Here is a 57,671-nt window from a genome sequence, read left to right on the forward strand (position 1 = left end):
TGAAACAGTTGGCGCGCCCGCACCTGCGCGCCGCTACCGCAGATCGAGCGGCCACGCCTGGTTGACGTTGATCGCGTTCAGCAGACTCGCGACAACCCGCCTGCTTTCGCCGAGGTCACGCAGCTTGACGTCGAGTTTTTCCACTTCGCGCTCCAATGCCGCCCTGGCGTCGGCGCAAGGATGGAATACCGGCTTGATGCCGAGTACGCAGGGTAGCAATAGGCGGATGCTCCGGATCTTCAATCCGGCCGCGCTGAGCACGCGGATGCGGTGCGCCGCATCGACCTCTTCGGGACCGTAATCGCGGTAGCCGGCATCGGTCCGCTTCGGCTTGAGCAAACCCTCGTGTTCGTAATAGCGCAGCATGCGCTCACTAACGCCGGTGCGGCGGGCCAGTTCCCCGATACGCATGATATCTCCTGAAAAATACGCTTGACCATGACAGCACTGTCAGAGTTTAGCCTGTTTCCAGCGGCGGGATAGTCCGCCGCCCAATTGGTAAAGGGACTTGCTCATGACACCTGCAAACGACACGTTTGACGGAACGTTTCCGTTCACGCCGCGCTTCAGCAACGCTGCCGGCTTTCGCATGCACTACGTGGATGAAGGACTCGATTCCGGGGAGGTCGTCTTGTGCCTTCATGGCGAGCCGACCTGGAGTTATCTGTTTCGCGATCTCATCGCGGCGCTGTCGGAGCGCTACCGTGTGATCGCGCCCGACCACATGGGATTCGGCAAGAGCGAGACGCCGGCAGACCGCACGTATTGGTTGCAGGATCACATCGACAACCTCGAACAGTTTGTGCTTGCCCTGGATTTGAGCGACATCACTCTGGTCATGCACGATTTCGGCGGTCCCGTCGGCATGGGGCTGGCAGCGCGGCATCCCGGTCGGATTCGTCGGATCGTCAGCACGAATGGCCCGACGCCGTTTGGCCAGAGCTCTTTGAACGATCGCTTGAACGCGAATGCCGCAGTTTCGCCATGGTTTCAGTGGATCGTTCGCGCTGAATCGCAGGGCCGCCTCAAGCCCGTGCTGGACGAACTGGGTTTCAATATCCTCAGTACCTTGAAGCTCAACGGTTTCGAGAACCATGGCCGTATCACCGATACGTGGTTGCGTGCCTACGGTTCACGTTTTGCCGTGCCTGCCGACAGCGCCGGGGCGCTCGGCTGGGCCCGAGGCATCGCGACCGGGGCCCATCGTTTCGAAGTTCCGGACGCAGCTGCGCTCGACGCGATCCGGTCGAAGCCGGCACTTGCGATTTGGGGCGATGCCGACCGAACCTTGGCTGCGGAGCACTTTCTGCCGCTGTTCAGCGAACTGTTTCCTCTGGCATCGATCCACCGGCTCAATGGCGTCGGCCATTACAGTCTCGAAGACGCGCCGCGGGAAATCGCCGACCTGATCGCGACTTTTTTAAATGCTACCGGCGTACGCCCGGACAGCTGCGCCGCGCGCTAGCCGAATCGGGGAAAATTCGAGGAAACAACGAGTGAGGTTTGGTATGAAAGCAGTCAGCACCTGTGCGCCGTCCAGCGACGGCAATCTGCGCGCGATCTACGCGATGATGTTCGCCGTCGCCATGTTCTCGCTGATGGACACGGCGATGAAGATCCTGTCGGCGCACTATCCGGCCATCCAGGTCGCCGCGCTGCGTGCGCTCGTCTCGCTGCCGCTGGTCGGCGCCTACGTGGTGTGGCTTGGCGCCGCCCGCAGCCTGCTGCGCGTGCGCTGGTCGCTGCATGTGGGGCGCGGCGTGATCGGCGTCGCCATGCTCTCGCTGTTTGCCTTCGGGCTGAAGCGCTTGTCGCTGGCCGAGGCCTACACCATCTTCTTTTTCGGTCCGATGATGATCACGGCGCTGTCGGTGTTCATCTTGAAGGAGCAGGTGCGCGTCGGCCAGTGGATCGCGATCGCCGTGGCCATGGGGGGCGTGTTGGTCGTGCTGCGTCCCGATGGTTCTGGCTTGTTGACCATCGGCGGGCTGGCCGTGCTGGCCTCGGCGGTCTGCTACGCGGTGTCGGCCATCTGGGGCCGCATCCTCGCGCGCACCGACAGCACCGGGCACATGATGTTCTGGCTGATGATACTGATGTCCATTGGCGGCGTGACCCTGGCCCTGCCGGGATGGGTGCCGCTGCGGGCGGATGATGGCTGGGTGCTCGCCGGCCTGGCGGTATCGGGCTTTCTCGGCCAGCTCGGCCTCACCACGGCGTTCTCGTCGGGCCAGGCCTCGCGCGTGGCGCCGTTCGAGTATTCGGCCCTGGCCTGGGGCGTGGCGCTCGACTGGCTGCTCTGGCAGGCGCTGCCCGACCGCTACACGCTGATCGGCGCGGCCATCATCATCGGTTCGGGCATCTACCTGCTACGCCACGAAACGCCAGATCCTCATCGGCTCAAAGGGGACCTGGCGCCGTAACGGCTAGACCACCGAACCGAGCTTGAAGATCGGCAGGTACATGGCCACCACCAGGCCGCCGATCAGCACGCCCAGGATCACCATGATGGCCGGTTCCATCAGGCTCGACAGCGCACCGACGGCCTCGTCCACTTCCTCCTCGTAGAAGTCGGCCACCTTGCCCAGCATGGCGTCCAGCGAGCCGGACTCCTCGCCGATGGCGACCATCTGCGTCACCATATTCGGGAAAACGTCGGCGTTCTGCATCGCCACCGTCAGGCTGGTGCCGGTGCTGACCTCGTTCTGGATCTTGCGGGTGGCGTCCAGGTAGACGGCGTTGCCGGCCGCGCCGCCCACCGAATCGAGCGACTCCACCAGCGGCACGCCGGCGGCGAACATGGTGGCCAGGGTGCGGGTCCAGCGGGCGATGGTGGCCTTGCGGATCACGTCGCCGAACACCGGCAGGCGCAGCAGCAGGCGGTCCATGAAGCGCTGCATCTGCAATGAGCGCTGCCACGCCCGGAAGAAGAAGTAGATGGCGCCGAAGATGCCGCCGAAGATCAGATACCACCAGGCCACGAAGAATTCCGAGATCGCCATCACGAACAAGGTCGGCGCCGGCAGGTTGGCGCCGAAGCTCGCGAACACTTCCTTGAACGCCGGCACCACCCAGATCATGATCACCGCCGTGACGATGAAGGCGATCGCCAGGATCGACACCGGATACATCAGCGCCGACTTGATCTTGGCCTTCATGGCCAGCGTCTTTTCCTTGTAGATCGCCAGCCGCGTCAGCAGGTCCTCCAGGATGCCGGCCTGCTCGCCGGCGCCGACCAGGTTGCAGAACAGCGGGTCGAAGTACAGCGGGAACTTGCGGAACGCCTGGTTCAGGCTGGTCCCGGTCTCGATATCGGCGCGCAAGTCCATCACCAGCTTGGACACCGATGGATTGGAGTGGCCCTTGCCGACGATGTCGAACGATTGCAGCAGCGGCACGCCGGCCTTCATCATCGTCGCCAGCTGGCGCGTGAACAGCGAGATATCCTTGTCGGTGATTTTCTTGCCGCTGCGGTAGGCCTTTTTCTTGACCTTGGTGACCATGATGCCCTGGCGGCGCAGGGTGACGTTGACCACGGCCTCGCCGCCGGCGCGCAGCTCGCCGCGCACGGTCTTGCCGCTCTTGTCCTTGCCTTCCCAGGAGAAGATCGATTCCTTGACCTGGTGGCCCGCGTTGCCCGATGTCGCCATGGAGTTTGTCCTATTCGTTGGTACAGCCGAGCACTTCTTCGAGGCTGGTCAAGCCGTTCCTGACCTTCACCAGGCCGGACTGGCGCAGCGACTTCACGCCTTCCTCTTCCGACTTGGCGGCGATCTGCATGGCGTTGCCGTTGGCCAGGATGATGCCTTCGATGGCCGGCGTGATCGGCATGATCTGGTAGATGCCGACCCGGCCCTTGTAGCCGCCGCCGTTGCAGCGCTCGCAGCCGACCGGGCCGTAGGGCTTCCAGCTGCCGTCCAGCTCATGCTGCTTGAAGCCGGCCTTGAGCAGCAGGTCGTTGGAAATGTCCACCGGCTGCTTGCAGGTGCACAGCCGGCGCGCCAGCCGCTGCGCGGTGATCAGGATCACCGACGAGGCGATGTTGAACGGCGCCACGCCCATGTTCATCAGCCGCGTCAAGGTCGACGGCGCGTCGTTGGTGTGCAGCGTGGAGAACACCATGTGGCCGGTCTGCGCCGCCTTGATGGCGATGTCGGCCGTCTCCAGGTCGCGGATCTCGCCGACCATGATGATGTCCGGGTCCTGGCGCAGGAAGGACTTGAGCGCCACCGGGAAGGTCAGGCCGGCCTTGTCGTTGACGTTGACCTGGTTCACGCCCGGCAGGTTGATCTCGGCCGGATCTTCGGCGGTGGAGATGTTGATGCCCGGCTTGTTGATCACGTTCAGGCAGGTGTACAGCGACACCGTCTTGCCCGAGCCGGTCGGCCCGGTCACCAGCACCATGCCGTACGGGCGCTGGATGGCGTCGAGCAGCAGCTCCTTCTGGTCCGGGTCGTAGCCGAGCGCGTCGATGCCCATCTGCGCCTGCGTGGCGTCCAAAATCCGCATCACGGTCTTTTCGCCGAACAGGGTCGGCAGGGTCGAGATGCGCAGGTCGATGGTCTTGGTCGGCGACACGATCAGGCGCATGCGGCCGTCCTGCGGGATGCGCTTTTCCGAGATGTCCAGCTTGGCCAGCACCTTGATGCGCGAGACCAGCTTTTCCTTGATCGAGATCGGCGGCTGGGCGTGCTCCATCAGCACGCCGTCGACGCGGAAGCGCACGCGGTAGAATTTTTCGAACGGTTCGAAGTGCAAGTCCGAGGCGCCCATGTTGACGGCGTCCATCAGCATCTTGTTGAGGAAGCGCACCACCGGCGCGTCCTCGACATCGTTGGCGCCGGCATCGGCGGCCGACTCGGCGGCGGCCGCCTCTTCCTCGGCGAACTGGATGTCGGACTCGTCGCCGCCCAGGTCGCTGATCGCTTGTTCGCTGTCCTTGTTCAGGCGCGCCAGCAGTTGCAGCAGCACGTCGTGGGCGACGATGACGGGTTCGACGGTGGACTCGGTCTGGAACTTGATCTGGTCCAGCGCCTGGATATTGGTCGGATCGGAAATCGCCACCGACATCTTGTTGCCGCGCTTGGCCAGCGCGATCACCCGCTGCGCCTGCATCAGCTTGTTGTCGATGATCTTGCCCGGCAGCGCGTCGAGGTTGAGCGCCTGCACATCCATCAGCGGATAGGCGAAGGTTTCCGAGCAGAACATGGCCAGCGCGCGGGCGTCGATGGCGCCGCTGGCCAGCAGCACGTCAATGAAGGCGTGCTTGTCGGCGACGGCTTTTTTTTGCAGCATGTCGGCCTGGGCCGCGGAGAGGCGCCCGGCTTGCATCAATGCCCGAGCCAACCCCGGCATCGGGGCGCCTGGCGCGGCGTTGGGTAGGACTGCTGCCATAGATGCGTCTGCTTGATGGTGAGGGCCGGATCACGGAATGATGCTCTCAGGCATCATATTTGTAAAGCCGTATGACGCCTCAAGGAAACGATTGTACTCCGCAGTGTTGCGTTTGCCGCATCCGATGGTGTGGATTAGTGAGCGCGCTTGCTCGCCGGGCGTATCAATTTGACGACTTTGATGGCCTGGTCGTGCACTTGCACCACTTCGATGATGCAATTGGCGACTTTGATGCTGATCGGCGCGTCTGGGATTTCTTGCAACAGTTCCAGCATCAGGCCGTTCAGGGTCTTGGGGCCGTCCAGCGGGAAGTTCAGGCCGAGGCGCTTGTTGATGTCGCGCAGCGCGGTCGCGCCTTCCAGCAGGCACTCGCCTTGCTCGGTCCAGCCGAAGGAGTCGGCGCGGGCCGCGCCCGGCATCGATGTCGTAAATTCACCGATCATTTCCTCGATGATATCGTCCAGCGTGACCAGGCCCTGCACCTCGCCGTACTCGTCGACGATGATGCCGAGGCGTTCCCGGTTCTCCTGGAAGTACTGCAGCTGGGTGAAGACGCCGGTATCCTGCGGGATGAAGTAGGGCGTGCTCAGCAGTTCGCGGAAATGCTCGACCGTCAGCTCGTCTTCCTGGTTCAGCAGCGCCACCGCCTTGCGCACGTGCAGGATGCCGATGATGCGGTTGATCTCGCCTTCGTAGACGGGCAGCTTGTTATGGTAGCAGGTGGTCAGCTCGCGCTTGATCTCGTCGACCGTCAGTTCCAGGTTCAGCGCCTCGATCTGCGAGCGTGGCGTCATGATGTCCTCGACCGAGATGGTTTCCAGGTCGAACAGGTTGAGCAGGATGCTCTTGTGCTTTTGCGGGATGAAGTTGCCGCCTTCCAGCACGATCGAGCGCAGCTCTTCCGGCGACAGGCGGGCCTCGTGCGCGTGGGCGCCGGCCTTGATGCGGAACAGTTTGAGCACCAGCGAGACGAACAGGTTGACGAACCAGATCACCGGCTTGGCCAAGGTCATCAGCGGCTTGAGCACCATGCTGGTGGGCAGGGCGATCTTTTCCGGGAAGGTGGCGCCGATGACTTTCGGCGAAATCTCGGCGAACACGATCAGCAGGAAGGCCACCACGGCGGTGGAGATGGTGATGACGTTGTCGTCATGGCCGAAGGACTGGATGGCGATGGCGGTGACCAGCGCGGTGGCCATGGCGTTGATCAGCGTATTGGCGATCAGCACCAGCGACAGCAGCTTGTCGGTGCGGTCGAGCAGCCACAGGGTGGTGATGGCGCCGCGGCTGCCGCGCTTGGCCATATGGCGCAGGCGATAGCGATTGGCCGCCATCAGCGCGGTTTCGGCCATGGCGAAGAAGGCCGAGCACAGTATCAGGAGAGCGAGCGCAAGAAATTGCACCCAAAACGGCACGGTATCCAAGGGTCACCGTAAAGAATCATGCATGGGAAACTGGTCGGCCTGATTACTGCACCGGCCCAGACGGCATGGCCCAAAACGCGGCCACAGAGCTACGGATTCTAAGGCAAGCCCGGCTTACATGCAAGTTTGCCTATCTTAGCTGGGGGTCAAGTCTGACATTCGGACACGCGCTCAGCCGTTGCAGCTGCTTACGGCTGAGCACGTGTCCGAATGTCAGACTTGACCCCCGGGGTTTTGCAACATGATGGCCAGGGCGGCGGTGGGGGCGCCATTTTCCTGGCGGGCTGTCAGCGCTTCGACGGACTTGAGCTGGAAGCCGGTCGCGGCGGCCAGGCGTTCGATGTAGGCCTGGCTGTGGGCGTAGCGGTTCGATGGACGCAGCACGTAGTCGGCGCCGTCGCCCGCTTCCACCGTGAAGCAGAAGTGGCCGCCTGCGCGCAAGGCGCGTTGTACGCCGGCGAAGACCGGGGCCAGGTCGCCGATGTAGACCAAGACGTCGGCCGCCACCGCCAGGTCCCATGCATCACGCTGGCCGTCGAGGTAGCTCACCAGGTCGTCGCGGGCCAGGCTGTCGTACAACTGGCGTTCGGCAGCCTTGTCCAGCATCTGCTGCGACAGGTCGACGCCGGCCAGGCTGCGCGAGTAGGCCTTCAGGTATGGGCCGCACAGGCCGGTGCCGCAGCCCAGGTCCAGCGTGTCCAGTTGATCGGCGCCGACGGTGCGGCGGATCAGCCCGTCCAGATAGGACGGCGTCTGGTAGTCCAGCACTTCCACCAGGTGCTGGTCGAAGTGGTTGGCGTACTGGTCGAACAGCGAGCGCACGTAGTCGGCCGGCAGCACGGCGGGCGTGTCGCCCACGCCCAGCGAGGCCAGCGCGAAGGCGATGGTTTCGGGATTGTCGCCATGCGCCAGCGCGGCGCGGTAGGCGGCGATGGCTTCATCATTGCGCTGCATCGAGCGCAGCGTGTTGCCGCGCGCGTAGTGGGCCAGCGCGTAGCCCGGCTTGAGCGCCAGTGCCTGGTCGTAGCTGTCCAGCGCGGCGTCGAAGATGCCCAGCCGCTGCAAGGCCGCGCCCTGGCCGTTGTAGGCCTCGGCCCATTGCGGCCGCAGATGGATGGCGCGGTCGAAACTCTCCACCGCCTCCGGCAGCAGGCGCAGGCAGTGCAACGCATTGCCGCGTGCGAACCAGGCGTCGGCATTGCGGTCTTTAATATGCAGCGCGTCTTCCGCCGCGCCCAGCGCGTCGAGATAGCGGCCCTGGTCCTGTAGCACGATGGCGCGGTTGCAATGGGCTTCGGCGTAGGAGGGCTGGATCGCCAGCGCGCGCTGGTAGCTCAGCAGTGCTTCATCGAGCCGGCCCAGCCGGCGCAGCGCGTTGCCGCGATTGCTCCAGGCCATGGCGTAGTCGGCTTGCAGGGCGATGGCGCGGTCGTGGCTGGCCAGCGCATCGTCGGCGCGGCCGGCGTCGAGCAGCGCCACGCCCAGATTGCAATGCGCCTTGGCTTGCGCGCCGTCGATCGCGATCGCTTGCGAGATCAGCGTGATGGCCGTCTGCGCGTCACCCTGCTGGCGGGCGATCACGCCCAACAGGTGCAGCGCGTCGAATTGGCGCGGGTCGAGTTCCAGCACCTGGCGGTACAGCGCCTGCGCCGGCTGCAGTTGGCCCTGTTGATGCAGTTCCACGGCTTGTTGTAGAAATGACGCAGTCAGCGCCGAATTGGTTCCAGTCATAGTGCGGGCATCTTAGCCGATGCGCGACTGGCGCGGCTGAATTCTCTCCAATTGTTATTTTTTAACAAGCTTATCAATCATGGTAGTATTTTTGGAAATCAAAAGATACCGGGGCGATAAATGAAAAGAATGCTGGCCAGCGCGACATGCGCCGTATTGCCGCTGTTAGCGCACGGTGCCGGGCCCGCGCTGATACCGATCCAGGCTTTTGTGCAGGAAGAGCAGTACTACAATCCGCGCATCTCGCCCGACGGCAAGCATCTGGCGGTTACCGTGCGCGTGCCGGTCGGCGCGCGCACGGTGCCGATGCTGTCGTTCTACAGCTTGCCGGGCATGCAGCTGGAAAGCACGGTGCGCATGCCGCTGTTCATCGTGCCGATCGACTATCACTGGTCCAGCAACAGCCGTCTGGTTGTCGAGGAGGGGGAGGAGGTCGGTACCCGTGAGCGGCCGCAGGCGACCGGCGAGATCGTGGCGATGGACTATGACGGCACGCACCAGATCTATATGCACGGCTACCAGATGCTTACGCTGTCCAAGCAGAACGCGCGTTATGGCAACGACTGGGCGTATGCCACGGTGGTCAACTTCCCGACGGTGCGCAATAGCCATGTGCAGATCGGCAGCTATCCGTGGGACCATGAATACAGCGCGCTTTACGATTTCGACAGCCGCAATGCGATCCGCAAGCTGGTAGCCGAATTGCCATCGCAGAATGCGGGTTTTGTCGTACGAAATGATGGAAAGCCAGCCTACGCTCACTCGACGGACAAGGAGGACTACCAGCAGCTCTGGCACTTTGACGATGTCGCGCAAAAATGGACCGTCGTAGCGCAGCCCAAAGGCACGCAGCTATTCCCGAAGGCATTCAGCGCCGACGACAAAGAATTCGTCGGATGGTATTCGGAGAATGGCGGGGAGGACAAGCTGGTGCGCCAGAACGTGGTCACCGGCCAGCGTGCGGTTATCGCGGAGGATGCGCGAGGTAGCTTGGGTGACTTGATGTATGGTTCCAGCCGTGCGCTGCCAATCGGCGTGTTCACACGATCCGGTCGGCCGCGAATGATCTATCTCGATCCAACCCATCCGGATGCGATCTTGCACCGGGACCTGAGCGCACAATTCCCGGACGCGACCGTCAAGCTGGACGGCGCCACCGACGACGGCAACACGCTGCTGGCGACGGTGCGTAGCGACCGCGATCCCGGTGTGGTTTATCTGTATGACCGCAAAACGAATAAAGCCGACCTGCTACTGACCTATAAAGCCGCGATCGATCCGGATGCCATGGCGGCGCGCCAGCCGATCAGCTTTACGGCGCGCGACGGCCTGCGGATCGACGGTTATCTGACGATGCCGGTGACCCAAGGCGACCAAAAGCCGCCGCTGATCCTGCTTCCGCATGGCGGCCCGCATGGTGTTTACGATAGCTGGTATTTCGACACCGATGCGCAATTCCTGGCTAACCGTGGCTATGCGGTTCTGCAAGTGAACTATCGTGGCTCCGGTGGACGCGGCGACAAGTTCAGGATCGCCGGCTATCGCCAATGGGGAAGCAGGATCATGGACGATCTGGTGGATGGCGTGCAGTGGGCGGTAGGCCAGGGCAAGGTCGATGCGACGCGCATGTGCGTGTATGGCGTCAGCTTCGGCGGCTACGCGGCGCTGATGCTGGCCGCGCGCGAACCTGACCTGTTCAAGTGCGCCGTAGGCTACGCCGGCATTTACGAGCTGCCGCTGATATACAAGGAGGACCGCGCGCAACTCCATGAGCGGATCGCCAATACCTACAAGCGCTATGTCGGCGAAGATGCGACCGAGCTGGCGAAGTTTTCACCCACGCGCCAGGCCGCCGCCATCAAGGCCGGCGTGTTGCTGATCCACGGCGGCAAGGACAAGACCGCACCCAAAGAGCATGCCTTCATGATGAAGGAGGCGATGGAGAAGGCCGGCCATCCGCCGGAATGGTATTACGTGGACTACGAAGGCCACGGCTTCTACGACACCGCCAACCAGACCGAGGTCTATCAGCGCATGGAAAACTTCTTCGCCAAGTATCTCGGCAAACCCAGGTAATCAGCTGCCGCGATAAGTCGAATACGCCCACGGCGAAACGACCAGCGGCACGTGGTAGTTCTGGTCGGCGCTGGCGATGCCGAAGGCCAGCGTCACCTCGTCGATAAAGCGCGGCTCCGGCAGGTCCACGCCTTGCGCCGCGAAGTAGGCGCCGGCGCCGAACACCAGCTCGTACTTCCCCGGCTTCATGGTCGCGCCTTCCAGCAGCGGCACGGCGCAGCGGCCGTCGGCGTTGGTGACGTCGGTTTTCAGCAACTCGCGGCCCTGTGCCGTGACGGCGTACAAGGCCACCTTGACGCCGACGCCTGGTTTGCCAACGGTAATATCGAGAACGTGTGTACTAAGCTTGCCCATGGTAAGTCCTATATCGGTAGGTAATAAGTATCTATTGGACAAATCATATACCGATGCTGTTCTACGCATATATGATTGCAGATATATTCCTCATAGACTAACTAGCCTGCGCCCATGACTACCTACAACAACTACCCGCGCGACCTGATCGGCTACGGCCCGAAACCGCCGCACGCGCAATGGCCCAACCGCGCCCGCGTCGCCCTGCAATTCGTCCTCAACTACGAAGAGGGCGGCGAGAACAACGTGCTGCACGGCGATGCCGGATCGGAGACCTTCCTGTCCGAGATCATCGGCGCCGCCTCCTTCAGCAACCGCCACCTGAGCATGGAATCGATCTACGAGTATGGCTCGCGCGCCGGCTTGTGGCGCCTGCTGCGCATGTTCGAGGAACGCAAGCTGCCGTTGACGGTGTTCGGCGTGGCGATGGCGCTCAAGCGCCACCCGGAAGCGGTGTCCGCGTTCCAGGAGCTGGGCCATGAAATCGCCTGCCACGGCCTGCGCTGGATCTCCTATCAAAACATGGACGAAGCCACCGAGCGCGCCCACATGAAGGAAGCGGTGCAGATCATCCGCGAGCTGACCGGCAGCGCGCCGCAGGGCTGGTACACCGGTCGCGATTCGCCGCAGACCAAGCGCCTGGTGGTGGAGCACGGCGGCTTCCGCTACGACGCCGACAACTACAGCGACGACCTGCCATTCTGGCAAAAGGTCGACTACACTGATGCAGAGGGCAAGGCCTCCGTCGCGCCGCAGCTGATCGTGCCGTACACGCTGGACACCAACGACATGCGCTTCGCCGCCGCGCAAGGCTTCAACTCGGGCACGCAGTTCTTCGACTACCTGAAGGACGCCTTCGACGTCCTTTATGCCGAGGGCGACCCGGACGGACTGAATCAGCCGAAGATGCTGTCGATCGGCCTGCACTGCCGCATCGTCGGCCGCCCGGCGCGCGCGGCGGCGTTGGCGCGCTTCCTCGACTACGTGCAAAAGCACGATAATGTGTGGATCACCCGTCGCATCGATATTGCCGAACATTGGCGCAAAACCCATCCATTCGCAGCTTGAGGCCAGGATGTCAGAACCGATACGTTTTTACTTCCGTGGCGCAGTCCAGGAAATCTCCGACGCCGCACCAACGCGCACCGTGCTCCAGCATCTGCGCGAGGACCTGCATTGCACCGGCACCAAGGAAGGCTGCGCCGAAGGCGATTGCGGCGCCTGCACCGTGGTGGTCGGCAGCCTGAATGCCGACGGCCGGCTGGAAATGAAAGCCGTGAACTCCTGCATCCAGTTCGCTCCCACACTGGACGGCAAGGCGCTGTTCACCGTGGAGGACTTGCAGCAGCCGGACGGCGCGCTGCATCCGGTGCAGCAGGCGATGGTGGAATGCCATGGTTCGCAATGCGGTTTCTGCACTCCCGGTTTCGTCATGTCCCTGTGGGGCATGTACCTCGACAAGGACGGCCAGCCCGCGCAGCGCAAGGAGATCGACGATTGCCTGTCCGGTAACCTGTGCCGCTGCACCGGCTACCGTCCGATCATCGAAGCCGCGCACCGCATGACCGAACTGCCGAAAGTCGGCTTCGACCGCGCAGCGTTGACCGAACAGCTGCGCGCCTTGCAGCGCAACGCCGGCGCCAGCTACAGCGCGCGGGGCCAGACCTTCCACGCGCCGCGCACCCTGGATGAACTGGTCGCCCTGCGTGCCGCCCATCCGAAAGCCACGTTGCTGTCGGGTTCCACCGACGTCGGCCTGTGGGTCACCAAGCAGATGCGCGAACTTGCCGACATCATCTATCTCGGCCATGTCGGCGCGCTGCAAACCGTCAGCGAGGCGGACGGCATGCTGCACATCGGCGCCGGCGTGTCGCTCAACGATGCGTACGAAGCCTTGTGCCGCCTGTATCCGTCGCAATTGGGCGAGATGTGGCAGCGCTTCGCGTCGCTGCCGATCCGTAACGCCGGCACCCTGGGCGGCAACGTCGCCAACGGCTCGCCGATCGGCGATTCGATGCCGTGGATGATAGCCGTCGGCAGCGACGTGGTGCTGCGCGGCCCGGCCGGCGAGCGCGTCATGCCGCTGGAAGCGTTCTATCTCGATTATCAGAAGAAAGACATGCGGCCCGACGAATTCGTGGCCGCCGTGCGCGTGCCGCTGCCGCGCGCGGGTGTGCAGTTCCGCACCTACAAGCTGGCCAAGCGCTTCGACCAGGATATCTCGGCCGTCTGCGCCGCGTTCGCGTTCAAGCTCGATGGCGATCATATCGTCGAGGCGCGCATCGCCTTCGGCGGCATGGCCGCCACGCCGCGCCGCGCCGCCCGCGCCGAAGCTGCGTTGACGGGCCTGGTCTGGAGCGAAGCCAATCTGCGCGTGGCGATGGACATGCTGGCGCAGGACTTCGCGCCGCTGTCGGACATGCGCGCCTCCAGCACCTACCGCATGCAGACGGCGCAGAACCTGCTGCGCCGCTTCTGGTTCGAAACCCGCGCCGACGCGCCATTGGCGGCCGATGCCGTCAACGCCTTCGCCTGCCGCGCCTGAAAGGAGCCATCATGAATCAACCAGTCGCTCCCTCGCTGCTCGCCGCGCAAGCGTGGAAGGCGGTCGGCGTCGCCCGTCCGCACGAATCGGCCGAGCTGCACGTGCTCGGCCAGGCCACCTACACCGACGACATCCCCGAGCTGCAAGGCACGCTGCATGCGGCGCTGGGCCTGTCGTCCAAGGCCCATGCGCGCATCAACGCGATGGACCTGGCGCCGGTGCGCAATTCGCCCGGCGTGATGGCGGTCTACACCGCCGAAGACATCGTCGGCACCAACGATTGCGGTCCGATCATCCATGACGACCCTATCCTGAGCGCGGGCGAGGTGATGTATGTCGGCCAGCCGATCTTCATCGTCGTCGCCGACACGCACGACAACGCCCGCCGCGCCGCGCGCCGCGCCGTGATCGGCTACGACGAACTGCCGGCCATCTTCACACCGCAGGAAGCCAAGGCCGCACAATCGTATGTGCTGCCGCCGATGCAGCTCAAGCGTGGCGATTACCAGGCCGCGTTCGAGCAGGCGCCCAATGTGGTCAAGGGCCAGTTGTTTGTCGGGGGGCAGGAGCAGTTCTACCTGGAAGGCCAGATCGCCTACGCGATCCCGAAGGAAGACCACGGCATGCTGGTGCAGTGTTCAACGCAGCACCCGAGCGAGATGCAGCACGTGGTGGCGCATGCGCTGGGCGTGCATGCGCACAAGGTGCTGGTGGAGTGCCGCCGCATGGGCGGCGGTTTCGGCGGTAAGGAATCGCAATCGGCCTTGTGGGCGGCCTCCGCCAGCATCGCTGCGGCCAAGCTGCGCCGCCCGGTCAAGCTGCGCGCCGACCGTGACGACGACATGCTCGTCACCGGCAAGCGCCACTGCTTCTTCTACGAGTATGAAGTCGGCTACGACGACAGCGGCAAGATCCTCGCCGCCAAGGTCGACATGACCTTGCGTTCCGGCTTTTCGGCGGATTTGTCCGGCCCGGTGGCCACGCGCGCGGTCTGCCACTTCGATAACACCTACTACCTGTCGGACGTGGATATCCGCGCCGGCTGCGGCAAGACCAACACCCAGTCGAACACCGCTTTCCGTGGCTTTGGCGGCCCGCAGGGCGCGATCGCCATCGAATACATCGTCGATGAAATCGCCCGCAACCTGGGACGCGATGCGCTGGATATCCGCCGCCTGAATTTCTACGGCAAGACCGAGCGCAATGTCACGCCGTACGGCCAGGAAGTGGTCGACAACGTGATCGAGGCGCTGACTGCGGAGCTGGAGCAGACCAGCGAATACCGCGCCCGCCGCGCCGCTGTCGAAGCCTACAACGCCACCAGCCCGGTGCTGAAGAAAGGCCTGGCGCTGACGCCGCTGAAGTTCGGCATCGCCTTCAACGTCACGCATTTGAACCAGGCCGGCGCGCTGGTGCACGTATATGTGGACGGCTCGGTGCTGGTCAATCACGGCGGCACGGAGATGGGGCAGGGCATCAACACCAAGGTGATGCAGGTGGTGGCGCATGAGCTGGGTCTCGACCTGGATCACGTGCGCGCCACGGCCACCGACACCAGCAAGGTCGCCAACACGTCGGCGACGGCCGCCTCCACCGGTGCGGACCTGAACGGCAAGGCGGCGCAGCATGCCGCGCACACTATCCGCGAACGCCTCGCCGCCTTCGCCGTCAAGCTGTACGGCGACGAGGACGGCGTGCCGGTGCAGTTCTTCGACAACGCCGTGCATGTGAACGGCCACGTGGTGCCGTTCGCTGAACTGGTGCAGAAGGCCTACCTGGCGCGGGTGCAGCTGTGGTCCGACGGCTTCTACGCCACGCCCGGCCTGCACTGGGATCCGAAGACGATGAACGGCCATCCGTTCTCGTACTACGCCTACGGCGCCGCGGTGTCCGAGGTGGTGGTCGATACGCTCACCGGCGAATGGAAGCTGCTGCGCGCGGACGCCTTGTACGACGCCGGCCGTTCGCTCAATCCCGCCATCGACCTCGGTCAGGTGGAAGGTGCCTTCATTCAGGGCATGGGTTGGCTGACCACCGAACAGCTGTGGTGGAACCCGGCCGGCAAGCTGATGACGCACGCGCCGTCGACGTACAAGATCCCCGGCGTGTCCGACTGCCCGGAGGATTTCCGCGTGCGGCTGTTCGACAACGGCAACGTCGAGGACAGCATCCACCGCTCCAAGGCCGTCGGCGAGCCGCCGCTGCTGCTGCCGTTCTCGGTGTTCTTCGCGATCCGCGATGCGATTTCCGCCGTCGGCGGGCACCGCGTCAATCCTCCGCTGAACGCTCCGGCGACCAGCGAGGAGATCCTGCGTGCCGTGGCTGCCGTGGAAATGGCCGCCTGAGGATGTCGACATGAACGAGTGGCTGACAACTGTGATGGCGGAACCGGCGGTGCTGGTGACGGTGGCGATCGTCGAGGGCTCCGGTCCGCGCGAACCCGGCGCCCGCATGCTGGTCACGGCCGGCGGCCAGGTCGACACCATCGGCGGCGGCCACCTGGAGATGTGCGCGGTCGATGTCGGCCGCAGCATGTTGAAAAGCGCCGCCAAGGCAGGCGAGGGTGTGCACGCGCGGCTGGAGCGGTACGCGCTCGGCCCGACGCTGGGCCAGTGCTGCGGCGGCGTGGTGCACCTTGCGTTTGAACTGATCGATCCCACGCTGGCCGACGTCATGGCCAGCCTGCGCCAGCGCTGGCGCGAAGACAGCTGGCGACTCAGCGCCGTCGACGGCACGCCGGTTTCGCTGCTGCTCGATGCCGACGGCGCGGTCGTCGCCGGCGCGGGCGATGCATCCGCCGCTGTCGGTGCCGCCTTCGGTCCGGCGTTTCCCCCCATCGACCACCAGCGCGGCACCCACATCCTGCGAGATACCGCCGGTCGCCGCTGGCTGGCCGATCCCTGCCTCGCTCCGCGTGCGCATCTGCTGCTGTTTGGCGCCGGCCATGTCGGCGCGGCCATCGTCCGCATGCTGGGCGAGCTGCCATGCACCGTCACCTGGATCGACGAGCGCGAGGACATGTTCCCGTCAACGATACCGGCCAACGTCACCGTCGAAGCCACCGACGTGCCGGAAGCGCTGGTGGCCGCCGCCCCCGCCGGCGCCAGCTATCTGGTGATGACCCACAGCCATGCGCTGGACCAGAGCCTCAGCGAGGCGATCCTGGCCCGCGCGGACGTCGGCTGGTTCGGCCTGATCGGCTCCAGGACCAAGCGCGTGCAGTTCGAGCGCCGCATGGCCGCGCGCGGCCTGCCGGAACAGCGCATCGCCGCCATGGTCTGCCCGATCGGCATCGCCGGCATCACCAACAAGCTGCCCGCCGCGATTGCCGCCTCCGTCTGCGCGCAACTGCTGATGGTATGGGAAGCGCAGCAAATCGCCGCCCTCGAAACCGACGCCGTGCCTGTCACCGCAATCGTGCCGGTGCGTCTGGTCGCATCGCGCTAGAATCAGCAATCCTCTTCAGGACATCGCCATGCCTAACAACTTGCAAGCCTACCGCGGCAGCTTGCTGCACTTTGTCGCCGATCCGGCGTTCAGCGCGCAGCCGCACGAATGGCATGAAGACGGCTTGCTGATCGTCGCCGACGGCAAGGTCCAGGCGGCTGGCGACTACGCCGCGCTGCGCGCCACGCTGCCTCCCGGCGCCGAGCTGCACGACTACAGCGGCAAGCTGCTGATGCCCGGCTTTATCGACACCCACGTCCACTATCCGCAGACCGACATGATCGCCTCGCCGTCGGAAGGCCTGCTGCCCTGGCTGGAAACCTACACCTTCCCGACCGAACGCCAGTTCGAAGACCCGATCCACGCCGCCGGCGTGGCCGACTTCTTCCTCGACGAGCTGCTACGCTGCGGCACCACCACCGCCATGGTCTACTGCACCGTGCACCCGCAGTCGGTGGACGCCTTCTTCGCCGCCAGCGAGCAGCGCGGCCTGCGCATGGTGGCGGGAAAGGTGATGATGGACCGGAACTGCCCCGAGTTCCTGCGCGATACCGCCGAATCCAGCGCCCGCGACACCGAGGCGCTGATCCAGCGCTGGCACAAGCGCGGCCGCGCGCTGTACGCGATCACGCCGCGCTTCGCGCCCACCTCCACCGAGGCGCAGCTGCGACTGGCCGGCGAACTGGCGCGCGCCTATCCCGACACCTACATCCAGACTCACGTCTCCGAGAACGAGGCCGAGTGCGCGTGGGTGCGCGAGCTGTTCCCCAGTTCGCGCAGCTACATCGACGTCTACGACAGCTACGGCATGCTGCGGCCGCGCGCCATGTACGGCCACTGCATCTGGCTCAATGAAGAGGACCGCGTCCGCATGGCGCAAACGCAGTCGGCCGCCGCCATCTGTCCGACCTCCAACCTGTTCCTCGGCAGCGGCCTGTTCGACTTCGAACGCGCCGACCAGGCGGGCGTGCTGCTGTCGCTGGCGACCGACGTGGGCGGCGGCACTTCGTTCTCGATGTTGCAAACGATGAATGAAGCCTATAAAGTAGCGCGACTGAAGGGCAGCTACCTGCCGGCCTTGCGGATGTTCTACCTGGCCACCCTGGGCGCGGCCCGCAGCATGCAGCTGGAAGGCACGATCGGCAATTTCGCCGCCGGCGCCGAGGCGGATTTCATCGTGCTCGATCCGCAGGCCACGCCGCTGCTGCAACGCCGGACCGCGCGCGGCGAGAGCCTGGAAGATTTGCTGTTCGCGCTGGCCCTGCTGGGCGACGACCGCGCGGTGGCGGCGACCTATGCCGCCGGCCGCCAGGTGCACGCCCGCGTAATGACTTAATTCACATTGGAAGACACATGCAAAAAAATATCGCCAGCCTGAAGGCCGCCGCCCTTGCCGCCGCCCTGTTCTGCGCCTTGCCGCACGGCGCGCAAGCGGCCAGCAACGAAGAGATCACCAAGCGCCAGTTCGCTGCGCTGGTCTCGGGCCCGGAGCCCAAGACGGCCGAGCTGACGATGTTCCTGACCATGATGCCCAAGGGCGGCGACCTGCACCACCACTATTCGGGCGCGATCTACGCCGAGCAGTATCTGGAGTGGGTGGACAAGGAAGGCTATTGCGTCAACAAGGCCACCTACCAGATCGACACCAACAAGGCCGATACCACCGCCGAGCAGGCCAAGCCGCTGGCCGACCGCGTCTGCCTGTCCGGCCAGGACGTGATGAACAATAACACCGTGCTGGCCAACCTGTTGCAGCGCTGGTCCGACAAGGACTTCAATAACCACGGCGCGCTGCAATCGCCGCCGGACCGCCAGTTCTTCGACACCTTCGGCTACTTCAACCCGGTGGCCTCGACCAATGCGGCCGACGGACTGCGTCGCCTGAAGCAGCGCGCCATCCAGGAAAACCTGGGCTACATCGAGACCATCTACGAGATCGCGCCGATGGCGCAAGACGCCGCGTTCGACCAGAAGGCCGCCGCCGGCGGCATCGCCGACGCCGACCTGGCTGCCTACGCCGCCGCGCTGGACACCAACGGCGCGTTCCAGAGCTGGATCAGCGCCTACCTGCAAAACGTCGACACCGCCGGCGCCGACATCGACGACGCCAACTTCACGCTGCGCTACCAGCCGTTCGCGCTGCGCTTCCTGACGCCGTCGCAGGTGTTTTCGCAGATGGTGTCGAGCTTCAAGCTGGCGCTGTCGAACCCGAAGATCGTCGGCGTCAACATCGTCGGCCAGGAGAGCGTCAACGTCTCGATGCGCGACTATGCGCTGCACATGCAGATGTACAAATTCCTGAAGTCGAAGCATCCGGGCGTGAAACTGGCGCTGCACGCGGGTGAGTTGGCGCTGGGCGTGGTGCCGCCGGAAGGCCTGACCTTCCACATCAAGGACGCCATCGACGTCGCCGGCGCCAGCCGCATCGGCCACGGCATCGACATCGCCCACGAGACCGATTCGCTGGCGATCATGAAAAAAATGCGCGACCAGCAGATCGCCGTCGAGGTCAACCTGACCAGCAACCAGTTCATCCTGGGCGTCAAAGGCGAGGCCCACCCGGTCACCCTGTACCGCAAATACGGCGTGCCGTTCGTGCTGTCGACCGACGATGCCGGTGTTTCGCGCAACAACCTGTCCGGCGAATACGTGCTGTACGCGGCCCGTTACAAGCCGGACTACGCCGAGATCAAGAAACTGTCCTATGACAGCATCCGCTACTCCTTCCTGGCTGATGTCGATAAACAACGTTTAAAGAAGGCATTGGACGGCAAATTCGCCAAATTCGAGGCCGCCATCGCCGCCGCGCCGGTCGTCAAGGGCCGCTGAGCAAACATCCACGGCCGCTCCCGGCCGGCCGTGGATGTTGCGCTGCCGCGACGTGAGTATTAGTGTTACAAATCTAAATTCCCCTTCGGGCCGCTTGCCGGGCGGCTTGTCATCTTTGCCATACTTTACTGAAGTGTGGCAACATTGCGACAAAACCAGCTAGTCACGCACCGGATTTGCGCATTTCCCGAGTGAAAATATTTCAAGTGGTGTATGGGCCACTATAATGCTCCCCTTAAAGTTGCCGCTCCGCTTACAGAGTGGAACCTGCGCGGTTCAGCGCCCCATTTATATCGCTTTTGTATAAATTCCTAAAGTAAATCGTATTTGTCACACATTTTTTGCTGATGCATAGTTGTTTGAGATGCTTCAATGCTGCCAACTTTGTTGGGGTTTTGAGGGTGTTGCATGCAAATGTCAGTCAGGCAAGATCATGACATTCCGATCAACTGACCACTTGTCATGTTGATGAAATATTTACTGGTTACAATTTTGTGATGTCATGGGCACATTGTGTCAAGAATGTGACCGCAGGCCATAAGCCCGCCCGGTCCAGAGGCATCGTAGAACACAATAAATTTTTTTACATAAACTGGGAGTTCCCTTAATGCAATCCGCCGTTAAACACAATCCGACGCTACGTCTGAGCCTGGTCGCTCTGGCCTGCCAGATGGTCTGCATGGGTGCCGCGTTCGCACAGTCCGACGCCGCCCCTGCCGCCAAGCCAGTCACCGAAACCGTGACCATCACCGGCCGTAAAGTCGGTATGGGCCTGATGGTGCAGGAAGATGTGCCAAAAGCACGTTCGACCGTTACCGCCGAGGAACTGGCGAAACAGCGTCCTACCGGTAACGCCTACGACGCCCTGGCCCTGCTGCCGGCGGTGAACACCTACAGCTACGACGCGACCGGCCTGTTCGGCGGCGGTCTGACCCTGCGCGGCTTCAACAGCGACCAGATCGGTGCGACCATTAACGGCGTTCCAGTGAACGACTCGGGCAACTTCGCCGTGTTCCCACAAGAATACGTCGACCAGGAAAACACTTGCACCACCTTCGTGACCCAGGGTTCGACCGACGTCGACTCCCCGCAAGTTGGCGCCACCGGCGGCAACTTCGGCATCACCACCTGCGAGCCAGAAGACAAGCAGCGTTTCCGCATCGCCCAGACCCTGGGTACGCTGAGCATGTTCAAAACCTATCTGCGCTACGACACCGGCCGCTTCTGGGACAACAAGGCCAAGGTCTTCGTCTCGGTATCGCAGGCCAAGTCGGACAAGTGGAAAGGCGCCGGCGAAGCCAATCGCAAGCACATGGATATCGGCTTCAACTACGACTGGGATCGCTTCAACTACATCCACGGTACCGTGTTGTATAACCGCGCCGTCAACAACAACTTCAGCACTTTCAACCTGGCTGACCTGGCTAAGAACGGCTACCACTACGACTACAGCACCAAGTTCATCGGCCATGCCGCGCCTAGCCCAGGCAAGGCAGTCAGCGATCCGGCACAGAACAACGCCGACTCCTTCTACAAGCTGGCGCTGAACCCGTTCGAGAACGTGATCGCTTCGGCCACGGCCAAGTTCCGCATCGGCGAAAACACCGACATCAAGTTCCTGCCTTACTTCTGGTACGGCTACGGCACCGGCGGCGTGCAGCAGAAGCTGCAACAGGAAAATGCCTTCCTGAACCCTGCCACCGGCAAATTCGTCGGCCAGGACTTGAACGGCGACGGCGACACCCTGGACAAAGTCTGGATGTACAGCGGTTCGATCACCCGTACCCAGCGTCCGGGCGCTTCGGTTTCCGTGACCCACAACTGGGAGAACCACCAGATCCTGGGTGGCTTCTGGTATGAGCGCGCGACCCACAGGCAAACCGGTCCGATGGAAAAAATCGGCGCCAACGGCGAGCCTACCGACATCTGGCTGCGCGAAGGCCTGGTCACCCGTCCTGACGGTTCGCTGTACGAATCGCGCGACTGGAAGAGCATCTCGACCGCCTTCCAGGCGTTCATCCAGGACACCGCCACCTTCATGGACGACAAGCTGACCGTCAACGTAGGCCTGCGCACCCCGCACGTCAAACGCGACTTCAGCAACTACGCCAACGAAGGCAGCAGCCAGACTGCGCCGAACTCGGGCGTGACCTACCGTTACAACAAGACCTACTCGACCGTGCTGCCACAGTTGGGCCTGCGTTATCGCATCACCAACGACGACCAGCTGTTCGCCAGCCTGGCCAAGAACATGAAGGCGCCACCTAACTTCGTGTACTCGACCGCCAACGGCAACCTGTCGCTGATCAACGGTCAGCCGACCCTGCTGGGCGACGTGCGTCAAGAAACCTCGATGAACCTGGACATGGGCTACCGTCACCAGACGAGCGCCATCACCACCCAGGCCACCATCTTCTTCAGCGACTTCAAGGATCGCCAGGCCACCGCCTTCGACCCGAACTCGCAAACCTCCACGCTGACCAACGTCGGCAAGGTGAAGAACAAGGGCTTCGAAATTGAAGCGGGTAACACCCCGGTCAACGGCTGGTCGTTCTACGCTTCGCTGGGTTACAGCAGCAGCGAGATCAAGGAAAACCTGCAAGCCGGCAAGGGCATCTACCTGCCGACCAAGGGCAACCAGTTCCCACTGACCCCGAAATGGAAAGGCGGCCTGTCGGCTTCGTATGAGACCAACAGCTGGTACACCCGTCTGAAAGCCAAAGTCACCAGCACCCAGCAGGCGACCCTGGCCAACGACGAACTGGTTCCTGGCTACACCACCGTCGACTTCGACGCTGGCTACCAGTTCCCAAGCGGCCAGTTCTTCAAGAATCCGAAGCTGACCCTGAACGTGTCGAACCTGCTGGATCGCGAATACCGCAATCCATCGTCGCAGTCGGTGACCAACGCCACAGCCTTCCCAGGCGTGACCGCGAAGGGCGTGTTCTACTACCTGGGCGCGCCACGCGCTGTGTCGGCCACGATGCGCGTCGACTTCTAAGTTAAGATACCGGTCTGGCGCGCGCACTCTCGCGTGCATGCCAGACCTGATCTGACTGGCAGGCCTTCGGGCCTGTTGTCGTTTTCGGGCCGGATTGTTACTCGATCCGGCCATATGCGAGCGCCGCGCGCGACGTTCGCATATGGCCGCCGCCATCAGGGCGGCTGCCGAATTCGGAGTAACGTTAGATGAGCAAGTTTCCCCTGCCGGCGCGCGCGCTGCGGCCCGTGCTGGCGTGCTGCGCGGCGCTGTTCCTGTCTTCCTGCGCCTGGTTCAAGCCGGCGCTGCCGCCCGGCGTGGCGCAAGTCGAACTGGTCACGCTGAACGATTTCCACGGCAATATCGAAGCGAGCAAATACGTGCTCGACAGCGCTTATGCTTCCGGCGCGCGCACCGTCGTCGCCGGCGGCATCGACACCCTGGGCGCGGCGCTGCAAGCGTGGCGCAAGCAGGATCCCGAGCTGCTGCTGGTCGGCGCCGGCGACCTGATCGGCGCCAGTCCGGCGATTTCGTCGATGTGGGCCGACGAGCCCACCATCGGCGCGATGGACTTGCTGGGCCTGCGCGCCAGCTCGGTCGGCAACCATGAATTCGACGCCGGCCGCGTCGAGCTGCTGCGCCAGCAGCAAGGCGGCTGCAAGTCGCCGCGCGCCGACAAGGCCTGCAAATTCGAGCACCCCTACGGCGGCGCGCGGTTCCAGTACCTGGCCGCCAACGTCATCGACATGGTGACCAAAAAGCCGCTGCTGCCGGCCTACAAGATCGAACAGGCGCACGGCGTCAAGATCGGCTTCATCGGCGCGGTGCTGCGCGACGCTCCCGAGAAGGCGCCGGCCTCCGGCATCGCCGGCCTGGATTTCGTCGACGAGGCGGACGCCATCAATCGCCAGCTGCCGGAGCTGCGCAAGCAGGGCGTGGGCGTGTTCGTGGTGCTGATCCACCAGGGCGGACGCACCAGCGACAAATTCGACCAGCAGGAATGCGGCAATCTGGGCGGCCCGATCGTCGACGTGGTCAAGCGCCTCGATCCGGCGATCCGGCTGGTGATCAGCGGCCACTCGCACCGCGGCTACCTGTGCCGCGTGGACGGCCGCCTGGTGACGCAGTCCGACATGGGCGGCCACGTGATGTCGCGCATCCGCCTCACCGTCGATACCGCCAGCAACACGCTGCGCGATGTCAGCGCCAGGCAGGAAGTGATGATCCCCGGTACCTGGCCGGCCAATCCGGCGCTGGACGCCTACCTGAAAAAAGTCCGCGACCGCAGCGCCAGTGCGCTGGCGCGTCCGGTGGCGGCGCTGGCCGTGCCGACCGTGCCGCGCGAAAAGCAGGACGACGGCGAATCGGCATTGGGTGACCTGGTCACCGACGCCACGCTGGCGGCGGGCCGCCCTTACGGCGCGCAGATCGCCTTCGTCAACAACGGCTCGCTGCGGCATGATCTCGACACCAACGCCGGCAACCGCGTCAACGTCGGCCAGCTGCTGGCGGCGCTGCCGTACACGAATTCGCTGGTGGTGATGAACCTGCGCGGCTCGCAGATCCGCGAACTGCTGGAGCAGCAATGGAGCGGCGGCCGCGATATCACGCGCGGCCTGCTGCAGGTGTCGGATGGTTTCAGCTACGCCTGGGACCCGCGCCGCGGCGAAGGCGGCAAAGTGCTGCCCGACAGCCTGAAGCTGAACGGCCTGCCGATCGAGAACGGCACCGTCTACCGGGTGGTGGTCAATAACTTCCTGGCCGAAGGCGGGGATGCCTTCCCGACCTTCACGCTGGGCAGCAACCGCGCCGAGACCAATATCCGCGACATCGACGCCCTGACCGATTACCTGACCCAGCGCGAGCAGTTTGGCAAGCCGGCCGGCCGTAGCGAAACACAGGGCCGCATCAAGCGCCTGCAACAACCTTAGGAGTCACCATGCGTCGCGTTCTACTTTCCGTTTTGCTGCCAGCCCTGCTGGCGTCGGCCGTCCCTGCGCGCGCCGAGTTTTCGATCCCCGGTTTTGAACTGGTGCAGACCGCGCCGGTGGAAACGCCGCTGCACAGCAGCGACCTGCGCGACGCCGCCACCGTTTGGAGCGAGTTGTTCGACGGCGCCAAAAGCGAGATCGTGCTGGGCCAGTTCTACGTGGTCGGTCGCGAGGGCAGCGTCTTCAACAAAGTGGTGGAGCGCCTGGCGGCCGCCGGCAAGCGCGGTGTCAAGATCCGCTTCCTGCTGGACCAGAAGGGCGTGGGCCTGTCGGACAAGGGCACCATCGAGCAGCTCAAGGCGATCCCGAACCTGGAACTGCGCATCATCGATTTCAACAAGCTGACCGGCAACGGCATCCTGCACGCCAAGTACCTGGTGGTGGACGGCGCCATCGCCTACATCGGCAGCCAGAACTTCGACTGGCGCTCGTTCGAGCATATCCACGAGACCGGCCTGCGCATCACCGATGCCAAGATCGTCAGCCAGGTGCAGGCGGTGTTCAACCAGGACTGGCGCGCGCAGGCGATCGCCGCGCAGGGCCAGGTGGCGCCGGCGCTGAACGCCAAGGCGACCACGCCGGACATTCATCAAAGCGCCTTCCTGCTGTCCAGCCCTAACCAGTTCAACCCGGCCGGCGTCGGCGATTCCGAGGCGGGCCTGCCGGCGCTGCTGGCCGAGGCCAAGAGCGAGGTGCGGGTGCAACTGCTGGACTACGCGCCGCTGAGCTATGGCCCGAAAGGCACGCGTCCCTACTACGCCGTGATCGACAACGCGGTGCGCGCCGCCGCCAACCGCGGCGTCAAGATCAAGCTGATGGTGTCGAACTGGAACCTGGAGGAACTGCCGCAGGTCTACCTGAAAAGCCTGGCCGTGCTGCCTAATGTCGAGATCCGCGTGGTCACGCTGCCGACCGCCAGCAGCGGCTTCATTCCGTTCGCGCGCGTCATCCACAGCAAGACCATGGTGATCGACAACCAGGTGGCCTGGGTCGGCACCAGCAACTGGAGCGGCGGCTACTTCGATTTGTCGCGCAACCTGGAAGTGGTGATGCGCAACGAGAAGATGGCGCAGCGCCTGGTGGCGCTGCACGAACAGACCTGGAGCTCGCCATATGCGCAGCCGCTGGACATCAACAAAAAATACGCCAAACCGGCCAAGGGCAGTCCTGAATGAACAAGCTTGCTTTAACCGTGGCGCTGAGTGGCGCCTTCATCTCCTTCAACGCCCACGCATGGGGCAATGACGGCCACCGCGCCGTCGGCGCCATCGCCGACCAGCTGATCCAGGGCAGCAACGCCGAACAGCGCGTGAAGGCCTTGCTGCTGCCGGGCGAGAGCCTGGAAAAAGTCTCGATCTGGGCCGACTGCGTCAAGGGCACCTATTGCGGACCGCAGAGCGACGAGATGGTGGCCTACGTGGCGGCCAACCCGCAGCACAGCGAGTACCACTACACCGACGTGCCGTTCCAGAACGCGCACTACCACGATCACGACGCCGGCACCGCCGACAACGATATCGTGCAGACGCTCAAGCAGTGCATCGCCACCTTGCAGGGCAAGGGCGACAAGATCAGCAACCCGCACGGCTTCACGCCGCGCCAGGCGCTGCTGATCCTGACCCATTTGGCTGGCGACGTGGTGCAGCCGCTGCACGTGGGCGCGGCGTTCGTGGACAAGAACGGCGCCTTCGTGGTGCCGCAGAAGCAGGCGCAGATCGACGCGGTCAATATGTTCGACGCGCGCGGCGGCAACAACCTGCTGCTGGACGATATCAAATTGAACGCCAACAGCGCCAAGCTGATCCCGGCCGCGCCGGCTGGCGCGCCGGATACGCCGCCGCGCGCGCCGCAGACCACGCGTCCCTTCCATTCGTATTGGGACACCACGGTGGTCAACTATGTCTTCCGTCGCGTCGGCGCGCGCTCGCCGCAGGAGTTTGCGCAGTTGGCCATCGCCGGCAAGCCAGCGGTGGTCGTCAACAGCGGCGATGCTATCAGCTGGCCGTATGCCTGGGCCGACCAGTCGCTGGCCGTGGCCAAGCTGGCGCATGCCGGCGTGACGGCTGGCGCCATCGGCCAGCAGACCAGCAAGACCGGCGAAGTTTACAACGTGTGGGCGCTGACGGTGCCGGACGATTATCCGGTTCCCAGTTCGGCCGCCGCCAAGGTGCAGCTGATCCAGGGCGGCTATAACCTGGCCGCCGTGCTCAAGGCGATCTGGCCGTAAGGGCTGTTATTTGCCGGTGAGGGGATTGAACCACAGTTCGCCGCGCGCCAGCGGCGTCTGTGGTGTCAGCTTGGGATTGGCGAGATTGATCACGCGGCGCTTGTGCATGGCCGTGTTCTTGATCAAGTCCGCCTTGTAGCGCTGAAACAACGTGTTCAGCGTGCCATCCTTGATCATCATCTCCATGCCGGTCTCGATGCGCTTGGCCAGCAGCCTGCCCTCGGCGTCGCGCCGCAGGAAGAAATAGCGCGGCAGCGGATAGTGCAGCAGCAGCGTTTGTTCCACCGCCATCTGTGGGTGCGAGGCGCCGCGCTCCTGGAATTCGCGCAGCGCTTCGTCGGCGGAGCGCGAATAGAAATCGAAACGTTTCGCTTCCAGCATGGCGAACAGGCCGTCGTAGCTGCTGCCTTCCACCACCGGCACGCCGGCTTTTTCGAAGATGGGAATGTCGGCCCAGCCCTGGCCCAGGCCGGCGCGCAGGCGGCGCAGGTCGGCGACGGTCTTGACGCCGGCGAAGCGCGGCTGGTCGGCGCCGCGTATCAGCAGCAGCCGGTAGCCCAGCAGGCCGCGGTCGACCGGCAGGCGCACCGGCAGGAATTCGCGTTCCAGCTCGGGCGAGGTGGCGCGCACGAAGATGTTGATGCGTCCCGACGGCGACGACATCTCCTGCACCACGCGCGGCGGCGACATCGCCACCTTGGACTGGTGCTGTTCGAATACGCCGTAGCGCGGCGCGGTCTTTTCCAGCGCCGCCCGCAGCACCGCCCAATCGTAGTCGTAGCGGCTGTCGATGCCGTCGCTGGTGAGCGGATAGGTGAGCTGGGTCGCACCCCATGCCGGAGCCGCAACCACGCAGGCCGCCAGCAGCAGCAGCGTGCCGCACGCCCCGCGCAATCGATCGCCCATGTTCCGCTTCATACTGCCTGCACCCCGTAAAACGGTTAGTGTGCCATGTACCATCGCGCGCCGCCAAATATTTCAGTACGGTTGACTTGGGCGCGGCTATCCGCCTATGCTAGAGGTGTGCTAGAACCCGGCCCAACCCCCGCCGCCCCATCAGGTCACTACCTGTTCCATAACGCAGTCGGAGGTGTCGAAGTATGAAGCATGCATTTTGCATAAGCATTGCCAGCGCGCTGGCTTTCGCGGCCACAGCGCCGGCGCTGGCCCAGAGCGCGGCCGATCCGGCGCCGCCCGCAGCGTCGCCATTCACCGCCAACGTCACGCTGGCATCGCAATATATCTCGCGCGGTTTCCGCCAGACCTGGGGCAAGCCCGCGCTGCAAGGCGGTTTCGATTACGCCGGGCCGAACGGCTTTTCCGCCGGCACCTGGCTGTCCAACGTCAGCAACCGCTTCGTCGAAAACGGCTCGCTGGAATGGGACATGTACGGCGCCTATGGCGGCGCGGCCGGCGATGTCGGCTACAGCGCCGGCCTCTATTACTACAAATATCCGGGCGCCGAGATCCGCGCCACCCGCACCACCTACGACTACGCCGAACTGGCGCTGGGGCTGACCTACAAGTTCGCCTACGCCAAGTACAACTACACGGTGAGCAAGGAATTCTTCGGCATCGAAAATGCGCGCGGCACCGGCTACCTTGATCTGGGCGCCAACGTGGAACTGGGCGACGGCTACACGCTCAACCTGCACTTCGGCCATGGGCGCGTCGCCAACAACAGCATGTGGAGCTGGCGCGATTACAAGGCCGGTGTGACCAAGGCGCTGGCGCCGGGATGGGCGGTTTCGGCGGCCTACACCAAGGCGCACGGCAAGACCGGCGCCTACGACAACTACACGCTGGGCATACCCAATTCCGCCGGCGCGATCGAGACGTCGAATCCCGCCGACGCCACGCTGGTGCTGGCGTTGACGCGAACGTTCTGATTCTTTTCCCCGGGCCTTACATGACCACTGCCTTTTCGACTTCCTCCTCCTCGCCGACGCCGCGTTCGCGCTTCGGCATCTCCCTGTCATTGAACGGCAAGATCTGCGCGGCGGCCACCGCGCTGGTGGTGCTCAGCCTCGCCGTGACGGCCACCGTCATCGGCATCCGCAGCAGCGCCAGCGCCGAAGCGGCGGCGATGAACCTGGCCCGCACCTCGGCCCGCGAGGTGGCGGGCGCGCTGCAGGCGCGCATCGTCGGCAATTTGTCGGCGGTGGTCAACCTGGGCGGCGCCATGCGCGGCACGCGCGCCGCCGACCAGGCGCTCACGCGCGACCAGATCAACGAGATGGTCAAGGCCACGCTGCTTGGATCGGAAGACCTGATCGGCGCCGCCGTCACGTGGGAGCCGAATGCGCTGGACGGCAAGGATGCGGACTTCGCCGGCAAGCTGCCGCTGTACGACGCCACCGGCCGCTACATGCCTTACTGGACCCGCGCCAGCGGCGGCGGCACCCACGTCGAGCCGATCGTGTTCGACAGTGCGCCGGGCGCCAACGACTGGTACGACATCCCCAAGCGCACCGGCAAGGTGTTCTTCACCGAGCCATACATCTATCCGGTGGACGGCAAGCCGACGCTGATGGCGTCGCTGGTGGCGCCGATTATGATCGAAGGTAAATTCCAGGGCACGGCCAGCGCCGACTTCATGCTGACGCGCCTGACCAGGATACTCACCGAATTGAAAGTGATCGACGGCGCCAGGCTGAGTCTTATCTCCAATGGCGGCCTGTACGCCAGCAATCCCGTCGCCGAAAAGCTGGGCAAGAAGGCCGACGATGTGCCGGCCGCCGGCCTCGATCGCGTGCGCCAGGGACAGGCTTATGAATACGAAGAGCAGGGCCAGGTGCATTTGCTGCAACCGCTGTTCATCCACGGCGAAACCGGTCCGTGGTCGGTGCAGCTGACCTTCCCGAAAAGCGTGGCGCTGGCGCCGGCGCGCGAGCTGCTGCTATACACGCTGATCGTGTCGCTGGTGTGCGCGGTGGCGACGGCGCTGGTGTTGATCACGGTGTTGTTCCGCCTGACCGCGCCTTTGCGCACGCTGGCTTCGCGCATGACGGCGCTGTCCAGCGGCGATGCGGACCTGAGCGTGAAGCTGGAGGTGAACGGCAACGACGAGCTGGCGGTGATCGGCAACGGCTTCAATCAATTCGTCGGCAATATCCACGACGTGCTGGTGCAGGTGAGCGCCAGCGCGGAGAACGTGGCGCGCGGCAGCGCCGAGATCTCGCACGGCAATAGCGACCTGTCGGCGCGCACCGAGCAGCAGGCCAGCGCGCTGGAGGAAACCGCGGCGTCGGTCGAGGAGCTGACCAGCACCGTCAAGGAGAATGCGGAGAACGCGCGCCAGGCCAACCAGCTGGCCGGGTCGGCGTCGGATGTGGCGCAGCGCAGCGGTGAGGTGGTGTCGCAAGTGGTGGCGACGATGGCGTCGATTAACGATTCGTCCAACAAGATCGTCGACATCATCAGCGTCATCGACGGTATCGCCTTCCAGACCAATATCCTGGCGTTGAACGCGGCGGTGGAAGCCGCACGGGCCGGCGAGCAGGGACGCGGCTTTGCGGTGGTGGCGTCCGAAGTGCGCAACCTGGCGCAGCGCAGCGCGGCGGCGGCCAAGGAGATCAAGACGCTGATCAACGATTCGGTCAGCAAGGTGGCCGATGGCAGCCGGCTGGTGGATGAAGCGGGGAGCACGATGGAGGAGGTGGTATCGAGCGTGCGCCGCGTGACCGCGATCATGAGCGAGATCACCGTCGCCACGGCGGAGCAGAGCGAAGGCATCTCGCAGGTCAACCAGGCCATCGTGCAGATGGACGGCGTGACGCAGCAGAACGCGGCGCTGGTGGAGGAAGCAGCGGCTGCGGCGGAGAGCTTGCAGGAACAGGCCGCGCATCTGGCGCAGGCGGTCAGCGTGTTCAAGCTGGATCGCGGCGCGGCCCCGGCGGGGCATGCGGCGCCACGAGCGCTGGCGCCTGCCGCACCTGCGCGCAAGGCGCAGACGACCGCGCCGCGCGTGGCTGCGCCTGCTGTCCGCCCGCCAGCGCCTCAGCGCGTGGCCATCGCCAAGTCCAAGTCGACCTCCAAGGCCGACAGCGAGTGGGAGGAGTTCTAGTCAACGTACCGCAGGTCGGGCGCTTTGGTATCGTGGCGGAGCCCCAGCGACAAAGCGCCCGGCGCGCAAGGGGATAGCTGATACATTTGCAAAATTATAAATGTTCGGAGATCTCATGAAGCGTATTCTTGGTGCGTCGCTGGCCTTGGTGATGATGTCGGCGGCGTCGGCGCAGCAGCGCGACACCGATCCCTTGGCGCCGCTGACGAAGTGCTTCAGCGGCACGTGGTTCCGGGTTGGTTCCGTGGACCGGTTGCCGGCAACGACGAAGTGGCGCATGGTGGAAGTTCGTGATGGTAAGGCCAAGGTGTCGATGGACGATGGCTACCGCCTGATGCTTTACACGGACGGCCCCAAGCCGGTGGTCAATCTGAAGATCGAGCGTGCGGCGCCGGGCCGGATCGTCGAGGACCGCGCCGCCATCGTCGCTCAGATGCAGTACATGGTGGAGCACAATCCCAAGGGCTCCGCGATACTCGATATGGCGGAGCAGGGCAGCATCGAGCATCTGACGGTGCGCAAGAACGCCTTGGACGGGCACGGCATCGCCAACATCGAAACGCTGATCCAGCAGCGCACCGGCACGGTCGCCACCGCCTACCTGATCGACACCAATCCCACCGGCTTCGACGCCTTGCGCAGGGACTTTCTTGCGATGCTGTCAGCCTGCATGGAGAGGCTGGAGGTGGATCAGGGCGCCAGCACCATCTCGATGCCCAGCTCGCGGTAGGGTTTCAGCAGCGACGCCGGCACGCTCGCATTGACCACGATCGCGCCGATGCATTCCAGCGGCGCGATCTGGAACGGCGATGCGGTATCGAGTTTTTCCGGCGACGCCAGCACCACCGTCTTCATCGACGCCGCCGCGATGGCGCGTTTGATGCCGGCTTCCTCGTAATCGCCGGTGCCGATGCCTTGCGTCGGATGCAGGCTGCACACGCCCATGAAGAAGATGTCGGTGCGGATCTGCGCGATGGCTTCCAGCGCGGACGGCCCCATCGCCACGATGGAGTGCTTGAACAGGCGGCCGCCGATCAAAATCACGTCGATCAGGGGATGGCCGGCCAGCTCCACCGCGATGCTGGGGCTGTGCGTGACGACGGTGCATTGCAGCGTAGGCGGCAGCGCGCGCGCCAGCTGGACGGCGGTGGTGCCGCCGTCGATGAACACCACTTGTCCGGGCGCGATCATGGCCGCTGCGGCGCGGGCGATGGCGGGCTTGGCGTCGCTGGAAAGCTGCTGGCGCTGGGCGAAGTCGGCCATCGCCGGCGAGGCGGGCAGCTCCAGCGGCAGCGCGCCGCCGTGTACCCGCTGCAGCAAGCCTTCCGCCGCCAGCTCGCGCAGGTCGCGGCGGATGGTGTCTTCCGATAACCCCAGCTCCTCGCTGAGGGATTTGGCGACGATCTGGCCGTCCTGTTTCAGGCGGGCGATCAGCAGGTCTTTTCGTTGGCGTGTCAGCATATGCATGAATTTTCTTGATGTTGCACGATATTGCATGATATCGTAAAAAAACGCAACCTTGATCAAGGAGATCGACATGCCTGAAGACCGCATCCGCATCCACAAAGTGGAAACCCTGTCCGACGACTGGTTTCTGCTGCAAAAGACCACCTTCGACTACCGCCGCAACGACGGCAGCTGGCAACGGCAGACGCGCGAGACCTATGACCGGGGCCACGGCGCCACCATCCTGCTGTACAACCGCGAGCTGCGCACGGTGGTGCTGGTGCGGCAGTTCCGCTTTCCGACCTACGGCAACGGTCATGACGGCTTCCTGATCGAAGCCGCCGCCGGTCTGCTGGACCAGGCCAGCCCGGAGGACCGCATCAAGGCCGAGGTGGAGGAGGAAACCGGCTACCGCGTGGGCGAGGTGCGCAAGGTGTTCGAAGCCTTCATGAGTCCCGGCTCGGTGACGGAGCGGCTGTACTTTTTCGTCGCCGAATACGATCCCGCCTCGCGCATCGGCAGCGGCGGCGGCATCGAGGAAGAGGGCGAGGACATCGAAGTGCTGGAGCTGACGATGGAGCAAGCGATGCAGATGATGGCCGACGGCCGCATCGCCGACGGCAAGACCATCATGCTGCTCCAATACGCCGCGCTGTACCTGCTGCCCGCGTCCTGAACCGAGCTGGGCTGCAAAAATCCGCAGTCCCAACCGCACTCTTTGTGTGCGCTCAATCGGCAAATGGACTACAGTCATACAGTGGCGTATGCGCCTTTTCGCCGATCAAAAATTCCATGAGTTTTGCAAGCGCCATCCATCGGCGCGGGCGGCGCTTAAGCATTGGGAAGAGGTAATGCGTAGCACAACCTTTTCAAACTTCAGTCATTTGCGCCAGTTCTTCCATAGTGCTGATTATGTGCCGCCGTTTACGATCTTCAATATTGGTGGCAATCAGTATCGAATCGTTACGATGATCAATTTTGCGGAAAAAAGCGCACACGTTCTTTGGATACTCACCCATCCAGAATATGACAAATGGTGCAAACAGTACCTTCAAGGAAAGGTCAAACGATGAATACATTGACCGACGGCCGGCATGATGTTGATATGACCGCTTTGCAGGACACCTGGCAAGCTTTCGATAATATTGCGCACTTGCGCCCGCTTGATAGCGAGGCTGATTACCAGCACGCCAGAGCCTTGTTGACGAGAATCTGGGACTTGGTTGGCGAGGACGACCAACACCCGCTAGGCAGTCTGCTCGGACTTCTCGCGAGCATGGTTAGCGATTATGAAAAAATCCACTATTCACTTGGCACGTCGGAGCCTCATGAAATGCTGGCGTTTCTAATAGAACAGGGCGAGCGTACTGTCGACGATTTTCGCGGGATACTGGATCAGGTCGAGCTGGATGCTGTGCTTGCAGGGCAGCGCAAGATCGACGCGGAGTTGGCGGAGAAACTGGCGGGCTTGTTCGGCGTGCCGGTGACGCTGTTTTTGAAAAGCGATAAGATCTCCGCATGAGAGCATATTTTTTTGCGGTTCTGCTGGCGGCAGGGCAGGTCGCGGCGGCGGGCGATGCCAAGGTCGGCGCGACGCTGTTCAAGCGCTGCGCCGCTTGCCATCAGGTCGGGCCGTATGCGCAGGGCGGTTTCGGGCCGCAGCTAAATGGCATCATCGGCCGGCGCGCGGCGTCGACCAAGGACTACAAGTACTCGGAAGCGATGAAGAAGTCGGGACTGGTGTGGGACGAGAAAACGCTGGCCGCATATCTGCGCGCGCCGCACGATGTGGTGCCGGGGACCAGCATGCGTTTTTGGGGGATCAAGGATGAACAGCAGGTCGCCGACCTGCTGTCCTATATGCGGATACTGAAGTAATCAGCGGGATTTGACGAACGGCGTACCCAGCGCCTTCGGCGCCACCGACTTGGCCATCAGACCGGCCAGCACGATCACGGTCACCACGTACGGCACCATCTGGATCAGCGAGCCTGGCAGGCGGCCGACCAGCGGCAGGTCCACGCCTTCGATCTGGATCTGCACCGCGCCGAAGAAGCCGAACATCAGGCAACCGAGGAAGGTGTACACCGGACGCCAGTTACCGAACACCATCGCCGTCAACGCCAGGTAACCCGCACCGGCCGACATGTCGCGCAGGAAGAATCCGCTCTGCACGATCGCCAGGTAAGCACCCGAGAACGAGCACAGGGTACCGGCGATCAGCATCGCCATGTAGCGCTGGCGCTCGACGCTGACGCCGGCCGCATCGGCCGCATGCGGGTTCTCGCCGCAGGCGCGCAGGCGCAGGCCGAAGCGCGTGTGATACAGCACCCAGTGCACCAGCGGCACCAGCGCGAACGCCAGGTACACCAGCACCGAATGGCCGCCGATCAGGTGCGCGTACAGCCAGCCGATGAACGGTATGCCTTCGACGGCGGCGGTGCCGGGCAACACCACGTCGAACAAGCGCGCCTGGCCCAGGTCCGGCGTGCGTCCGCCTTGCTGGAAGAAGAATTGCGCGACCACGAAGGTCAGGCCGCTCATGGCGATGTTGATCGCGATGCCGGCCACCAGCTGGTTGCCCTTTTGCGTAATCGCGACGTAGGCTTGCAGCGTCGCCAGCAGGATCGATACCAGCATGCCGGCGGCCACGCCGTACCACGGGTTCTGCGTGGCGAAGGCCACGGCCGCCGACACGAAGGCCGACGCCAGGATCTTGCCTTCGAGGCCGATGTCGATCACGCCCGAACGTTCGGCGAACAGGCCGGCCATGCCGGCGAAAATCAGCACCGGCGCATTGCGCACGGTGGACACCAGGATGCTGCCGATTTGGAGGTCTTCAAAAGTCATGACAGTCTCACTTGGTCCGTTTGATCAGGGCTGCGATGGCGGGGGCGTAGAAGTTTTCCATCGCGCCGCAGAACAGGATGATCAAGCCCTGGATGAAGATGAAGGTCTCGGGCGGAATGTTCTGCTTTTCCAGCGACAGGTCGAAGCCGCCCTGGATCAGCGCGCCGAACAGCACGGCCGACAGGAAGATGCCGACCGGATGCTGCCGTCCCATCAGCGCAATCGCGATGCCGACGAAGCCCGCGCCGCCGACGAAGTTCAGCGACAGGTAGTGGGTCGAGCCCATGATGGAGTTGACCGAACCCAGGCCGGCCAGCGCGCCGGAGATCAGCATGACGGTGATGATCATCTTGCTGATGCGGACGCCCGCATAGTGCGCCGCATGCTTGTTCAAACCGGTGGCGCGCAGCTTGAAGCCCCACGAGGAACGCGACACCATCACGCCGTAGATCACCAGCGCGATAATCGCCAGGAAGAAGCTGATGTTGAGCGGCGTCTCGCCCAGCACCGGGAACCACTGGTTCAGGCGCGGCATTTCGGCGGCGGCGCTGAAGGCGCGGCTGGCCGGATTCTGCTCGCCCACCGGCACCAGGTATTTGACGATGACGGTGTTCATCAACGCGCCGGCGATGTAGTTGAACATGATGGTGGTCACCACCACGTGGCTGCCGCGCTTCGCTTGCAGGTAGCCGGGCAGGAAGGCCCACAGCGCGCCGAACAGCGCCGCGCCCAGCATGCCGATCGGGATCAGCACCCACATCGGCAGCGAGCTGTCGAAGGTCAGCATGGCCAGGGTCAGGCCCAGGCCGGCGAAGTACATCTGGCCTTCGGCGCCGATGTTGAACAGGCCGGCCTGCATGGCGATCGAAACCGCCAGGCCGGTGAAGATGAAGGTCGAGGCGTAGAACAGCGTGTAGCTCAAGCCTTCCGGATTGATGACGGCGCTGTTGATCAGGATGCCCATCGATTCGACCGGGCTTTCGCCCAGCAGGTAGATCACCAGCGCGGCCACCAGCAGGGCCGACAACAGGTTCAGGACGGGCATTACAAACGCGGTAGCCCAGCGTGGCAGGTCGTGGTTATTCATGATTTATGCATGCCTCCCATCAGCAAGCCGATGCGAGTAGTGTCGAATTCCTCAATTTTCAATTCGCCGGTGATGCGGCCGCCGCACATGACCAGGATACGGTCAGCCAGCGCGCGCACTTCTTCCAGCTCCACGGACACCAGCAGGATCGCCACGCCGGAGTCGCGCAAGGCGAGCAGCTGCGTGTGGATGCTTTCGATGGTGCCGATGTCGACGCCGCGCGTCGGCTGGCCGACCAGCATCAGCTTCGGCTGCGCCAGCACTTCGCGGGCGATCACCACCTTCTGCTGGTTGCCGCCCGAGAGCAGGCCGATACGCAGGTCGTGGTTGTTGGGGCGGACGTCGAAGTTCTGCATCAGCTGCGCGCAACGCGCGGCGATGGCTTTGAAGTCGAACAGGCCCCAGCGGTTTTTCAGCTTGTCCTGGTAGCCGAGGATGGTGTTGTGCATGACCGAGAAGGCCTTCACCACGCCGTCGCGCAAACGGTCTTCCGGAATGTGGGCGATGCCCAGCTCGCGGAAGGTGCGCGGCAGGCCGTCGGCGTCCGAGCGGCCGGCGAACGGCAGCGCCTTGCCGAGGAAGTCCAGCTTGCCGGAGGTCGGCAGGCGCATGCCCGACAGGATTTCCATCAACTCGCTCTGGCCGTTGCCGGACACGCCGGCAATCGCGACGATCTCGCCGGCGCGCAGCGTGAAGCCGATGTCGGCCAGCAGTTTGACCTGCTGCTCGTCCACCAGTTGCAGGTTCTCGATCTGCAGCACCGGCGCGCCCGGATTGTACGGTTTGCGCGGCAGGTTGTTCTCGATCGGACGGCCGACCATCATATTGGCCAGGTCTTCCTTGGTGGTGCCGGCGGTCGCCACGGCGCCGATCACGCGGCCGCCGCGCATCACGGTGACGGTGTCGGTGATGTCGAGGATCTCTTGCAGCTTGTGCGTGATCAGGATGATGGTCTTGCCCTGTTCCTTGAACAGGCGCAGGATCTCGAACAGCGACTCGGTCTCCTGCGCGGTCAGCACGGCGGTCGGCTCGTCCAGGATCAGGATGTTGGCGCTGCGGTAGATCTGCTTGAGGATCTCCACGCGCTGCTGCGCCCCCACCGACAGGTCGTCGATGGTGGCCAGCGGATCGACGTCGAGGCGGTAGCGGGTGCAGATCTCGCGCAGCTGCGCCTCGACGGCGGCGCGCTTGGACTTGAGCTGGAATCCGCCTTCGCTGCCCAGCATCACGTTATCGAGCACGGTCATGTTCTCGACCAGCATGAAGTGCTGGTGCACCATGCCGATGCCCAGCGTGATCGCTTCCTGGCTGTTGCGGATGTTGCGCGCCTGGCCATCGAGCAGGATCTCCCCGCCGTCGGCGCGGTAGTATCCGTACAGGATGCTCATCAGGGTCGATTTGCCGGCGCCGTTCTCGCCCACCAGGCCGTGGATCGAACCCTTGGCGATGGTGAAATTGACGTCCGTGTTCGCTTTGACGGCTCCAAAATGCTTGGAGATGCCGCGAAATTCTACTGCTGGCTGCATAGGATCGTTTTCGGTGCGGAGTTAAGTAAAAAATTAAACGCGCCGCATGAGGTATATCCTCCGGCGGCGCGCTCAATGTTCAAACAGGTGTCAGGCCGGGCAGGCAGCGCCCGAACGGATGTCGATGACTTTTACTTTGCCGTCGATGATGTCCTTGCGGGCACCAATGACGCGCTTTTCGATTTCCGGCGTGATCAGCTTGCGGTTGTGCTCATCCAGCGCCCAATCGACGCCGTCTTCCTTCAGGCCCTTGGCGGAAACGCCGGCCTTCCAGGTGCCGTTCTTCATCTGCATGAAGGAGTCGTACACGGCGTTGTCCACGCGCTTGACCATCGAGGTCAGGATCACGCCCGGGTACAGGCTGTTCTGGTTGGAGTCGACGCCGATCGCCAGCTTGCCTTTTTCCTTGGCGGTTTGCAGCGTGCCCAGGCCCGAACCACCGGCCACGGCAAACACCACGTCGACGCCGCGGTCGAACTGCGAGCGCGCCAGTTCGCCGCCCTTGGCCGGGTTGTTCCACGAATCGGAGGTGGTGCCGACCATGTTGGAGCTCACTTCGACCTTGGGATTGACCGCCTTGGCGCCCTGGGCGTAGCCGCAGGCGAAGGTGCGGATCAGCGGGATGTCGACGCCGCCGATGAAGCCCAGCTTCTTGGACTTGGAGGCCATGGCCGCGGCCACGCCCACCAGGTAGGAGCCTTCTTCTTCCTTGAAGGTGATGGAGTTGACGTTGGCGCCTTGCGCCACGCCGTCGATCAGCACGAAGCGGACTTTCGGGAATTCCTTGGCGACCTTCTGCACGGCTGCCTGCTGGGCGAAGCCGATCGAGGCGATCAGGTCCAGGTTCTTGCGGGCCAGGCCGCGCAGCACCTGTTCGGCCTGGGTGTCGCTGGAGGCTTGCACCTCGATGAAGTTGATGTTGGTTTCCTTCTTGAAGCGCGAGGCGCCTTCAAAAGCGGACTGGTTGAACGACTTGTCGAACTTGCCGCCTGCGTCATACACGATACCCAGTTTTGGGTCAGCCGCGGACGCGCTGGCAGCGATAAACAGTGCTGCAACCGTCAAACTAAGTTGTGAAAGTTTCATGAATAGGCTCCTGGAAGATCGATATTGTATATTTTTATTGGATGAAACATGTAATTTGGCGCCGCTATATCGCTGCAAACCCCTGATTTTTAGAGGTTTGCCTCGGGGTTTGCCGGCGTTTTACGCGGTCAGCGCCAGCAGTTTGTCAAAAGCTTGTTCAAATTGCAGCAAGCCGGCGGTCAGCAACTGCTGGCCCACCGTTTCCAGATCGATGCCGTGGCGCGCCAGTTGCGCCATCACGGCGCGGTCGGCGTCGATGTCGGCGTCCAGCAGCGTGGCCGTCGCCTCGCCGTGGTCGCGGAAGGCGGCCAGCGTGGCGTCGGGCACGGTGTTGATGGTGTGCGGGCCGATCAGGCCTTCGACGTAGCGCACGTCGCGCTGCTCCGGGTGCTTGGTGCCGGTGCTGGCCCACAGCAGCCACTGCGGCGTGGCGCCGAAGGCGGCGAACACCGAGAAGCCGCCGTCGTTCTTCCAGTCGTGATAGGCGATGCGGGCGGCGGTCATGGCGGCGCGGCCGCGCAGGGCGACGGCGCCGCTGTCGGCCGAGTTTTCCAGCAGGGCGTCGACGGCGACGTCGATGCGGCTGATGAAGACGCTGGCGACGCTGGCGATGCGCTGCACCGAGGCGGTGTCCTGCAGGCGGCGCGCCAGGCCGCGACGGTGGGCGGCGCGCACCGCGTGGATCTGGCTGGCGGTGAAGATCAGCGTCATGTTGACGTTGATGCCGGCGTAGATCACTTCCTCCAGCGCGGCGATGCCGGCCGCCGTGGCCGGGATCTTGATCATCGCGTTCGGCCGGGCGATCGCGGCCCACAGGCGCTTGGCGGCGGCGATGGTGCCGGCGATATCGTGGCTCAGATGCGGCGACACTTCAAAACTGACAAAGCCGGCGCGGCCGTCGGAATCGCGGTACAGCGGCGCGAACAGGTCGCAGGCGCGCTGCACGTCCGGCAGCACCAGCGCTTCGAAGCGCGCCTCCGGCGTCGCCAGCGCGGTGCGCAGCTGCGGCAGCGCGGCCTGGTAGGCGCTGTCGTGCTGGATGGCGTGGTAGAAGATCGCCGGGTTGGACGTCAGGCCCTGGATGCCGTCGGCGGCGATCAGCTCCGCCAGCTGGCCGGAGGCGAGCAGGTTGCGGCTCAGGTTGTCGAGCCAGATCTGTTGTCCCAGATCGCCGACCGCGCGCAGGCGGCTATGTTCGAGCATGTTATTCATCTACATCTTCCGTCCAAGATTGTGTCCTGGCGACCAGTGCTGGGAATCATGTCGCACTGCCGCAACAGTTGGTGCCGAATTTAATATTTTTGTGTTGTTGCTTTTTTGTCCGTTTGGAAAAATTTCCTGCTTGTTGGATAAATAATTTTCCGCATGGGCCGGGGCTTTCAGGGCATCCGGTCTTGCCTTGGAAATCAACAATTTACCTGCAAGCGGGGTGGTTTTCCCGTGCCAAGCGGCCGGGTTTGGGGGCCGTCCACTACTATGCATCAGCGTCGATATGTACGACAAATTCGATTTTATTTAGCTATTTATATAAAATTGATATGAATCGAATCGGGGCGAAAGTGAGTTTCCGCCATTTTTTTCCATGCTAGCATGGTTGGTAGTTTGCATATTTTTATGCGAAACATAGTAGTTTCGATACATTTTTATCAATATAAACAAAGACATCGCCCGCTGTCATCAACAGCGAAGGCGAGATTCCGGATTGATATTTCAACCTTGCCTACACAATAGGGAGCAGGACTCATGAGCAAAAAAAGTAGTGGTTACGCAGTGCGATCGCTGATCGCGCTGGCAGTTGCAAGCGCATTCCCCCTGCACGCGGCCATGGCCGCCGAAGCGGCCGCCGTTGCAGCAGGCCAGCAGGCAGCCGACGCCCCGGATACCGCCACCAAAGGCCAACTGGAAACCGTGATCGTGACCGCGCAACGCCGCGCGGAAAACATCAAGGACGTGCCAATGTCGATCGCCACGCTGAAGGGCGACAAGCTCGACGTGCTGACCTCGGGCGCCGCCGACATCCGTTTCCTGGCCGGCCGTTCGCCGTCGGTCAACGTGGAATCGGACTACGGCCGCACCTTCCCGCGCTTCTACATTCGCGGCCTGGGCAACACCGACTTCGACCTGAACGCATCCCAGCCGGTGGGCCTGGTGATGGATGACATCGTCCAGGAAAACGCCATGCTGAAGGGCTTCCCGGTGTTCGACGTGGACCAGGTTGAAGTGCTGCGCGGCCCGCAGGGCACGCTGTTCGGCCGCAACTCGCCGGCCGGCGTGATCAAGTTCGACTCGGCCAAGCCGGTCTTCAAGCAAGAGGGCTACCTGACCCTGGGCCTGGGCAACTACTCGTCCAAGACCGCCGAAGGCATGTTCAACTTCCCGGTCAGCGATACCGTTGCGCTGCGCTTCTCCGGCACCAGCCAGCACCGCGGCAACCGCGTGCGCAACACCAATCCGACCCCGAACAAGGGCACCCAGGACTTCGAAGGCTACGGCGACAACGCCTTCCGCCTGCAAGCGCTGGTCAAGCCGAGCAAGGACCTCAGCGCGCTGTTCAGCTACCATGAGCGCGACTATCACGGCAGCGCCACGCTGTTCCGCGCCAACATCATCAAGAAGGGCACCAACGACCTGGTCGACGGCTTCGACTACGGCTCCTACCCGAGCGACGGCGTCAACTACCAGAAGCTGACCACCAAGGGCGGCAACATTCGCCTGAAGTACAACCTGGACGACATCACGCTGCACTCGATCACCGGTTACGAGACGCTGAAGTTCAACAGCCGCGCCGACGTTGACGGCGGCTACGGTGCGTCGTACGCGCCGCCTTACGGTCCTGGCTACATCCCTTTCGCGGTTGAAACGGCCGACCTGCTGCCCAACCACAAGCAGTTCTCGCAAGAGTTCCGCGCCGAGTCGAACTACAAGGGCCCGTTGCAGTGGATCGGCGGCCTGTTCTTCTTCAACGAAGACATCCAGATCGACTCGATCAGCTTTAACAGCTTCGCTCCGGGCAATCCGCAGAACGCCGCCTACGCGCAGCAGTTCCAGCACGCCAAGTCGTGGGCGGCTTTCGGCTCGCTGAACTACACCGTCAGCGACAAGCTGAAGCTGCGCGGCGGCCTGCGCTACACCACCGACAAGAAGGAATTCTCGGCTGTGCGCTACGAACCGCCGATGAGCTCCGGTCCGTTCGGGATCGCCAACACCTCGCACAATATGAGCTGGGATATGAGCGGCACCTATGAGCTGAACAAGACCACCAACCTGTTCGCCCGCGTGGCCACCGGCTACCGCGCGCCATCGATGCAGGGTCGTTTGAACGGTCTGGCCGACAAGCCATCGTTCGCCGGCGCCGAGAAAGCGCTGTCGTATGAAGCCGGCATCAAGCAGGACCTGTTCGACAAGCGCGCCCGCCTGAGCGCCTCGGTGTTCCAGTACCGCGTCAAGGACAAGCAGCTGACCGCCGGTAGCGGCACGATCAACATGAATCAGCTGATCAATGCCGAAAAAGTGACCGGCCAGGGCGTTGAAGTGGACTTCCAGGCCAATCTGAGCGACGGCTTCAGCATGACCCTGGGCGGCAGCTACAACGATACCGAGATCAAGGACAAGAACCTGTTCGTGCAGTACTGCGGCAATCTGCCGAACACCGCGCCTAACCCGTACGGTTGCACCCCGACCAACGCGGCGGGTCCGTTCCCCGGCACCTCCAAGATCGACGGCAACCCGCTGCCACGCGCACCGAAGACCCAGCTGAACTTCACGCTGAAGTACAGCAAGGAAGTCGGCGACGGCGAGTTCTACGCCTACACCGACTGGACCTACCGCACCAGCTACAACTTCTTCCTGTACGAAGCGCCTGAGTACAAGGCCAAGCCGCTGGTTGAAGGCGGCGTGCGCACCGGTTACAAATGGGGCAACGGCAAGTATGAAGTGGCCCTGTTCGGCCGCAACATCACCGACAAGCGCGTGATCCTCGGCGCCATCGATTTCGACAACCTGACCGGTATGTTGAACGAGCCGCGCACCTGGGGCGGCACCTTCAAAGTCAACTTCTAAATTGACCGCTATCTGAAAATCCCCGCGCATCGTAAGATGTGCGGGGATTTTTTTTATGGATGGAGCCTGATTTCGTGAATCATACCGTCGTTAATCTGTGGCCGCTGCTCGGCGTGGCCGTCATCATTCTGGGCTTCGCCCTGCGCGCGCATCCGGTGCTGGTGGTGATCGCCGCCTGCGCCGTCACTGGCGTCGCCGCCGCCATGCCGGTCGAGCACCTGCTCGCCACCCTGGGGGCGGCCTTCATCAAGACCCGCAACCTGCCTTTGATCCTGCTGCTGCCGCTGGCGGCCATCGGCCTGCTGGAGCGCTTCGGGCTGAAGGAGCATGCGCAGGCGTCGATCGCCCGCATCAAGTCCGCCACCACCGGCCGCCTGCTGATCGTCTACCTGGCGATCCGCGAGATCAGCGCCGCCTTCGGCCTGACCAGCATCGGCGGCCACCCGAACATGGTGCGCCCGCTGATCGCACCGATGGCGGAGGGCGCCGCCGAGGTGCGCTACCCGGCGCTGACCGAGGAGCTGCGCCATCGCATCCGCGCCATGTCCGCCGCCACCGACAACGTCGGCCTGTTCTTCGGCGAAGACGTGTTCGTGGCCTTCGGCGCCATCCTGTTGATGCAGACCATCCTGCGCGCCGAGGGGCTGGAAGTCGATCCGCTGCACATGGCGTTGTGGGGCATACCGACCGCGGTGACGGCCTTCCTCATCCACTCGTGGCGCCTGCACCGGCTGGACGCGCACATCGCCCGCGCCATGCTGGCGGTGAAGGAGCCGGCATGATACTCAAGCTCGATTACTTCTACTACGTGCTGGGGGCGATGCTGCTGCTGGTATCGACTATGTCGCTGACCGACCGGCATAACCCCAAGCGCTATTCCAGCGCCTTGTTCTGGGCCTTGTACGCCGTGATCTACCTGGCCGGCGAGCAGTTGCCGCCGGTGGCGGCGGGTGTGCTGATGGTGGTGATGGCGCTGATCGCAGGCTTTGGCGGCGTGGCGCTGGGCCGCTACGGCGACCGCACGCCGGAAGAACGCAAGAGCAGCGCGCAGCGGCTCGGCCATCGCCTGCTGATCCCGGCGCTGATCATCCCGGTGACCACGGTGATCGGTTCCACCTTGCTCAAGGATGTGCACCTGGGCGGCCTGCTGCTGCTCGATCCGAAGAACGCCACCCTGGTCAGCCTGGGTTGCGGATCCCTGTTCGCGGTAGCCACCGCCTGCTGGCTGACGCGCTCCACGCCGATGCAGGCGATGCGCGAATCGCGCCGCCTGATCGACCACCTGGGTTGGGCGGTGGTGCTGCCGCATATGCTGGCGGTGCTTGGCCTGCTGTTCACCGAGGCCGGCATGGGCAAGGCGGTGGCGCACGTGGTCACGTCCTACATCAATCTCGATGTGCGGCTGGTGGCGGTGGCGGTGTATTGCATCGGCATGGCGCTGTTCACCGTCATCATGGGCAACGGCTTCGCGGCGTTTCCGGTGATCGCGGGCGGCGTCGGCATTCCGGTGCTGGTCGGCGTGTACCACGCCAATCCGGCGGTGATGGCGGCGATCGGCATGTTCAGCGCCTACTGCGGCACCTTGATGACGCCCATGGCCGCCAACTTCAACATCGTGCCGGCGGCGTTGCTGGAACTGCCCGACAAGAACGCCGTGGTGAAGATACAAGTGGGCACCGCGTTGCCGCTATTGCTTGCTAATATTGCACTTCTTTATTTTCTAATGAACATGTGAGCTGCATGTGACTTGGAGTAGAGTAGCGCACAAACAGCGCAGCAATCGGAGTCCATGTAGATGAAAAAGATAATATTGTTGACCGGGTTCGAACCGTTTAACAAGGAGACCATCAACCCCTCGTGGGAAGCGGTGCGCACCCTTCAGGGCTGGCACGAAGGCGACTTCGTGGTTCATTCGCGCCAGCTGCCGTGCGTGTTCGGGCAGGCCAGCAAGATACTGCACCAGGCGGTGGAAGAGCTCCAGCCCAGCATCGTGATCGCGGTGGGGCAGGCGGGCGGCCGGGTCGATCTGTCGGTGGAGCGCATCGCCATCAACATCGACGACGCGCCGATCGCCGATAACCAGAAGCGGCAGATCGTCGACCAACCTATCGTCACCAATGGCCCGGCGGCCTACTTTGCCACGCTGCCGATCAAGGCCATCGTGCATGCGCTGCGCGAGGCGGGCTTGCCGTCATCGGTGTCGCAGACGGCGGGTACGTATGTGTGCAACCATGTGTTCTATAGCCTGATGCACCAGGCGCACGAGTGGGGCACGACCATGCGCGCCGGTTTCATTCACATTCCGTATTTGCCGCAGCAGGCGGCCGCGCATCCGGGGTCGGCCAGCATGAAGCTGGAGGACATGGTCGAAGGCCTGCGCATCGCCATCCGCACCACGCTGGCCCACGATGTGGACATGCGCGAGGCGGGCGGCGTTACGCACTGACCCCAGGCTTTACGGGGTTCAGGATGTTCAGAAAAGCCCGCACCACCGGCGCATCGTCCAGCGTGGTGTAGGTGATGTACAGATTCGCCGACGGCGGATTGGTGCGAATCGGCAGGAACACCACGCCCGGCCAGCCGATACGGCTGGTGGTCTCCGGCAGCAGCGCCACACCCAGGCCAGCACCCACCATCGCCAGCAGCGTCTGCGGCTCGGACGCTTCCTGGAAGATGGTCGGCTGGAAGCCGGCCTTCACGCAGCATTGAATCAGGTAGCGCGGGAAGGACGACTTGTCCAACGCCAGCGTCAGCATCGGCTCGTCGGCGATGTCGGTCAGTTCGATCGCTTCCTGCTTGGCCAACGGGTGATGCTCGTTGATGGCCACGCACACGTCCTCGCGGAAGCACAGCTCCTGGCGCAGGTTGTCGTTCTTCAGGTCGTCCTCGTCCAGCTTGGGCTCGCGCCAGAAGCCGACGTCGATCTGCTTGGCGCGCAGCGCATCGTATTGCAACGTCGGCCCCAGTTCATGCAGGGTCCAGCTCACGCGCGGGAACTTGGTCTGGAACTCTTCCAGCAAGCTCGGTATCGGTCCCCACATCGCCGAGCCGACGATGCCCACCCGCAGCCGGCCCACTTCACCACGGTCGATCTGGCGGATGGTGTCGATGGTCATGCGCATCTTGCCCAGCAGGTCGGACGCTTCGCCCATCAGCGCCTTGCCCGCCACCGTCAGCTCGAAGGTGCGGGTGGTGCGGGCGAACAGCTTCACGCCCAATTCGCTTTCCAGCTTCATGATCTGCTGGCTCAAGGGCGGCTGCGAAATGTGCAGGCGCTCGGCGGCGCGGCTGAAACTCTTTTCTTCTGCGACGGCAAGGAAGTACCTTAGTTGTTTCAGATCGATGGACATGGCGTTCTTTGGGCGATGTGGTGCGATATCAGTGAGCCAGCATGGCCACCGCAAGGGCGGCGCCGCAACGGGCGTTGTTCTTCACCAGTGCGATGTTGGTGGCCAGGCTGCGGCCCTCGGTCAGCTGCTTGATGCGGCTGAGGAGGAAGGGCGTGACATTCTTGCCGGCGACGCCTTGCGCATCGGCTTCCTGCAAGGCCTGCGCGGTGATGGCGTCGATCTCCGCCTTCGGCATCGCGTCGGCGGCCGGCACCGGATTGCTCACCACCACGCCACCCTTGAGGCCCAGCTGCCACTTGGTGTGGATGAAGGCCGCCTGTTCGGCCGGCGTGTCGAGCTGGAAGTCGGCGTCGAAGCCGCTCTCGCGCGTGAAGAAGGCGGGGAAGCCGCGCTGGCCCACGCTGACCACCGGCACGCCGTGGGTCTCCAGGTATTCCAGCGTCAGGCCGATGTCGAGGATGGATTTGACGCCGGCGCACACCACCGCCACCGAGGTCTGCGCCAGTTCCTGCAAGTCGGCCGAGATGTCGAAGCTGGTCTCGGCGCCGCGATGCACGCCGCCGATGCCGCCGGTGACGAACACGGAGATGCCGGCCAGCTCGGCGCAGATCATCGTGGCCGCCACAGTGGTGGCGCCCAGTTTCGATTGCGCCAGCACGTAGGGCAGGTCGCGGCGGCTGACCTTCATGGCGTCCGGCGAGGTGCCCAGAAGTTCCAGCTGTTCTTCCGACAGGCCGATGCAGATCTTGCCGCCGATGATGGCGATGGTGGCAGGCACGGCGCCGCCGTCGCGGATGATCTGTTCCACCTCACGCGCCATCTGCACGTTCTGCGGGTAGGGCATGCCGTGCGAGATGATGGTCGATTCCAGCGCGACGACCGGTTTGCCGGCGGCTCGCGCGGCCGCCACTTCGGGCGAAAACAGCAGGTAGTGATGAACAGGGTGCATGGTGTGATTCCTTATGCCTTGTTGGGGAAGAGCGGCGGGTTGTATTCCGCCGACAGGTCGAAGTCGTGGATTTCGTCGAGGACGTCGGCGGCCAGCATCGGCGACACCGTTTCCTGGGATTCGAGGGTCATCGCGGCGACCTTCAGGCCGCGGCGGCAGGCCAGCGTCAGGTCGGCGCTGCCCTGGTACAGCGACCAGCAGACGGCGGCCGAGAAGGCGTCGCCGGCGCCGGTGACGTCGACCACGTCCACCTGGTGCGCGGCCAGCCAAACCAGCTCGCCGTCGCGGGTGTGGAATACGCCCTGGCTGCCGCAGGTGACGATAACGTCCTGCGCGCCCTGGGCCTGCAAGTCGCGGCAGGCGGCGCGCACCTCGGCTTCGGTCGGCAGCGCGCGGCCGGCACGGGTTTCCAGCTCGCCGCGGTTGAGGATCAGCAGGCGCAGGCCTTTCAGATCAACCGGCAGGTGGGCCATCTTCGGCTGCGACACCGCCACGATCACCAGCGGCACGTTGTCGGCGTGGGCGCTGTCGAGCAGCAGGGCGATGCTGCCGACCGGCAGGTTCAGGTCGACCACCGTCATCGCGGCGGCGGAGCGCTGCGGCTGGCGGCTGGCCAGGTAGTCCGGCGTGATGCGGTCGTATAGCGCCATGTCGGCCAGCGCCACCACCAGTTCGCCGGCGTCGTCGAGGATGGCGGTGTAGGTGCCGGTCGGCGTGTCCGGCAGTTTCAGGCTGCCGCGCGTGTCGATGCCGGCGTTTTCCGCGTGGTCTTGCAGGCTGCGGCCGGCGACGTCGTCACCCAAAGCGGTCAGCAGGGCGGTCGGCAGGTTCAGGCGCGACAGATTCTCGGCGATGTTGCGGGCCACGCCGCCGTAGACTTCCTCGGCGGTGGCGGGATTGGAGGTGCCCAGCTGCATGGCGGCGATGGTGCGCAGCTTGCGGTCCAGGTTGGCGGCGCCTATGCACATCACCGGACGCTTGTCCGGCAGCACGTAGGCGCGGCCCAGCAGGCGCCGTTCGCGTATCAAGCCGGCGATATGGCCGGCCACGGCGGAGCGCGACAGGCGCAGTTCCACCGCCAGGTCTTGCTGGGAAATGAAGGGATTGGCGCGGATCAGCTGGTAGAGCTGGTCCTTCTTGGAGGAATCGGTCACGGCTTACTCGCTAAAACATTTGTCCATCATGGTAAACATTTGTTCAAATCAAGTCAATCACGCACTGCGGCTAAGTTTGCCTTGATTTATAATACCCCTGATTTATATCGCTTTAGTATAAATGCTTAAGAAAAATGGTATTTGCCATACATATGGACGATGATGCATAGTGTCAGCTTCCCCAGCCACAACAGAAAAACAGAGGATAACCATGTCTAATAATTCCCCATTCCAGGCAGCTGACATCATTCGCGCCCGTGTCCCTGCGGGCTTCAAGCCGCGCATCGCAATGATTCTGGGTTCCGGCCTGGGCGTGCTGGCGGAACAAATGACCGACGCGGTCACCATCAGTTTCAATGAACTGCCAGGCTTCCCGATCAGCACCGTGCACGGCCACGCCGGCGAGCTGGTGATCGGCACCCTGTCGGGCGTGTCGGTGGTGTGCATGAAGGGCCGCGGCCACGTCTACGAAGGCTACGGCCTGGGCGTGATGACCAGCGCCGTGCGCACCATGAAGCTGCTGGGCTGCGAGATGCTGTTCGTGACCAACGCCGCAGGTTCGCTGCGCACCGAAGTCGACGCCGGCTCGCTGGTGGCGCTGACCGACCATATCAACTACCTGCCGGGCACTCCGATGATGGGCCCGAACGACGAGCGTTTCGGTCCGCGCTTCTTCAGCATGGCCAACGCCTACGACGCCGACCTGCGCGCGCTGCTGCACGCTTCGGCCAAAGAGAAGAACGTCACCCTGCACGACGGCGTGTACATCGCCTACGCCGGTCCTAACTTCGAGACCCCTGCCGAAATCCGCGCCTTCAAGACGCTGGGCGCGGACATGGTCGGCATGTCGGTGGTGCCGGAAGTGGTGTCGGCCCGTCACTGCGGTTTGAAAGTGGTCGGCGTATCGGCCATCACCAACCTGGCAGAAGGCCTGTCGCCGTTCCCGCTGTCGCACGAGCAGACGCTGAAATACGCGGCTGTCGCGGCGACCTCGCTGATCGAAGTGATCCTGGGCTTCCTGGCCAACGTGGCCAAAACGCCGCAGGCGTAAGATTCCCGAGGGGCGGCCAAATGTCCGCCCCTTCTGCTTTATAGGAGTTCGAAAATATGAAACGCGCATTTATCCTCTTGCTCGATTCGTTTGGTTTGGGCGCCACGCCCGATGCCGCGAAGTACAACGACGTCGGCGCCAACACCTTCGGCCACATCGCCGAGTGGGCCGCCAAGAGCGGCAAGCCGATGTCGCTGCCGACCATGGAAAAACTGGGCCTGGCCGCTGCCGCCCATACCGCTAGCGGCCAGTGGGCCGCCGGCTTCGAACAGCGCGAAGGCTTCACCGCCGCCTACGGCGCCGCGCGCGAACGTTCGACCGGCAAGGACACGCAGTCCGGCCACTGGGAAATCGCCGGCGTGCCGGTGGAATTCGACTGGGGCTACTTCCCGAAAACCGTGCCGTCGTTCCCGGCCGAGCTGACCGCCAAGCTGCAACAGCTGGCCGGCGTGCCGGGCTTCCTGGGCGACTGTCACGCATCGGGCACGGAGATCATCAACAAGCACGGTGACGAGCATGTCGCCAGCGGCAAGCCTATCATCTACACCTCCGCCGACTCGGTGCTGCAAATCGCCGCGCACGAGGAATCGTTCGGCCTGGAGCGCCTGTATGAAATCTGCGAGATCGCCTTCAAGCTGGTCGAGCCATACAACATCGGCCGCGTGATCGCGCGTCCGTTCACCGGCGCGGACGGCAACTACACCCGCACCACCAACCGTCACGACTACGCGGTCGCACCGCCGGCACCTACGCTGCTGGACCACGTGAAGAACGACGGCGGCGAAGTCATCGCCCTCGGCAAGATCAGCGACATCTTCGCGACCCAGGGCGTATCGCGCATGGTCAAGGGCAAGGACAACATGGCGCTGTTCGACGCGCTGATGAAGGTGGAAGAAGAAGCCGGCGACAAGTCGCTGACCTTCGTGAACTTCGTCGACTTCGACCAGGCCTTCGGCCACCGCCGCGACGTCACCGGCTACTCGAACGCGCTGCACGAGATGGATGCGCGCCTGCCGGAGTTCATCGCCAGGCTGAAAGAGGGCGACCTGGTGGTGATCACCGCCGACCATGGCTGCGATCCAACCTGGCCTGGCTCCGACCACACCCGCGAACATATCCCGATGATTTTCTTCGGCCCGGGCGTGAAGGCGCAGAAGCTGCCTATCTCCGAATCCTTCTCCGATATCGGCCAGACGCTGGCCCACCACCTCGGCGTCAAACCACTTTCCCACGGAAGCAATCTGTTATGACCATCATCACCGACTTCAAACGAAACGAAGCGGTCCCGCTGGACCTGGGCTGGATCAATCACATCCACATCAACAAGAGCGCTGCCGACCGCCGCGCCGCCAGCCTGGCGAACCGCCGCACGGTGAAGAAGGAATACCAGGCCGCCTGGCTGGTCAAGGCCATCGGCCTGATCGACCTGACCACGCTGTCCGGCGACGATACGCCGGGCCGCGTCGAGCGCCTGTGCATGAAGGCCATGCGTCCGCTGCGTTCGGACCTGGTCGAGGCACTGGGTCTGCAGGACTACAAGCTGACCACCGGCGCCGTCTGCGTGTACCACGAGATGATCAAGCCGGCGACCCAGGTGCTGCAAGGCCGCCTGCCTATCGCCGCCGTGTCGACCGGCTTCCCGGCTGGCCTGACCAGCATGGAAACCAAGGTGCGCGAGATCGAATTGTCGGTGGCCGCAGGCGCGACCGAGATCGATATCGTCATCACCCGCCAGCACGTTTTGACGGGCAACTGGCAAGCGCTGTACGACGAGATGCTGGCTTACCGCAAGGCTTGCGGCGAAGCGCACGTCAAGGCCATCCTGGCGACCGGTGAACTGGTCACGCTGGAAAACGTGGCCAAGGCTTCGTGGGTCTGCATGATGGCCGGCGCGGACTTCATCAAGACCTCCACCGGCAAAGAGCCGGTCAACGCGACGATCCCGGTTTCGCTGACGATGGTGCGCGCGATCCGCGACTACCACGAGCAGACCGGCTTCAAGATCGGCTACAAGCCGGCCGGCGGCGTGGGTACGGCCAAGGCCGCGCTGCAGTACCTGTCGCTGATGAAGGAAGAACTGGGCAACGAGTGGCTCGAGCCGCACCTGTTCCGCATCGGCGCATCCAGCCTGCTGACCGACATCGAACGCCAGCTTGAGCACTATGTGACCGGCAACTACTCCGCCGCACACCGCCACGCGCAACCATAAAGAATACGGACACGTCATGCCATCAATTAAAGAGATCCTGAATACTATGGAATACGGCCCCGCACCGGAAAGCACGAAAGAAGCGCAAGCGTGGCTGGAACAGCACGGCCGCGCCTTCGGCCTGTTCATCGACAACCAGTGGAGCGAGCCGGGCGAGTTGTTCGCCTCGACCAATCCAGCCGATGCGGCCAAGCTGGCCGACCTGACGCAAGCCACCGGCAGCGACGTCGATCGCGCCGTGGCCGCCGCGCGCGCCGCGCAGCCGGGCTGGCAGGCACTGGGCGGCCATGGCCGCGCCAAGGTCATGTACTCGTTGGCCCGCCTGATGCAGAAGCACGCGCGCCTGTTCGCCGTGCTGGAAACGCTGGACAACGGCAAGACCATCCGCGAAACCCGCGACGTCGACCTGCCGCTGGTGGCGCGCCACTTCTACTACCACGCCGGTTGGGCGCAACTGCAAGCCGAAGAATTCGCGGACTACCGCGCCGTCGGCGTGGTTGGCCAGATCGTGCCTTGGAATTTTCCGCTGCTGATGCTGTCGTGGAAAATCGCACCGGCCATGGCCGCTGGTAACACCATCGTCTTCAAGCCGGCCGAGTTCACGTCGCTGACCGCGATGCTGTTCGCCGAGATCTGCGTGCAGGCCGGCGTGCCTGCCGGCGTGGTCAACATCGTCACCGGCGACGGCCGCGTGGGCGAAGCCATCGTCAACCATCCTGGCATCGACAAGCTGGCCTTCACTGGCTCGACCGAAGTAGGCCGCCTGATCCGCATCGCCACCGCCGGCAGCGGCAAGAAGCTGTCGCTGGAACTGGGCGGCAAGTCGCCGTTCATCGTGTTCGACGATGCCGACCTGGATGCCGCCGTTGAAGGCCTGGTCGATTCGATCTGGTTCAATCAGGGACAGGTATGCTGCGCGGGTTCGCGCCTGCTGGTGCAGGAATCGGTGCAGGAAAAATTCCTGGCCAAGCTGCGCGCCCGCATGGACAAGCTGACCCTCGGCTCGCCGCTGGACAAGTCGATGGACATCGGCGCCCTGGTCGATCCGGTACAGCAGCAGCGCATCGCCGGCCTGGTGGAATCGGCCCGCGCCGAAGGTTGCGAGGTTTATCAACCCAAGTGCGAAATCCCGGCCAACGGCTCGTGGTTCCCGCCGACGCTGATCACCGGCGCATCGACTTCCGCCGCCGTGGCGCAGGCAGAAATCTTCGGCCCGGTGCTGGTGGCGATGAGCTTCCGCACTCCGCCGGAAGCCGTGCAACTGGCGAACAACACCGTCTATGGCCTGGCCGCCTGCGTCTGGACCGAGAACATCTCGCTGGCGCTCGATGTCGCGCCGCAGATCAAGGCCGGCGTGGTGTGGATTAACACCGCCAACCAGTTCGACGCCGCTTGCGGCTTCGGTGGCTACCGTGAATCCGGCTTCGGCCGTGAAGGCGGCCGCGAAGGCATGTACGAATACCTGACCGCCAAATCGGAAGATGCGCGTCCAGCGACGCCAGTGGTGGAAGGCAAGGCCAAAGCCAAGGCGGCCGCACCGGCGGCAGGTGGCGCGTTCGCCATCGACCGCACCGCCAAGCTGTACATCGGCGGCAAGCAGGCCCGCCCTGACGGCGCCTACAGCCGCGCGATCCACGGTGCGGACGGCGCCTTCATCGGCGAAGTCGGCGAAGGCAATCGCAAGGACATCCGCAACGCGGTGGAAGCGGCGCACAAGGCCGGCGGCTGGGCGAAAGCCACGTCGCACAACCGCGCACAGGTGCTGTACTACATCGCTGAAAACCTGGCCGCGCGCGGCGAGGAATTCGCTGCCCGCATTGCCGCGATGACCGGTTCCAAGAACGCGGAAAAAGAAGTGCAGGCTTCGATCGAACGCCTGTTCTATTACGCCGCGTGGGCCGACAAGTACGACGGCCTGGCGCACCAGCCGCCGATGCACGGCATCACCGTGGCGCTGAACGAGCCGGTCGGCGTGATCGGCATCGTCTGCCCGAACGAGTCGCCGCTGCTGGGCTTCATCTCGCTGGTGGCGCCGGCTATCGCGCTGGGCAACCGCGTGGTGGTGGTGCCGTCGGAAGCGCACCCGCTGTCGGCCACCGATCTGTATCAGGTGTTCGATACGTCGGACCTGCCGGACGGCGTGGTCAACATTGTCACCGGTTCGGCCGACGAATTGGCGCGCACGCTGGCGACCCACTCGGACATCGACGCGGTATGGCGTCATGACGGTTCGGCTGATGGTTGTGCGGAAGTGGAGCGCCTGTCGGCTGCTTCGCTCAAGCGCACCTGGGTCGGCGGCGCGAAAGGGCGTGACTGGTACAGCACCGCTCAAAGTGGTGGCCGCGCGGTATTGGCGCACGCCTCGCAGGTCAAGAACGTCTGGATTCCATACGGCGTCTAAATAAACATCCGGTACTACGGGCGGGTCTGCGGACCCGCCCTTGTACTTTCAACACCCAATAATTCAAAGCGGAGAATTCCATGTTCTTACCTCAAGAGATCATTCGCAAGAAGCGCGACGGCGGCGCACTGACCGCTGAAGAGATCCAGTTCTTCGTCGGCGGCATCACCTCGAACCGCGTCACCGAAAGCCAGATCGCCGCGCTGGCGATGGCGGTCTACTTCAACGACATGAACATGGACGAACGCGTCGCCTTCACGCTGGCGATGCGCGATTCCGGCGAGGTGCTGGACTGGCGCTCGCTGGACCTGCCAGGCCCGGTGGTCGACAAGCACTCGACCGGCGGCGTCGGCGACGTGGTCTCGCTGCTGCTCGGCCCCATGGTCGCGGCCTGCGGCGGCTTCGTGCCGATGATCTCCGGCCGTGGCCTGGGCCACACCGGCGGCACGCTGGACAAGTTCGATTCCATCCCCGGCTACAGCACCGTGCCGACCAATGAGCTGTTCCGCAAAGTGGTCAAGGAAGTCGGCGTCGCCATCATCGGCCAGACCGCATCGCTGGCGCCTTCGGACAAGATCTTCTACGGCGTGCGCGACGTGACCGCCACCGTGGAATCGGTCGCCATGATCACCGGCTCCATCCTGTCGAAGAAGCTGTCGGCAGGCCTGGATGCGCTGGTGATGGACGTTAAAGTGGGCAGCGGCGCCTTCATGCCGACCTACGACAAATCGGTTGAACTGGCGGACAGCATCGTCAAGGTTGGCAACGGCGCCGGCATGATGACGTCGGCCATCCTGACCGACATGAACGAATCGCTGGCGCCATACGCCGGCAACGCGCTGGAAGTACGCGGCGCGATGGACTACCTGAGCGGCAAATCGCGTCCGGCGCGCCTGCACGAAGTGACGATGGCGCTGTGCGCCGAGATGCTGGTGCTGGGCAAGCTGGCCGCCACCGAAGAGGAAGCGCGCGCCAAGCTGCAGGCGTCGCTGGACAGCGGCGAAGCCGCCGAGCGCTTCTCGCGCATGGTGGTGGCGTTGGGCGGTCCGGCCGACCTGATGGACAATCCGGACAAGTACCTGGAGCGTTCGCCTATCATCGTGCCGGCGCCTGCGCTGGTTTCCGGCTACGCCTCGGCCGCCAACTGCCGCGACATCGGCCTGGCCGTGGTGAGTCTGGGCGGCGGTCGCCGCCGCGCTGCCGATCCGATCGACTTCGCTGTTGGCTTGACCGACCTGGTTGGCCTGGGCGACAAGATCGAAGCCGGCCAGCCGCTGGCGATGGTGCACGCGCGCACGCAGGAAGCCGCCGAGCAGGCGATCCGCGAAATCCAGGCGGCCTACCAGGTCGCCGGCACTGCGCCGACCGCGAACCCTGTCATCTATCGCACGATCCGTCCATAAGGGAGCCGCACATGAACAAACAAGAACTGATCGTCGAAGCCGCGGCCGCGCGCCTGAAGGCTTACACGCCGTACTCCAACTTCAAGGTCGGCGCGGCGCTGCTGACCAACGACGGCAAGGTTTTCCACGGCTGTAACGTGGAAAACGCGTCCTACGGCTTGTGCAACTGCGCCGAGCGCACCGCCTTCTTCAGCGCTTTCGCGCAGGGCTACCAGCCGGGCGATTTCTCGCAGTTGGTCGTCATCGGCGAGACCGACGGGCCTATCGCACCGTGCGGCGCTTGCCGCCAGGTGATCCTGGAGTTGGGCGGCAATGAACTGCCGGTGCTGCTGACCAACCTCAAAGGCGACATCTACGAAACCACGGCAGCCGAGCAACTGCCGAACGCCTTCGGTGGCGCTGACCTGAAGAAGTAAAACTTGGCCTTCAAGAAGACAATCGATGTGCAGGCAGCCGTCGCGATCGCGGCGGCGGAGGCTATTGCCGCCAAAACCCAGGGCACCTTTGGCGTGGGCGGCCTGATGCTCGACCAGCACGGCAACGTGCTGCAGTCGCTGCATAACAACGTCATCAAGCAGGGGCTGATCTTCGACCCGACCGCGCACGGCGAGCGCCAGTTGATCGACTGGTACTACGCCGAACGCGCCAAGGGCCGCGAGCTGCCGGAGCCGCAGGACATCACCATCGTCACCTCGCTCGATCCCTGCTGCATGTGCAGCGGCGCGATCCTGGCGGGCGGTTTCAACGTGGTGGTGGCCGCGCCGGACAAAAGCGCTGGCGTCAACTACGACGGCGGCGCCACGTTCGGCGCGCTGCCGGAAGCATTGCGGCCGCAAGCCGAAGCGACGTTCAGCTACCCGGCCATCCTCGGCTCCTCGCTGTACACGCGCGCCAGTTCGGGCGCCGCGCCGAAGTCCTTCTTCATCGGTAAAACCATCTCGGAACCGACGCAGGCCTTATGCTCATTGGTGTTCGAGGCCACGGCCGGCGAAGTGACGGAGCTGTTCAACACCGATCTGCCGCAACAACAATTGAAATGCCCGATGACGCTGGCGTCCGACCACGCCATCGTGCGCGCGCTGCGACAGCTGTATCCGGACGCGCTGGCCTACCGCTGCACGCCGCAGCATCCGGACGCCGGCCTGGCGCCGTTTCTGCTGCAGGCGATGGCGCGCGACCGTGAACATGGCGGGGCAGGGGACGCGGTGGCCTTGTTGGATTCGTTCGGCAATCTGCTGCTGTGCATGCCGGGCCGGATGTCGCAGTCGGGCATTCGCAGCGCCTTCATGGAAACCACGCGCGCCTACGCGCAGCTGCGCTACAAGCTGATGGCCGGCGCCACGCCGGCGCAGCAGGACGAAGTGCGCCAGTATCTGGGCCATCCCAAGGACGGTACCTTCGTCTTCGCGCAGGGGCCGGACAGCGGCGCCATCAGCTTCATGAACCTGGGCGCCTACGGCTCGACGATGGAAGGCCCGCTGCCGTTGAAAAATCCGACGCAGTTCCAGTATGTACTACCCGGCATGCCAGAAGCCGAACTGGCAGCGCTGTGCGCCGCCATGCCGCCGCTGTACCGCAACATCATCCGCATCCGGCCCACCCAGGTGGCCGACCAGGACCTGATCGCCGCGCTGGCCTAAGCTTGTCTTGCACGCTTGGCCTGGCACTGAGATAGTGCTAGGCTAAATCCATTCCCATCGGTGGCCGTTGGAGGAACTGGAAATGTCTACGTTGCAAAAAGAACTTCAGGTATTCGCTCAAAACCTCGGCGCATTGCTGGCGGACGAAGGCAAGTATGCCGTTATTTCTGGAGAAACCATACTGGGCACCTATGACAGTTTCGAGGAAGCCATCAAGGCCGGCTACGACAACTTCGGATTGACACCATTTTTGGTGAAGCAAGTTTTACCGGTTGAGGAAGTCGTTTATATCAATCGCGACGTTCTTCCCAAATGCCCAGCCTAAATTTTTCTATCAGCCGTGATGGCCCGATCATTACAGTCATGATCGGTATCAGCGCGTTGTACAAAGATGTG

At 63.7% G+C, this 57,671-nt stretch carries 50 protein-coding genes (2 of these 50 only partly in view); 34 read left to right on the forward strand and 16 right to left on the reverse strand.

Annotated elements, in window-relative coordinates; all coding sequences use genetic code 11:
- Nucleotides 1-3, forward strand: the 3' end of a protein-coding gene (locus AC1RMD_RS11965) for a hypothetical protein (protein ID WP_492926844.1). The gene continues 459 nt to the left of window position 1, outside the view; 3 of the gene's 462 nt are visible here — the last part of the coding sequence; its start codon lies beyond the left edge, outside the window; the stop codon is at nt 1-3.
- Between the two features lie 30 nt (nt 4-33).
- On the opposite strand, the gene AC1RMD_RS11970 is transcribed toward AC1RMD_RS11965, so the two are convergent.
- Nucleotides 34-411 (reverse strand): MerR family transcriptional regulator, encoded by a 378-nt coding sequence (locus AC1RMD_RS11970; protein WP_492926845.1) that lies wholly within the window; start codon nt 409-411, stop codon nt 34-36.
- 103 nt (nt 412-514) lie between these two features.
- Here AC1RMD_RS11970 and AC1RMD_RS11975 point away from each other — a divergent pair, with 103 nt between their 5' ends.
- Together AC1RMD_RS11975 and AC1RMD_RS11980 are read left to right on the forward strand one after the other, a co-directional pair.
- Nucleotides 515-1,465: an alpha/beta fold hydrolase gene (locus AC1RMD_RS11975; RefSeq protein ID WP_492926846.1), complete on the forward strand. Its 951-nt coding sequence runs from the start codon at nt 515-517 to the stop codon at nt 1,463-1,465.
- Nucleotides 1,466-1,568: 103 nt separating this feature from the next.
- The gene (locus AC1RMD_RS11980) at nt 1,569-2,423 is read left to right on the forward strand and encodes a DMT family transporter (protein ID WP_492926963.1); all 855 of its coding nucleotides are present in this window, start codon (nt 1,569-1,571) and stop codon (nt 2,421-2,423) included.
- 3 nt (nt 2,424-2,426) lie between these two features.
- Here AC1RMD_RS11980 and AC1RMD_RS11985 read toward each other — a convergent pair whose 3' ends face one another.
- The 4 genes from AC1RMD_RS11985 to AC1RMD_RS12000 form a co-directional block, all read right to left on the reverse strand.
- Nucleotides 2,427-3,650: a type II secretion system F family protein gene (locus AC1RMD_RS11985; protein WP_492926847.1), complete on the reverse strand. Its 1,224-nt coding sequence runs from the start codon at nt 3,648-3,650 to the stop codon at nt 2,427-2,429.
- Nucleotides 3,651-3,660: 10 nt separating this feature from the next.
- Nucleotides 3,661-5,394 carry a type IV-A pilus assembly ATPase PilB gene (gene pilB, locus AC1RMD_RS11990; protein ID WP_492926848.1) on the reverse strand — a complete coding sequence of 578 codons (1,734 nt, stop codon included), beginning with the start codon at nt 5,392-5,394 and terminating at the stop codon, nt 3,661-3,663.
- A 134-nt stretch (nt 5,395-5,528) separates the two neighbouring features.
- Entirely contained in the window at nt 5,529-6,818 is a 1,290-nt protein-coding gene (locus AC1RMD_RS11995) for an HlyC/CorC family transporter (protein ID WP_492926849.1), read from the reverse strand.
- Nucleotides 6,819-7,031: 213 nt separating this feature from the next.
- Complete coding sequence (locus AC1RMD_RS12000) at nt 7,032-8,501, reverse strand: tetratricopeptide repeat protein (protein ID WP_492926850.1); 1,470 nt, start codon at nt 8,499-8,501, stop codon at nt 7,032-7,034.
- Between the two features lie 168 nt (nt 8,502-8,669).
- Between AC1RMD_RS12000 and AC1RMD_RS12005 the strand changes: the two genes are divergently transcribed.
- Complete coding sequence (locus AC1RMD_RS12005; RefSeq protein WP_492926851.1) at nt 8,670-10,625, forward strand: alpha/beta hydrolase family protein; 1,956 nt, start codon at nt 8,670-8,672, stop codon at nt 10,623-10,625.
- On the opposite strand, the gene uraH is transcribed toward AC1RMD_RS12005, so the two are convergent.
- A complete protein-coding gene (uraH, locus tag AC1RMD_RS12010) occupies nt 10,626-10,979 on the reverse strand; it encodes a hydroxyisourate hydrolase (protein WP_332851375.1) in 354 nt (117 codons plus the stop codon).
- A gap of 114 nt (nt 10,980-11,093) precedes the next feature.
- Here uraH and puuE point away from each other — a divergent pair, with 114 nt between their 5' ends.
- The 10 genes from puuE (at nt 11,094) to AC1RMD_RS12060 (ending at nt 26,998) form a co-directional block, all read left to right on the forward strand.
- Nucleotides 11,094-12,047 carry an allantoinase PuuE gene (gene puuE / locus AC1RMD_RS12015; RefSeq protein WP_492926852.1) on the forward strand — a complete coding sequence of 318 codons (954 nt, stop codon included), beginning with the start codon at nt 11,094-11,096 and terminating at the stop codon, nt 12,045-12,047.
- Nucleotides 12,048-12,054: 7 nt separating this feature from the next.
- Complete coding sequence (xdhA, locus tag AC1RMD_RS12020) at nt 12,055-13,524, forward strand: xanthine dehydrogenase small subunit (RefSeq protein WP_492926853.1); 1,470 nt, start codon at nt 12,055-12,057, stop codon at nt 13,522-13,524.
- Between the two features lie 11 nt (nt 13,525-13,535).
- On the forward strand, nt 13,536-15,869 hold the full coding sequence (xdhB, locus tag AC1RMD_RS12025) for a xanthine dehydrogenase molybdopterin binding subunit (RefSeq protein WP_492926854.1): 2,334 nt from the start codon (nt 13,536-13,538) through the stop codon (nt 15,867-15,869).
- A 10-nt stretch (nt 15,870-15,879) separates the two neighbouring features.
- Nucleotides 15,880-16,971, forward strand: a complete 1,092-nt coding sequence (xdhC, locus tag AC1RMD_RS12030) for a xanthine dehydrogenase accessory protein XdhC (protein ID WP_492926855.1) — start codon at nt 15,880-15,882, stop codon at nt 16,969-16,971.
- 28 nt (nt 16,972-16,999) lie between these two features.
- Nucleotides 17,000-18,307 carry a guanine deaminase gene (gene guaD, locus AC1RMD_RS12035; RefSeq protein WP_492926856.1) on the forward strand — a complete coding sequence of 436 codons (1,308 nt, stop codon included), beginning with the start codon at nt 17,000-17,002 and terminating at the stop codon, nt 18,305-18,307.
- A 17-nt stretch (nt 18,308-18,324) separates the two neighbouring features.
- Entirely contained in the window at nt 18,325-19,800 is a 1,476-nt protein-coding gene (locus AC1RMD_RS12040) for an adenosine deaminase family protein (RefSeq protein WP_492926857.1), read from the forward strand.
- 607 nt (nt 19,801-20,407) lie between these two features.
- A complete protein-coding gene (locus AC1RMD_RS12045) occupies nt 20,408-22,801 on the forward strand; it encodes a TonB-dependent receptor (RefSeq protein ID WP_492926858.1) in 2,394 nt (797 codons plus the stop codon).
- Nucleotides 22,802-22,989: 188 nt separating this feature from the next.
- Entirely contained in the window at nt 22,990-24,711 is a 1,722-nt protein-coding gene (locus AC1RMD_RS12050) for a bifunctional metallophosphatase/5'-nucleotidase (RefSeq protein WP_492926859.1), read from the forward strand.
- Nucleotides 24,712-24,719: 8 nt separating this feature from the next.
- Nucleotides 24,720-25,946: a phospholipase D-like domain-containing protein gene (locus AC1RMD_RS12055; protein ID WP_492926860.1), complete on the forward strand. Its 1,227-nt coding sequence runs from the start codon at nt 24,720-24,722 to the stop codon at nt 25,944-25,946.
- Nucleotides 25,943-26,998, forward strand: coding sequence for a S1/P1 nuclease (locus AC1RMD_RS12060; RefSeq protein WP_492926861.1), 1,056 nt, complete (start codon nt 25,943-25,945; stop codon nt 26,996-26,998). The genes AC1RMD_RS12055 and AC1RMD_RS12060 overlap by 4 nt, the downstream gene beginning before the upstream one ends.
- 6 nt (nt 26,999-27,004) lie before the next feature.
- On the opposite strand, the gene AC1RMD_RS12065 is transcribed toward AC1RMD_RS12060, so the two are convergent.
- Nucleotides 27,005-27,904, reverse strand: coding sequence for a hypothetical protein (locus AC1RMD_RS12065; protein ID WP_492926862.1), 900 nt, complete (start codon nt 27,902-27,904; stop codon nt 27,005-27,007).
- Between the two features lie 194 nt (nt 27,905-28,098).
- Here AC1RMD_RS12065 and AC1RMD_RS12070 point away from each other — a divergent pair, with 194 nt between their 5' ends.
- The 3 genes from AC1RMD_RS12070 (at nt 28,099) to AC1RMD_RS12080 (ending at nt 31,794) form a co-directional block, all read left to right on the forward strand.
- Nucleotides 28,099-28,887, forward strand: a complete 789-nt coding sequence (locus AC1RMD_RS12070) for a TorF family putative porin (RefSeq protein ID WP_492926863.1) — start codon at nt 28,099-28,101, stop codon at nt 28,885-28,887.
- A gap of 20 nt (nt 28,888-28,907) precedes the next feature.
- The gene (locus tag AC1RMD_RS12075; protein ID WP_492926864.1) at nt 28,908-31,064 is read left to right on the forward strand and encodes a methyl-accepting chemotaxis protein; all 2,157 of its coding nucleotides are present in this window, start codon (nt 28,908-28,910) and stop codon (nt 31,062-31,064) included.
- Nucleotides 31,065-31,179: 115 nt separating this feature from the next.
- A complete protein-coding gene (locus tag AC1RMD_RS12080) occupies nt 31,180-31,794 on the forward strand; it encodes a hypothetical protein (RefSeq protein ID WP_492926865.1) in 615 nt (204 codons plus the stop codon).
- Here AC1RMD_RS12080 and AC1RMD_RS12085 read toward each other — a convergent pair.
- Nucleotides 31,755-32,525 carry a DeoR/GlpR family DNA-binding transcription regulator gene (locus tag AC1RMD_RS12085; protein ID WP_492926964.1) on the reverse strand — a complete coding sequence of 257 codons (771 nt, stop codon included), beginning with the start codon at nt 32,523-32,525 and terminating at the stop codon, nt 31,755-31,757. The genes AC1RMD_RS12080 and AC1RMD_RS12085 overlap by 40 nt on opposite strands.
- 76 nt (nt 32,526-32,601) lie before the next feature.
- Between AC1RMD_RS12085 and AC1RMD_RS12090 the strand changes: the two genes are divergently transcribed.
- The 4 genes from AC1RMD_RS12090 (at nt 32,602) to AC1RMD_RS12105 (ending at nt 34,388) form a co-directional block, all read left to right on the forward strand.
- Complete coding sequence (locus AC1RMD_RS12090; RefSeq protein ID WP_492926866.1) at nt 32,602-33,186, forward strand: NUDIX domain-containing protein; 585 nt, start codon at nt 32,602-32,604, stop codon at nt 33,184-33,186.
- 88 nt (nt 33,187-33,274) lie between these two features.
- A complete protein-coding gene (locus AC1RMD_RS12095; protein ID WP_492926867.1) occupies nt 33,275-33,583 on the forward strand; it encodes a type II toxin-antitoxin system HigB family toxin in 309 nt (102 codons plus the stop codon).
- A complete protein-coding gene (locus tag AC1RMD_RS12100; RefSeq protein WP_492926868.1) occupies nt 33,580-34,032 on the forward strand; it encodes a helix-turn-helix domain-containing protein in 453 nt (150 codons plus the stop codon). The genes AC1RMD_RS12095 and AC1RMD_RS12100 overlap by 4 nt, the downstream gene beginning before the upstream one ends.
- Nucleotides 34,029-34,388, forward strand: a complete 360-nt coding sequence (locus AC1RMD_RS12105) for a c-type cytochrome (protein WP_492926869.1) — start codon at nt 34,029-34,031, stop codon at nt 34,386-34,388. The genes AC1RMD_RS12100 and AC1RMD_RS12105 overlap by 4 nt, the downstream gene beginning before the upstream one ends.
- Here AC1RMD_RS12105 and AC1RMD_RS12110 read toward each other — a convergent pair whose 3' ends face one another.
- From AC1RMD_RS12110 to tal, 5 genes are all read right to left on the reverse strand, one after another.
- Entirely contained in the window at nt 34,389-35,360 is a 972-nt protein-coding gene (locus AC1RMD_RS12110) for an ABC transporter permease (RefSeq protein ID WP_492926870.1), read from the reverse strand.
- A 7-nt stretch (nt 35,361-35,367) separates the two neighbouring features.
- The gene (locus AC1RMD_RS12115; RefSeq protein WP_332851394.1) at nt 35,368-36,447 is read right to left on the reverse strand and encodes an ABC transporter permease; all 1,080 of its coding nucleotides are present in this window, start codon (nt 36,445-36,447) and stop codon (nt 35,368-35,370) included.
- A complete protein-coding gene (locus tag AC1RMD_RS12120) occupies nt 36,444-37,973 on the reverse strand; it encodes an ABC transporter ATP-binding protein (RefSeq protein WP_492926871.1) in 1,530 nt (509 codons plus the stop codon). Before AC1RMD_RS12120 ends, AC1RMD_RS12115 begins: the two co-directional genes overlap by 4 nt.
- A gap of 90 nt (nt 37,974-38,063) precedes the next feature.
- Nucleotides 38,064-39,059 carry a BMP family lipoprotein gene (locus tag AC1RMD_RS12125; RefSeq protein ID WP_492926872.1) on the reverse strand — a complete coding sequence of 332 codons (996 nt, stop codon included), beginning with the start codon at nt 39,057-39,059 and terminating at the stop codon, nt 38,064-38,066.
- Between the two features lie 120 nt (nt 39,060-39,179).
- On the reverse strand, nt 39,180-40,271 hold the full coding sequence (gene tal / locus AC1RMD_RS12130; protein WP_492926873.1) for a transaldolase: 1,092 nt from the start codon (nt 40,269-40,271) through the stop codon (nt 39,180-39,182).
- Nucleotides 40,272-40,802: 531 nt separating this feature from the next.
- On the opposite strand from tal, the gene AC1RMD_RS12135 reads away from it, so the two are divergent.
- From AC1RMD_RS12135 to pcp, 4 genes are read left to right on the forward strand one after another with little or no spacing between them, the layout of a single operon-like run.
- Nucleotides 40,803-43,118: a TonB-dependent receptor gene (locus AC1RMD_RS12135; RefSeq protein WP_492926874.1), complete on the forward strand. Its 2,316-nt coding sequence runs from the start codon at nt 40,803-40,805 to the stop codon at nt 43,116-43,118.
- Nucleotides 43,119-43,177: 59 nt separating this feature from the next.
- The gene (locus tag AC1RMD_RS12140) at nt 43,178-43,900 is read left to right on the forward strand and encodes a DUF969 domain-containing protein (RefSeq protein ID WP_492926875.1); all 723 of its coding nucleotides are present in this window, start codon (nt 43,178-43,180) and stop codon (nt 43,898-43,900) included.
- On the forward strand, nt 43,897-44,853 hold the full coding sequence (locus AC1RMD_RS12145; protein WP_492926876.1) for a DUF979 domain-containing protein: 957 nt from the start codon (nt 43,897-43,899) through the stop codon (nt 44,851-44,853). Before AC1RMD_RS12140 ends, AC1RMD_RS12145 begins: the two co-directional genes overlap by 4 nt.
- Nucleotides 44,854-44,913: 60 nt before the next feature.
- The gene (gene pcp / locus AC1RMD_RS12150; protein ID WP_492926877.1) at nt 44,914-45,564 is read left to right on the forward strand and encodes a pyroglutamyl-peptidase I; all 651 of its coding nucleotides are present in this window, start codon (nt 44,914-44,916) and stop codon (nt 45,562-45,564) included.
- Here pcp and AC1RMD_RS12155 read toward each other — a convergent pair.
- From AC1RMD_RS12155 to AC1RMD_RS12165, 3 genes are read right to left on the reverse strand one after another with little or no spacing between them, the layout of a single operon-like run.
- Nucleotides 45,554-46,468, reverse strand: coding sequence for a LysR family transcriptional regulator (locus tag AC1RMD_RS12155; RefSeq protein ID WP_492926878.1), 915 nt, complete (start codon nt 46,466-46,468; stop codon nt 45,554-45,556). The genes pcp and AC1RMD_RS12155 overlap by 11 nt on opposite strands.
- A gap of 28 nt (nt 46,469-46,496) precedes the next feature.
- Nucleotides 46,497-47,417, reverse strand: a complete 921-nt coding sequence (locus tag AC1RMD_RS12160; protein WP_492926879.1) for a pseudouridine-5'-phosphate glycosidase — start codon at nt 47,415-47,417, stop codon at nt 46,497-46,499.
- 11 nt (nt 47,418-47,428) lie between these two features.
- Nucleotides 47,429-48,571, reverse strand: a complete 1,143-nt coding sequence (locus tag AC1RMD_RS12165; protein ID WP_492926880.1) for a carbohydrate kinase — start codon at nt 48,569-48,571, stop codon at nt 47,429-47,431.
- Between the two features lie 211 nt (nt 48,572-48,782).
- Here AC1RMD_RS12165 and xapA point away from each other — a divergent pair, with 211 nt between their 5' ends.
- The 9 genes from xapA to AC1RMD_RS12210 all read left to right on the forward strand — a co-directional run.
- Nucleotides 48,783-49,622, forward strand: a complete 840-nt coding sequence (xapA, locus tag AC1RMD_RS12170) for a xanthosine phosphorylase (protein WP_492926881.1) — start codon at nt 48,783-48,785, stop codon at nt 49,620-49,622.
- A 56-nt stretch (nt 49,623-49,678) separates the two neighbouring features.
- Nucleotides 49,679-50,872, forward strand: coding sequence for a phosphopentomutase (locus tag AC1RMD_RS12175; RefSeq protein WP_492926882.1), 1,194 nt, complete (start codon nt 49,679-49,681; stop codon nt 50,870-50,872).
- Nucleotides 50,869-51,831 carry a deoxyribose-phosphate aldolase gene (gene deoC / locus AC1RMD_RS12180; RefSeq protein WP_332851405.1) on the forward strand — a complete coding sequence of 321 codons (963 nt, stop codon included), beginning with the start codon at nt 50,869-50,871 and terminating at the stop codon, nt 51,829-51,831. The genes AC1RMD_RS12175 and deoC overlap by 4 nt, the downstream gene beginning before the upstream one ends.
- Nucleotides 51,832-51,847: 16 nt before the next feature.
- On the forward strand, nt 51,848-54,232 hold the full coding sequence (locus AC1RMD_RS12185; protein ID WP_492926883.1) for an aldehyde dehydrogenase family protein: 2,385 nt from the start codon (nt 51,848-51,850) through the stop codon (nt 54,230-54,232).
- An 80-nt stretch (nt 54,233-54,312) separates the two neighbouring features.
- Entirely contained in the window at nt 54,313-55,635 is a 1,323-nt protein-coding gene (gene deoA, locus AC1RMD_RS12190) for a thymidine phosphorylase (RefSeq protein ID WP_492926884.1), read from the forward strand.
- Between the two features lie 11 nt (nt 55,636-55,646).
- Complete coding sequence (locus AC1RMD_RS12195; RefSeq protein WP_492926885.1) at nt 55,647-56,051, forward strand: cytidine deaminase; 405 nt, start codon at nt 55,647-55,649, stop codon at nt 56,049-56,051.
- 3 nt (nt 56,052-56,054) lie between these two features.
- Nucleotides 56,055-57,275, forward strand: coding sequence for a nucleoside deaminase (locus tag AC1RMD_RS12200; RefSeq protein WP_492926886.1), 1,221 nt, complete (start codon nt 56,055-56,057; stop codon nt 57,273-57,275).
- Between the two features lie 82 nt (nt 57,276-57,357).
- On the forward strand, nt 57,358-57,600 hold the full coding sequence (locus tag AC1RMD_RS12205; protein ID WP_492926887.1) for a hypothetical protein: 243 nt from the start codon (nt 57,358-57,360) through the stop codon (nt 57,598-57,600).
- Nucleotides 57,588-57,671 carry the start of an aspartyl protease family protein gene (locus AC1RMD_RS12210; protein WP_492926888.1) on the forward strand. 357 nt of this gene lie beyond the right edge of the window, so only the first 84 of its 441 coding nucleotides appear in the window; the start codon lies at nt 57,588-57,590; the stop codon falls past the right edge of the window. The genes AC1RMD_RS12205 and AC1RMD_RS12210 overlap by 13 nt, the downstream gene beginning before the upstream one ends.

The sequence above is a fragment of the Duganella sp. GW822-FHT06D06 genome (genome assembly GCF_058799615.1).

Coding starts and splice junctions, on each gene's coding strand:
- AC1RMD_RS11970 (WP_492926845.1), bottom strand. CDS start 411: ATGCGTATCGGGGAACTGGCCCGCCGCACCGGCGTTAGTGAGCGCATG.
- AC1RMD_RS11975 (WP_492926846.1), top strand. CDS start 515: ATGACACCTGCAAACGACACGTTTGACGGAACGTTTCCGTTCACGCCG.
- AC1RMD_RS11980 (WP_492926963.1), top strand. CDS start 1,569: ATGATGTTCGCCGTCGCCATGTTCTCGCTGATGGACACGGCGATGAAG.
- AC1RMD_RS11985 (WP_492926847.1), bottom strand. CDS start 3,650: ATGGCGACATCGGGCAACGCGGGCCACCAGGTCAAGGAATCGATCTTC.
- pilB (WP_492926848.1), bottom strand. CDS start 5,394: ATGGCAGCAGTCCTACCCAACGCCGCGCCAGGCGCCCCGATGCCGGGG.
- AC1RMD_RS12005 (WP_492926851.1), top strand. CDS start 8,670: ATGAAAAGAATGCTGGCCAGCGCGACATGCGCCGTATTGCCGCTGTTA.
- uraH (WP_332851375.1), bottom strand. CDS start 10,979: ATGGGCAAGCTTAGTACACACGTTCTCGATATTACCGTTGGCAAACCA.
- puuE (WP_492926852.1), top strand. CDS start 11,094: ATGACTACCTACAACAACTACCCGCGCGACCTGATCGGCTACGGCCCG.
- xdhA (WP_492926853.1), top strand. CDS start 12,055: ATGTCAGAACCGATACGTTTTTACTTCCGTGGCGCAGTCCAGGAAATC.
- xdhB (WP_492926854.1), top strand. CDS start 13,536: ATGAATCAACCAGTCGCTCCCTCGCTGCTCGCCGCGCAAGCGTGGAAG.
- xdhC (WP_492926855.1), top strand. CDS start 15,880: ATGAACGAGTGGCTGACAACTGTGATGGCGGAACCGGCGGTGCTGGTG.
- guaD (WP_492926856.1), top strand. CDS start 17,000: ATGCCTAACAACTTGCAAGCCTACCGCGGCAGCTTGCTGCACTTTGTC.
- AC1RMD_RS12040 (WP_492926857.1), top strand. CDS start 18,325: ATGCAAAAAAATATCGCCAGCCTGAAGGCCGCCGCCCTTGCCGCCGCC.
- AC1RMD_RS12045 (WP_492926858.1), top strand. CDS start 20,408: ATGCAATCCGCCGTTAAACACAATCCGACGCTACGTCTGAGCCTGGTC.
- AC1RMD_RS12050 (WP_492926859.1), top strand. CDS start 22,990: ATGAGCAAGTTTCCCCTGCCGGCGCGCGCGCTGCGGCCCGTGCTGGCG.
- AC1RMD_RS12055 (WP_492926860.1), top strand. CDS start 24,720: ATGCGTCGCGTTCTACTTTCCGTTTTGCTGCCAGCCCTGCTGGCGTCG.
- AC1RMD_RS12060 (WP_492926861.1), top strand. CDS start 25,943: ATGAACAAGCTTGCTTTAACCGTGGCGCTGAGTGGCGCCTTCATCTCC.
- AC1RMD_RS12065 (WP_492926862.1), bottom strand. CDS start 27,904: ATGGGCGATCGATTGCGCGGGGCGTGCGGCACGCTGCTGCTGCTGGCG.
- AC1RMD_RS12070 (WP_492926863.1), top strand. CDS start 28,099: ATGAAGCATGCATTTTGCATAAGCATTGCCAGCGCGCTGGCTTTCGCG.
- AC1RMD_RS12075 (WP_492926864.1), top strand. CDS start 28,908: ATGACCACTGCCTTTTCGACTTCCTCCTCCTCGCCGACGCCGCGTTCG.
- AC1RMD_RS12080 (WP_492926865.1), top strand. CDS start 31,180: ATGAAGCGTATTCTTGGTGCGTCGCTGGCCTTGGTGATGATGTCGGCG.
- AC1RMD_RS12085 (WP_492926964.1), bottom strand. CDS start 32,525: ATGCTGACACGCCAACGAAAAGACCTGCTGATCGCCCGCCTGAAACAG.
- AC1RMD_RS12090 (WP_492926866.1), top strand. CDS start 32,602: ATGCCTGAAGACCGCATCCGCATCCACAAAGTGGAAACCCTGTCCGAC.
- AC1RMD_RS12095 (WP_492926867.1), top strand. CDS start 33,275: ATGCGCCTTTTCGCCGATCAAAAATTCCATGAGTTTTGCAAGCGCCAT.
- AC1RMD_RS12100 (WP_492926868.1), top strand. CDS start 33,580: ATGAATACATTGACCGACGGCCGGCATGATGTTGATATGACCGCTTTG.
- AC1RMD_RS12105 (WP_492926869.1), top strand. CDS start 34,029: ATGAGAGCATATTTTTTTGCGGTTCTGCTGGCGGCAGGGCAGGTCGCG.
- AC1RMD_RS12110 (WP_492926870.1), bottom strand. CDS start 35,360: ATGACTTTTGAAGACCTCCAAATCGGCAGCATCCTGGTGTCCACCGTG.
- AC1RMD_RS12115 (WP_332851394.1), bottom strand. CDS start 36,447: ATGAATAACCACGACCTGCCACGCTGGGCTACCGCGTTTGTAATGCCC.
- AC1RMD_RS12120 (WP_492926871.1), bottom strand. CDS start 37,973: ATGCAGCCAGCAGTAGAATTTCGCGGCATCTCCAAGCATTTTGGAGCC.
- AC1RMD_RS12125 (WP_492926872.1), bottom strand. CDS start 39,059: ATGAAACTTTCACAACTTAGTTTGACGGTTGCAGCACTGTTTATCGCT.
- tal (WP_492926873.1), bottom strand. CDS start 40,271: ATGAATAACATGCTCGAACATAGCCGCCTGCGCGCGGTCGGCGATCTG.
- AC1RMD_RS12135 (WP_492926874.1), top strand. CDS start 40,803: ATGAGCAAAAAAAGTAGTGGTTACGCAGTGCGATCGCTGATCGCGCTG.
- AC1RMD_RS12140 (WP_492926875.1), top strand. CDS start 43,178: ATGGAGCCTGATTTCGTGAATCATACCGTCGTTAATCTGTGGCCGCTG.
- AC1RMD_RS12145 (WP_492926876.1), top strand. CDS start 43,897: ATGATACTCAAGCTCGATTACTTCTACTACGTGCTGGGGGCGATGCTG.
- pcp (WP_492926877.1), top strand. CDS start 44,914: ATGAAAAAGATAATATTGTTGACCGGGTTCGAACCGTTTAACAAGGAG.
- AC1RMD_RS12155 (WP_492926878.1), bottom strand. CDS start 46,468: ATGTCCATCGATCTGAAACAACTAAGGTACTTCCTTGCCGTCGCAGAA.
- AC1RMD_RS12160 (WP_492926879.1), bottom strand. CDS start 47,417: ATGCACCCTGTTCATCACTACCTGCTGTTTTCGCCCGAAGTGGCGGCC.
- xapA (WP_492926881.1), top strand. CDS start 48,783: ATGTCTAATAATTCCCCATTCCAGGCAGCTGACATCATTCGCGCCCGT.
- AC1RMD_RS12175 (WP_492926882.1), top strand. CDS start 49,679: ATGAAACGCGCATTTATCCTCTTGCTCGATTCGTTTGGTTTGGGCGCC.
- deoC (WP_332851405.1), top strand. CDS start 50,869: ATGACCATCATCACCGACTTCAAACGAAACGAAGCGGTCCCGCTGGAC.
- AC1RMD_RS12185 (WP_492926883.1), top strand. CDS start 51,848: ATGCCATCAATTAAAGAGATCCTGAATACTATGGAATACGGCCCCGCA.
- deoA (WP_492926884.1), top strand. CDS start 54,313: ATGTTCTTACCTCAAGAGATCATTCGCAAGAAGCGCGACGGCGGCGCA.
- AC1RMD_RS12195 (WP_492926885.1), top strand. CDS start 55,647: ATGAACAAACAAGAACTGATCGTCGAAGCCGCGGCCGCGCGCCTGAAG.
- AC1RMD_RS12205 (WP_492926887.1), top strand. CDS start 57,358: ATGTCTACGTTGCAAAAAGAACTTCAGGTATTCGCTCAAAACCTCGGC.